Raw genomic sequence first — 56253 nt, 5'->3', positions numbered from 1 at the left:
CGGATGGTTCACCCGCACCGTCAACGCGTGACGATGGCGCTGCTGCGGTGCCAGGTATGCACCGTCCAGTTGAAGCGCACCGACGGCATCCTCTTCCTGGAAACGGCGGGTGAAGAGGGCTACGACGGTCCAGTGAAGACCGCGCAGCCGCCGGTCTGTCTGGAGCACGCCCGGATGGCGGCAGGCCGGTGCCCACGGCTCAGGGCAAGGGGCCACGTAGCGCTTCTCGCCACCCGTTTCCCGCTGTACGGCGTGATCGGCCACGCGTACCAGTGGAGCGCGAGCGGCCTACAGGCACTCTCGGACATGGACTCCCCCATCCCTTACCGCCATCCCCAGATCGGCATGTTCCTGGCCTCCCAGCTCGTACGGGAACTGCGGGAGTACAAGGTCGTCAACCTGGACGATCTTGTGCCCGCCGCCTAGACGGCCGCCCGGCTGTCCTGAGTGGTACAGACAGGACCGCCGGGCGGCTCACCACCGGCGCCGGACCTTCGCGCGCCGTCCAGCACGAACCCGCCAACTTTCGGCGGTCCGACGAGAACGGAGAGCTTTCGCCGATAGCCTCCCGGCCCCCGGCACGCGTGCCGGCCCACCCGCCCCCGAACACGAACGACCGAAGGAAGTCCATGACGAACACGACCGTCGAGCCCGACGAGGCGACCCGCCTGCGGAACAAGGTGGTGGACGAGCTCTGCGCGGACGGCAACATCTCCTCCCCGGAGATCGAAGAGGTGATGCGCAAGGTGCCCCGGCACGAGTTCACCCCCGCCGACACGCCGCTGGACAAGGCGTACGACACGTACGCCGCCGTGATCACCAAGACGGACGAGCACGGCGTGCAGCTCAGTTCCGTCTCCGCCCCGCAGATCCAGGCCATGATGCTGGAGCAGGCCCAGGTGAAGCCCGGGATGCGGGTCCTGGAGATCGGCTCGGGCGGGCTGAACGCGGCCTACCTCGCCGAACTCGTCGGCGAGGACGGTGAAGTCGTCACCGTGGACATCGACCCCGTCGTCACCGATCTCGCGCGCCAGCTCCTGAACGAGCACGGCTACGGCCGAGTGCACGTCGTCACCGCCGACGCCGCCGAGCCCATCCCGGACCTCGGTGAGGTCGACGTCGTGATGGTGACCGCCGGGGCCTGGGACGTCTCCCCGGCGTGGACCGCGCAGCTCAAGCAGGGCGGCCGGCTCGTCGTCCCGCTGCGGATGCGCGGCCTGACCCGGTCGGTCGCCTTCATCCAGGTCACGGGCGAGCACGGTCCCTACCTGGAAAGCGAGTCGGCGCGGATCTGCGGCTTCGTCCCGATGCAGGGCTCGACCGCCCACCGGGAAGAACTCCTCCTGGTCAACGGCACCCCGGAGATCGGGCTCAAGTTCGATGACGGCCTGCCGGCCGACCCGCACCGGCTCGACAACGCCGTCACGTTTCCGCGCCACGAACTGTGGACCGGCGTCACTGTTCGCATCCAGGAACTCATCGACACCCTTCAGATGGCGATGGCGATCTCCCTGCCGGGCTTCTGCACGATGGCCGTCGATGAGAACTCGGACTCGGGGCTGGTCGCCCCCGTGAACAAGCGGTTCGCCCTCGCGGCCGTCGAGGACGACACCTTCGCCTACCTCGTCACCCGCCGCACCGAGGACAACAAGCACCTGGAGTACGGCGTGCACGCCCTCGGCCCGCACGCGGAGCAGTTCGCCGACAAGATCGCCGACGTGCTCCGCGACTGGGAGGCCAACCGGCGCGGCGGCCCCAGCCCGGTCATCCGGGTCTATCCGGCTGGCACCCCCGATGACCAGATCCCGGCCGACCGGGTCATCGACAAGGTGCACAGCCGGGTCTCGCTCTCCTGGCCCTCGGCGTAACACCGGGAGCCAGGTAATCCCGCACCACCCCAACAAGAAGAAGGGCACATCATGACGAGCGCCACTCTCGCCCCGCCCCCGGTCGCGCCCGCGCCGTCGGCGGACCTGGACGACGACTTCGCGCCCCTGGACGTGAAGGTCGTCATCGCCGAGCACTCGTACGGCCACCTCATGTGCTCCACGGGCGACGGCTGCGGCACCACCTGCGCGACCGGTGCCTCCGCCTGCGGTTCCTTCACGGAGGACCCGGCCTGATCCAGGTCGACCCCTGACCTGTGGGCCGGGCGAAGCGCTTCGCCCGGCCCACAGGCCCCTCTCCCCCTCCCCGCGCCGCCTCATGGAAGGGCCTCATGGCTTCCCGAGCAGCCGCCGGATACCAGTGGCAAGGCGTTGCGATGCTGCGCGCCACCACCAGCCCCGGGCCGGCAGACATCCCCCGTACCCTCGACCTGGACAACGTGGCCGTCACCCGCGGATGGCTGAACCGCATCTGGCAGCGCGAGGACTTCCGCAGCGCGCTGGAGCTGGCCACCCCCGTCCTGTCCGACGCCATCGAGGCCGTCGTCCGGGGTCGGCAGACCGAGCCCCGTCACGTCCGCCGCACCGCGCTGTCGACGGTCTCCTACCTCCTGCGGTGGCAGCACCGGCCGACCCCGCTCGGGCTGTTCGCCGGCACCGCCCCGGTGTCGGTCGGGCCCCGGGCGAGCGCGCGGTGGCGGGACAAGCACCGCGCGATGATCCGGCCGGACGCCGAATGGGTCACCGACATGGTTCTCCGGCTCCAGCGCACCCCCGCGTTGCTGAAGCGGTTACCGCTCGTCGCCAACAACGCCGCCCGCGCACGCGGTGACCGGCTCGTGGCACCGGGTCCGCCCTCCGACGGCCACGCCGTCCTGCTGGCCCCGGTCGAGATATCCGTCCGCAACGCCCGGCCGGTGGCCGCCGCCATGGACGCGGCCCGCACCCCCATCCTCTACGGCGAGCTCCACAGCCACCTGCGCGACCGCTTCCCGCAGGCCACACCGGAGAAGATCGACGCCCTTCTCACCAGCCTGGTCGAGCAGCAGTTCCTCATCACCAGCCTCTGGGCGCCCATGACCACCGTGGACGCCTTCCAGCACCTGTGCCGGGAGCTGGAGGCGCACCAGGCGGAGAACGTCCCCGAGGTGCGGGACCTGGTCCACGCGCTGTACGCGCTGCGCGACGACGTGTCCGCTCACCAGCCGACGCTTTCCGACACCAGCGTGAGCGCCGTCGCCGCGCGGATGCGCGACCTCACCACCGTCACCCCGACACCGCTGCTCATTGACACCGCCCTCGACTGCGAGACCCAGCTCCCGCAGACCGTGATCGCGGAAGTGCAGGCAGCCGTGTCGGCCCTCTACCGGACCACCCCGCAGCCCTACGGCTACCAGCACTGGCGCGACTACCACCGCCGCTTCCGGGCCCGGTACGGCGTCGGGGCCCTGGTGCCGGTGATGGACCTGGTCGCCGACAGCGGTCTGGGCCTGCCCGCCGGATACGTCGGCTCCGAACGCGGCGCCGCCCTGAAGGTGCGCACCGACCGCGACGAACTGCTGCTCGCGCTGATGCAGCAAGTCCTCCTGGACGGCCGCGATGAACTGCGACTGACGGACGACATGGTCGACGCCTTGGAGAAGGCCGCCGGAACGGACGAGCGGCTGTTCGTACCCCGGGTGGAGGCCGCCTTCGAAGTCCACTCACCCAGCACCCGGGCACTGTCCAGCGGCACCTTCGATGTCCTCCTCACCGCGGTCCCCCGCCCCGGCAGCAGCATGGCCGGCCGGTTCGCCCACGTCCTGCCGCCCGAGCATCAGGACGCGCTCGCCGCCACGTACCACGGGGCGCCGGACGCCCTCACGGCGCAGCTCGTGTTCCCGCCGCGCCGCCATCGCAACGAGAACGTCACCCGTACGCCGCGGCTGCTGCCGCACGTCATCGAGCTGTCCGGCCACCAGGAGACGGACGAGGCGACGATCCCGCTCGCCGACATCGCCGTCACCGCGGACCCGCGCAGCTTCCACCTCGTGCAGCTCTCCACCGGCCGGCGCATCGACGTGCGGGTCCTGCACGCCCTGGAAGGCGGGACACAGACCCCACCACTGGCCCGGTTCCTCGCCGAAGTGGCCAACGGGCGGTACGCCGCCTACAAGCCGTTCGACTTCGGCGCCGGCGCCCGGCTCCCGTTCCTCCCCCGGGTGCGCTACCGCCGCACCATCCTCACGCAGGCCCGATGGCTGCTGATGGCCGACGACCTGCCCGGCCGCAAAGCCTCGACCGAGGAGTGGGAGGACGCCTTCACCGCCTGGCGGGACCGGCTACGGGTCCCCATGCAGGTCGCGATCATCGAGTACGACCAGCGCCTTCCCCTCGACCTGTCCCACCCGGTCCACCGCCGGGCCCTGCGCGCCCACCTCGACAACGCCCGGCGTCTGGAGCTGCGCGAGGTCCCGGACGCAGACGCCCACGGCTGGATCGGCCGGGCACACGAGATCTGGCTCTCCCTGGGCCGGTTGCAGCCGGAGACCGCCGATGTGCCCCGGCCGCGCCCCGCCACGTCACCGGTCCCCGGGCGGCACCTTCCGGGCGCCGGTGACGTCCTGCTCGCGCAGCTCCACGCCCACCCGCGCCGCTACGACGAGATCCTGAGCCGCCACCTGCCCAGCCTCCTCGCCGCGTTCGGCGACACCCCGCCCCTCTGGTGGTTCACCCGGCACCGGGAGATGGCCCGCCCGGACGCCGACCAGCACCTCGACCTCACGCTGCACCTGCCGCCGGACGCCTACGGGGCCGCCGCACAACACGTCCGTACCTGGGCGGACAGCCTGCACGGGACCGGTCTGGCGGCCGGGCTCGTCCTGGCTCCCTACCAGCCACAGACCGGGCGCTTCGGCAGCGAGGCAGCCATGGACGCAGCTCACCAGGTGTTCGCCGCAGACTCCACCGCCGCCCTCGCACAGATCCAGCTCACCGAGCGCACCGACGCCTTCGCCCCGCAGGCCCTCGCCGCGGCCAGCGCCCTGCACCTCGTCACGCCCCTGGCGCCGAACAACGCGGCGGCCGAGGAGTGGTTGGTGCGCAACCTCCCCCAGAGCACGGGGCGACTGAACCGGACCCTGCGTACCCAGGTGCTCGAACTCGCCGCGCCGAACGGCGCCTCCGCGCTCGCGGCCCTCCCCGGCGGCCCTGCGGTCGCCGAAGCATGGCGGGCCCGCGCCGTCGCCGTGGACACCTACCGGAACGCCTTGACCGGTCAGCGTGATCCCCTCGGCGTCGCCCGGTCGCTCCTGCACCAGCACCACGTCCGGGCCCTGGGCGTCGGCCCGCGCGCCGAGGAGACCACGATCCGGCTCGTACGAACTGCGGCCCTCCAGCACAGGATGGCCGCCCGATGACCGCGCCGGCCGCCACCACCGCGACGATTCTGGAGCAGTACGCCGCCCGCCTCGCGCAACCCGCTCCGCCGCCCCCGGACGAGCCTTGGGCGGTGCAGTCCCTCGCCGACGGCGCCGCCGGAATCAGCCTGCTGCACATCGAGATGGCCAGCCGTCACGGCGGCTCCTGGCGCCCCGCCCACCAATGGATCACCGCCGCAGCGGCCGGGCACATCAGCGCGGCCGACACCGCCGGACTGTTCCTCGGCGCCCCGGCCCTCGGCTTCGTCCTCACCACCATCCCGCCGTCCTTCCAGCACCTGTACGAACCAGCGCGCCGGACCCTGCACCAGCACATCACCGACCTGACCCACCGCCGCGTGGACGCCGCGCTCACCCGCATCCGCAAGGGCGACCTGCCCACGTTCGCCGAGTACGACCTGTTCTACGGCCTCACCGGCATCGGCGCGTACCTCCTGCGGACCGACCCTGAAGGGCTCCCCCTGGAACGGGTCCTGAAGTACCTCGTTGCCCTGACCCGCCCCCTCGTCCCCGACGGCCGCGGCCTGCCCGGCTGGTGGGTCCGCCACGACCCGGCCCGTGGCGAGTCCCCCCACTTCCCGGGCGGCCACGGCAACTTCGGTGCAGCCCACGGCATCACCGGCCCGCTCCTCCTGCTGGCCCAGACCATGCGCCGCGGCATCACCGTCAGCGGCCACCGCGAAGCCATCTGGAGCATCTGCGAACACCTTGACGCCTGGTGCCAGCTCAGTCCCTCCGGTCCCTGGTGGCCCGAGCACATCTCCCGCCGCGATCTCGACCTCGGGCGCCCGCACCACGACGCTCCCACCCGGCCGAGCTGGTGCTACGGAACCACGGGCATCGCACGAGCCGGGCAACTCGCCGGGCTCGCCCTGCGCGCCCCCGACGTCCAGGCGTTCTACGAGGACGCCCTGTACCGCGCCCTGACCGACCCCGAACAGCTCTCCCACGTCACCGACTCGGGTCTGTGCCACGGCTGGGCAGGCATCTACCAGACCGCAACCCGCGCCGCTGCCGATGCCCTCGACCCCCGCCTTCAGACCCTCCCGAAGCGCCTCGGCGACACCCTCGCAGCGAACGCCCAGCCCGGCCTTCCCAAGCCCGGCCTGATCAACGGGGACGCCGGTACCGCGCTCGCCCTCACCACCTACGCCTCACAGCAGGCCCCGATCTCCGGATGGGATGCATGTCTCTTGATCAACTGATCTTGACGGAGCCGAGCCCGATTCAGCGCGCGGTCTCCGCTGCCCTCACCGGCCTGCCGATCCCCGAGGTCGCAGCTCAGTACGGGATGGAACCGACGATCCTGTCCGACGCCGTGGCGGTCTACAACCAAGCCGGCCGGGAAGCACTGACCCGCCACGCCGCCACTACCGACTGGTGGCAGGTGTATCTCCACTTCACCGACTGGACGGACGCCGACACCACCTTCACCACGCACGTGCTCCCCGTGCTGGGGGAGGCAGAGGCCGCGGGGACCATGAGCGGCTGGTGGTACACCCGCAAGCACCCGTGTTGGCGCCTGCGCCTGCGCGTGCGACCTGTAATCGGGGCCAAACTGGCCCTCGGCGACGGCTTCGACCGTCTCGTCTCCGATGGGCATTTGCAACGCTGCTGGCCCGGGGTCTACGAGCCGGAAACCGCAGCATTCGGGGGCCCGGCCAGCATGACGGCCGCACACGATCTGTTCGTCACCGACAGCCGAGAAGCGCAACAACTAAGGCAGCGCGGAGACCTGGCCGTGGGACCGCGCGAGCTGTCCGTTCTCCTCTGCACGATCATGATGCGCGCCGCGGGTCTGGAGTGGTACGAGCAGGGGGACGTGTGGCACCGCGTCATCACGGAAGAGCACCGATCGGCCGTGAGCGACGTCCCGGCAGACCGGCTCGACGCCCGCGCGCAGGAGATCCGGCCGCTGCTCTTCGCCGACAGTGACGTACTGCTGCGCCCCGGCGGGCTGTTGGAGCCCGTCGCCGAATGGGCCGCCGCCTTCCGCAGCACGGGGCAGGAACTCCGCCGTGCCGTACAGGACGGGACGCTCGACCGGGGGCTGAGGCAGGTGCTCAGCTATCACGTGATCTTTCACTGGAACCGGCTTGGGCTGTCTATGCGGGGACAGAGCGTCTTGGCCTGGGCAGCGAGGGCGGCGATCCTGCACCGGGAAAGCGGGACATAGGTCGGCCGCGAGCCGTGTCAACCGCCAAGGGCCACCAGCTGTAGGCCTCGGAGAAGCGACCCATAGTCGTGCGAGATTGGACTTGCCATGACCGTTCCATCGCGGCAGAAGCAATGGGTGAGCCTCGGCGTGCTGTTCGGGGGACACCCACAGAGCTTCGAGCTCCCGCCGCCCGTCTCCGGACCCCCGCCCACCACCCAGGTGACCGCCGACGAGCGGGAGGCCAGGGAGGTGATGCGTGCGGCCGGCTACGAGCCGAAGGGGCCTTACCCCGGTGCCCGCTCGATGCCTTGGCCGAGCGAGTGCACCGACTGCGGGGCGTCCCGTAGACCCTCGCTCCAGGACATCGAGCGCGGTGTCCGGTGCAAGCATGTCCGGCGCAGGCCCGCCGCCTCCGGCGCATGAGGCGAGCCCGTACACCCGAGGTGTACCGGTTGTTCCAGTGCAAGTTGTGCCCTAACAAGGGGACAGACCAGGAGATCCGAGGTGTCGGCGCGCGGATGGCTGCATACCGGGTGTGCAGCTCTTGTGACTTCTGGCTGATGTGCCTGGGGTACGCGATGCTCGGCGACCAAGACCCGGACGGCCGTCGTGCCCTTCGGATCGACGGCGTCCATTATCTGTCCTGGACCGAGGAGCAAGGGTTCCCGCCGGAGATCGGCTACGTAGGGGGCGGGGAAAACCGCTATGTCCTGCTGGACGATCCCACAGGCACCGTGCACGTGACGCGCCGGCTCTGGCTCATGGGCACCATCCCCGATGCGTTCCGCGACCGGATGCCGGACAACGCGGTCTTCGCTCCGCCGACCTAGGAAGGTACGGGGTCCTCCTTACACGGGCGGTGCGTCGTGAGCGCTGTCCGGCGGTGCGGGCTGTGTGTGGTCCACCGCGGTTCGGTTGGCGTACGAGGAGTCGGGTTTCGGAGCTGAGGGCACGGCGGACTCATCGGCATCGACGTGCTGACGTCCGTGCTGGGCTCGCAGACTCGTCTCCTTCTGGAGGCCGGACACGCGGTGGTCTGCGCCGTGAGCAGTGCTGCGAGCCTTGATGGCCTCGGCCCGGAGCTGCTTGGCTGCCTCGTTGTCCTTGGCCTTGGCCCGCCGAAGCAGCGCGGCCTTTTCCTGCTGCGGCATGTCCGCTTCCGTCAGCACAGCTTCGTGCTCGTTGACGGGTCCGGCCTGCCGGGTAACTTCCTGGAGCCGCGTGTCCATCTGCTCCAGCTCTTGGACGGTCTCCTCACGGGTACGAAGGAGTGCTTCCCGGTCCGCCTCGACCGCAGCACGCTCGTCACCGCGGATTGCCGCCCGCCCGAAACGGCCCGTCGCGGACAGCTGCTGTTCAAGACCCTCGATACGGGCCTCGGTGCCGGTCAGTCGAGCGGTGCGTTCCGCGATCGTGCCGTCCAGCAGCCGGACTTCGCGGATGGCCACGGCCCGTTCGGCAACGTCCTGATGACGGCGTTGGAGCGCGAGCGAATTGGGGCCTGCACCGGCAGCAGCCTCCTGTTCTGCACGATCGGCGGCGGCTTCCGCCTTGTCGGCCGCCGTCGTTGTGGCGCGGGCAGCGATGGCGGCCTTCCGCACGGCGTCACGCAGCGCCGAGTTCCCGAGGTGAGCGTATGGACGGTCAGCCGTCGGCGCGGGTCCCGAGGGTGTGGCCGGCTCCGTGGTCGGCTCGGCGTTCGCCGGTGCGGGGCGGTCCTCGTGCTCCGGAGCCTGTTCGGGAGTGTCTGCGTCGTGGTGCTCGTCGGCGCCGGGGGCGCGCGGGATCGGGAGGTCTGCTACGACCTGGCGGACGTGGGCGGGGACCGCGTTCTTCGGGAGTTCGGTGAGGATCATGCGTTCCTCGGTGCCGGTCTCGATCTCGCGGATGAGGCCCGCGACGGCGCGGTCAAGCTGTTCCTGGTCGGTGAGTGCGTCGCCGTGGCGGGCGCGGTCGGCGTCGGTCTCGTAGACGGAGAGCGGCAGGAAGAGGTGGGACTCCTTCTTGTCGCGGCTCATCATCGTGTAGAGGGCGTTCGCCTGAGCGCCGGGTCCGTAGACCAGAGCCTCTTGGACGGTGAGGCCCTGCGACTTGTGGCCGGTGATCGCGTATCCGAGGCTGAGCCCGCCCTGTGCGATGTAGTCGGCGTCCACCCATTCGGCAACGTCGCGGTGGCCGTCCTCGGTCTTCTCGCGCCACTCGACCAGCACCCGGCGTTCGTCGTCCACGGCGCGCACGATTCCGCGGTAGCCGTTCAGGACGTCTTCGTTCTGCCCTCGGCTCTTCTTGCCCCGGTAGTCGTTGACTCGAAGGAGGACCTGGTCACCGACGGACAGGGTCAGCTCGCCGCCACCGGGCAGCGCGTAGGCGTGCTCGGGACCGGTGAGGTCGCCGTTCTCCTTCCGCAGTGCGCGGGCGCCGGTGTTCAGCTCTTCCACGATCTCGTTGGTGGCGGCGAGCATGAGGAGCTGCTGCACGGCGGTGTGGTCGTCGTTGTGCGCGGCCCGCTTGTCGGCCCAGACGGTGAGCATCGCGGCGAGGGTGGTGTCCTTGTCCGCGAGAGCGTGCACGCGGCCGGTCCCGGCGAAGGTACGGAGCGATTCCACGCGGTTGTCGTCGCGCCACAGCTCCAGGGCCCGGCGCTCGACCATGTCCTTCTGGCGGAAATTCTGGCTGAGGGTGAGCCCGCCCACGAGATGGTGCACGGCGGCGAAGCTGCCGCCGATGCCGGGCGAGTGGAGCTGCTTGGGGTCACCGATGCCGACGACCTTCGTGCCGGTTTCCGCGGCGTGGGTGAGGAGTTCGGCGATGTCACGGTCATCGCACATCGCGGCTTCATCCACGACCAACACGTCCACGCCGGTGAGGCCGGAGCCTCCGTTGCGGATGCCGGTCAACCAGGACGCGAGGGTGCGGGACTCGATGCCCGCCTCGGCCTTCAGGTTCGCGGCGGCGACGGCGGCTGTACTCGCGCCGGCGATGACGAGACCGTGCGCCTCCCATGCCTGGCGCGCGGTGTCCATGATCGTGGTCTTGCCCGATCCGGCGATGCCCACGACGGCGTCGATTCCGTGCCCGGCCGTGAGCAGTCGTTCGAGGATGGCACGCTGTTCGTCGGAGAACGTGAAGCTGCCGCCGTGCTGGGCCTCGACGGTGGACAGCGTCATGTCGACCGTGTCGCTGCTGACGGCGGCGGCCTGAGTCCCGAGCCGGTTCGTGGCCTCGGAGACGATCAGCGCTTCGGCCGCCACGACATCCGCCGTGGTGTACCGGTCGGCGTGCGCGAAGTGCTGGGCGCCCTTCGGGTTGAGCTGGACCGCGTATCCGGCGTGCCGGAGTACGGAGTTGGTGAGCTGTTCGGCCTCGGCGGCGTCCGCGACGCCGTACGGGAGGGCGTCCAGCACGGCGGCGATGGCGGCGGCGTGGGTGAACTCCTTGGAGTGGCTGGTCAGGCCGGTCTTGGGGTCGAAGACCTGGGCGCACAGCTCGTCCAGGGTGGGGTTCTGGTCTGCTCGGTCCTGTTCCATCGCGCTGGCTGCGATGGCGTCGGGGTCGTCTCCGGCCGCACGGCCTTCGGTCTGCCAGTAGGCGCGGAGGACATCGTCCCCGACCCCGGCGGCCTCGCCGTTCTTCGCGGCCTTGGACGCGGTGGAGGCGGCGGTGCGCTCGCGGGTCGAGGCGCTGTCGTAGTCGATGCCGAGTTTCGTCAGCAGGTCCCGGACCTGGCTGTCGCGCTTACTGAACAGCCGGATCGTGGCCTCGGGAATCGCTGCGATCTCCCACGCTCCGGTCCGCTCCTCGCGGCGGAAGCTGATGCCGAACTCGTTGGTCAGCTCGCGGCGGATGCGGGCGTTCATGAGGGACTGGGTAGCGCGGGTGTGCCGGTGGAGGTCTCGGCCCCCGCTGGCCATCGTGGACCACTTGCCGTCGGTGCCCTTGACCAGGTTGGCGAGGGTGAAGTGCAGGTGGAAGTGGGGGTCTCCGTACGGGGCACCGTCGACGGGGCGGGCGGCGCGGTGGACCATCATCCAGCCGGAGAACCCGCTCGTCTTCACGGTCTCCGCTGCGTCGCCGTCGCCGTGATGGCCGCGCATGGCGTACGCGGTCCACCGTTCCAGGGCACCGATGGACTCGCGGCCGGCGGCCGTGTAGATGCCCTCGACCTGGGCGGCAACCTCTTCGGGCGCGTAGGCGAGGAACGCGGACTTCGACTTCGCCAAGTCCAAGGTGACGTCGGCACCGAAGTTGCCGACCTGCACGCGGCCTTCGAGAAGAGCGGCCTTGATCTCCTCGGCGTCCCACACTTCCTCGGGCGCGAGCCCTGCCGCCTTGGCCATCGCGACGGCTTCGCGCACGTCCATCGGCAGATCCCGAAGACGACGTGCACCTTGGCCCTCGGTCTGGGCGTACCGGCGCTTCATGGACGCGGCGTCGAACAGGTCGGCGGGCTGCTGTCCGGTCTCGGTGGCACGCGCCTCGACCGCACGCAGGAGCGCGCGGGCGTCCAGACGGCCGCCCGCCTCGGCGGCGACCGCCTTCTCCACCACGCCCTCGCCGTAGAGGTCGACGGCGTCGATGCCGACGGCGTCGGCGAGCTTCAGCACCGTCGAGACGGGAACACGGTGCGACTCCCCGAACCTCTTGAGCTGGCTCTCCATCCGGCGAAAGGCGTCCTGCTTGCGCTTGGAGTCCAGCAGGGAGGCGGGGTTCACACTGCGTTCGGCGGCGGCGCGGCGGATGGCGCGGGCCAGTGGGGCGGCGGGGAGCTTGGCGGCCGGCGCGATGGCCAGCTTGGGTTCCACGAGGGTCTGCCCGGTCCGCGGGTCTTCGCCGTGCATGAGGCGCCGGGCGGCCGGGAACTGCTCGGGGGCGAGGGTGCTGCCGGGCGTGATGTCGAACTCGGCGAGCCCAGCGCCGATCCAGACCAGGGGCCGTTCGCTGGCGTCCAGGTGGTAGTCCACCTGTCCATCCGCGGGCCGAGCGGGGAGGGCCTGTTCCCCGTAGAGGTCGCGGGCGTCGAGCCCGGCTGCGGCGGCGACTTCGACGGCGTCGAACCCGGTGAACCGCGCCGTGCCCTTGCTGCGGATGAGTCCGCGGGCACGGAAGAAGGCGCGCTTGGCCTCGCGGTTGGCGAGCAGGGAGGCGACAGGGGCACCGGCGGCTTCGGCCTTGGCCTCGATGGCGGCGACGAGGGGGGCGGCGTCGACCGCCACGGACTTCCCGCAGCCGTGGCCGCCGGTAAGGCGGTACTCAACCTGCTCGTCGGAGGGGCCGATCATGGTCACCCATCCCATCGGCCCGCTCACCCCCCGCTCTTATTCGGTCAGTTTCGGTCGTCTTGGCTGATTGTATCGTCACGAAGTGACGATACCTTGGTCCTCTCAAATCAAGATCATGATCAACGAGGGGGAACCTCGGGCACTCGGAGTGGCCTGGTCGCTCGGGCGGATCGGGCTCGTGGAGCCTGATGTCCTGTTGGACTGTTACCTCTGCGCGAGGTGCGCGGGCTGGGGCGCCGTACGAGCTGAGGCGGTATGACGATCCGATGCCGGTGCGGTACCTGCGGGGGCTGTGTCGTTGGTCCGCGTATGGAGCACACCCCGCATCCGGCGGCTTCCCACCGGTTCGCCGAGTTGTCGGGCTCGTACTGGATGGCCTCCGACTCCCCGGCGTACGGGGGTGACGCCGAGGGCCGGTTAGGACCGGGACGTCAGACTCCGCCCCCGCACTCGGGCAATCGGTTGGAGGGCGGAGAGGGCTCCTGGCCAGCGGAGGGCTCGTAGGCACTGACGTGTCGCCCTGCTGTCGGGGCGCGCGGTCTTGGTTGGGCCCTGCCCGATCCGCGCACGCCTGGTGACATGACGAAGGTCCCCGCTCCGGATCGGAGCGGGGACCTTCGTCATGCTGGCCGTGTGGCTCGGCCGACGCCTACGTGTTCAGAGGCCACTCGCCGAACGGCACCGGCGCCTGACCTTGGGCTTCGCGCACGGCTTCCTCCGTACCGCACGTGGTGCAGATGAAAACCTCGCGGTCGGTGGTCAGACGCGAACGTGCGGGCCGTTCACCGAGCGGGCCGCCGCAGCGCGGACAGCGGGTGTCGGGCACGGGTCACTCCTCGGGGTGCTCGCGGGCGGACTTGATGATGTTGTTCCAGGTCGGGCGGGAGTAGGTCTTTTCCGTCTGCTCCTGGAGCGCGGGGATCAGCTCGGCGTTCGTCGCGCCGGGGTTCGCCGCGATGGCCTGCCGCGCGAGGGTCAGCCGCTCGTCTCCTTGGTAGGGGTAGGCCAGTCCGCGGCGGCCGGTGGGCCGCCCGCCGGCGTGCCCGCGGCCCTTGCGGTCCGCGAGGTACTTCCAGAGCCTCCAGCGCTTCCACTTCGGGCGACGCCGGGTCGGCAGCTCGTCCCAGTCGTCCGGTGCCGGCCACCCTTCGGGCGGGCTCTTGACGTAGTGGGAGACGGTGGTGGAGTCGGCGAACCCGCAGACCTTCGCCGCTTCGGCCGGGCCGACCATCTCTTCGGGGTCGCCGTCGAGCTTCGGCGGGTTGGTGGTGCTGGCGGCGGCGCGCTGCCGCTGCAACTCGTGGTGCCACGTCGCCCATACGTCGCCGTCCCAGTGCATGACGCCGTCGATGGTGTCCGCGACGGGCGGGTGCCCGTTGTTCTCCCGGTCGGTCCAGAGGTTCTGAAGCGTCGGCTCGCTGATGCCGTGGACCTTGCGCAGGTCCGCGCGTGAGTAGAGCGTGCGGCCGGTCTTGCGGGACACGGTCGCCTCCTGTTCTTGGTCGGGGTCGTGACCGCTAGGCGCGGTCACTGGATGTCGTCCGGGTCCGGGGCCGGCACCCACGTACGGCTGCCCGCCGGTTCGAGCCGGGTGAGGCTGGCTATGTCGGCCAGGGGGACGGCGGCGGCCCAGTCTGCGCGGCCGGGGTGGTCGACGGGGAGGTTGAGCACGAGGTGCGGGCCGGTCGGGGGGAAGTCCTCGACGATGACGAAGCTGTCGCCGGGATCGGCGCCGATGCTGTTACCCCTGGTGAGCTGGGCGATGTCGCCGGGCTGGGGACAGTCGGGGTGTCGGTCACATAGCATGGTGTGGTCTTTCTGGTGAGAGAGACACCGACGGCCAGCGCCTTGTTGCCCTTGTGCGCTGGCCGTCATCTGTTGTCTGGGCTGTATGGCGCCCGTGGGACGCGCGTCCGGTCGGAGGTTGCCCGCTCCGCTGATGGCGGGGTAATTAAACCACCTTTGGGTTGAGCGGGTGGGGCCCTGATCTGGAGGACGGCGGTCATCAGAAGAGGGCCCCCTGATCTGTGGGGCGTCGGCCCCGGTCGTTGGGTGGCCGGGTGACGTGAAGTTCGTAGCGGGGGCGTCCCGCGTGCGGCGGAGCGTGAGCTTCGCGGCGGTACCGGCGCCAGGCCACGACGGGGGCGCCCTGGTCGATCCAGCCCGCCGGGTACCGGGCGATGAGCTGAGCCCAGCGGCTCCGGTTCCGCGGGACGGCCCACCGGTCCTCGACCGTGGTGATCGGTGGCAGCGTCCGCCAGCCGGGGAAGCAGTGGTCGTGCGCGTCCTCCACCGCCTCGTTGCCACCCTTCCCGAACTCGTCGCCGGAGTGCACGGGGCCTTCCCACTCGCACGCGAGACACCCACCGCGGAACTGCCGCTCGTCCCCCCGGCGGCCAGTCGGCCGGCTGCGGGAGAGCAGGGTCGGCGCGTGGTGTGAGGGCGGGTCCAGCTCGTGGCCGAGGTCGCAGTACGCCCCGCCGGGATGTCCGGGCTGGATGTGCCACGCCTGCCCGGCGCTCGGGGGTGAGTGGCGCGTCCGCGCGTTGCGCACTCGCCAGTAGTACGTCTGCCGTGCCCGTGCTCCGGCGCGCACAGCGATGGTGCCGGTCACGACTTCCTGCTTCCGGCGGCGAGCACTTCGCGGAGCGGGTCCGCGAGCACGGCCTGTTCGTCGGGGGCGTCGAGGAACCGCGGCCCGTACGCGCGGCGCACGGCGCGGCGGGCGTCCTGGTGACGGTCGAGCTCCGGGTAGTACGGCGATCGGTCGAGCACGTCATATCCGTGCTGGGTGAGCACGTCGGCGATGAGCGACCGGACCTGTACGGGGTCGAGGGCGGAGAGGTCGGTTTCCCCGGGGGCCGCGAGGAGTACGCGGATCAGCTCGGTCGCGCTGAGCCGGGGGTGGAGGGGGACGCTGAGCCGGTGCACGCCGTCCCGGCTGGGGGTGGCGGCTCCTCGGCGGCTCGGCATCCTGGTGGTGCTGCGGTCTTGTGTCGTCTCGTCCATCGTGTGGGCCTTCGATGACTCGGAGTGCTGGCGGGCGGTGGGGGTCAGAACAGGGCGTGTTCGGCGCGGGCGGCGGCGGTGCGGAAGGCGCGGGCGGCGTCGGCGGCGGTACGTCCGGGCTCGGCGCTCCACCGGTCGATGACCTCTCGGTGCAGGGCCTTGGCGGCGGCGGGGTCGTCGGCGTCGACTGGGTGACCGTCGAGGGTTTCCGCGAGGATGCCGAATGCCTGGTCGCGTGCGCGGTCGATGCGGTCCCAGTCGTACGTCCGGCCAGCGGCTCCCCGCCCGTGGCCGGCGGCGACTTGCAGGGCGCCGCGCGGCCAGCACGGCAACGTGGCGGTGCGGCCGGGACCGTCGAACAGGTGCGGGCCCTGATGGATGCCGACGTGTTCGATGTGGCGGGCGGCCCATTCCAGGATCGCGGCGGGGGTGTCCGCGATGACGATGCTCTCGGGGGTGTGGCGGGTCGGCACGGTGCTGTCCTTCGGGAAGGGCGGGGGCGGCGGCGCGCTGCCGCCGCCCCCCGGTCGGGCTGCTAGTGGTAGGCGGGGATCAGTCGGCGGACCTTGTCCTCTCCGATGCACCCGCCCTTGTGGCGGCGCGCGCTCGGCGGCTCTCCGTTGCGCCCGCGCAGGTGCGACCAGAACTTCGGGCCTTCCCAGTCACACAATTCACAGTTGAGGTACCAGTGGTTATCGCTGCCGGGGAACCCGGTGAGGACTGCCCGCCAGTGGTGGGCCGCGAGTCCCGCGAACGCGATCTGCGCGCCCTCGGTGTTGCGATCGTTGACCGGCATCCGCGGGTGCAGGAGGGGCACCGGCCCGCACAACGGCGTGGGAGCCTCGGCAAGCACCTGGTCCAAGGGGACGGTGCCGATCCGACCGGCGGCGTACTCCTCCGCGAGATGGGCGGCGGCCATGTCGGTGCCGGGTGTCCCCTTGGGCGGGCGGCGAAGGTTGCGTTCACCCTCGGTGGTGAGGACGAGCCAGTCACGGTGCCACCGGTAGGCGCGGCCGATGACCTGGTCTTCGCCAACGATCACGGGGTATCGGCACTGGATGTCCGGAGTGCCGACGCGGTACGTCGGGACGGTGCTGCTGCCACCGGTCGCGGGGACGATGAACCTGCCCGCTTCGGTGTCGGGGACGGTGATGGTGGCGGGTCGTTCGAGGAGTTGCGTGGTCATGGTGGTGCCCTGTTCTGGTGAGAGAGGGGCCCGCCCCCGGCGCGCTCGGCCGCCGGGGGCGGGCGGGGGCGCGGTTACGCGGCCGGGGCCTGCGGGGCGGCGGTCCACTCACGGCGCGGGGTGATGCCCAGCTCGTTGAGGACCGGCGCGTGGCTGCCGTTGTCCGGGACCCATTCCCAGTCGGCGCCCTCGGTGCCGGGCCGGTCGGTCCAGGTGAGCATGTAGGAGCGGCCGGAGGTGCGGGGGTCGCCGCATACGGCTTGTGCTTCGCGGCGGGTCATCGCCCACAGGGCGCGCCGCTTGCGGGAGCGGCTGGAGCCCTTCGAGGCGATCAGCACCAGCGCCATTCCGTCCAGCCAGTTCGCACCTGCGGCGGGGGCCGCTGCGGCGGTCGGCTTCACGACCGGCACCGGTTCCTCGACCGCCGGGGACTGCTCGGCCGGTTCCTGCGCTTCGCTGGCCGGGGCCTGGGGCGGCTGCTGCATCTCGTCAGCGCTCTTACGCCCGGACACGTCGTCGTAGGGGGCGGTCCATGTCCAGTCGTCGTGCTGGTTGCCGGTGGCGCGGACGATACGCTTGCCGGTGCCGTTGTGGATGTGCGGAATCGTCACGGACTTCGGGTTGACCCGCAGGACCTCGTACCAGGTACCCCGGTAGAGAACGAAGTCCCCGCGGGTGAAGTCGGCCCGCGACCAAACCTTGAAGCCTTCGGCTTCGGCGTCCTTGATGACCTTCTCCCAGTGGGCGATCTCCTCGGTCAGCTCCTGGCGCTCGATCTCCAGCTCCGGGTCTGCCGGGTTCCGGGAGAACCCCTTGGCGGACTCCCCGCGCTGCCACTTCTCGACCGCGCGGAGGTCGGCCCGCAGCTTGTCGAGACGGCGGAGCGTGCGGCCGGGGTCCTTCCTGAACTGCTGGTAGTTCGCGGCGGCCTGCGCCCGGCCGGTCCAGTGGGCGGCGCGGTCGCTCTCGCCGATGCTCTTGCGCATCGCGTCGTCCATCCGCGCGTGATCGCGGCGGGCACGGCCCTCTGAGTGGTGACCGATGAGGATCGGCTGACCGAAGGCGAACCGCTCGGATATGTCGTGGCTCTTCTTCCACGCGGCCTCGGAGGACTGGGCAGCGCTGGCGGCGTATCCCCCGAACCGATCCGCGCGGCCTTCGGCCTTCTCCTCCCGCTCTTCCTCGGCCTCGCTGAAGCTCCGGCGGTCGGCGTTGTCGACGGTCAACGTGACCTCGAAGCCCGCGTCTCGGAGTCGCTGCGCGAGGAGTTCGAGCGAGGGGGTGTAGGTGGCGTGGTCGCGGCTGTGCGGGAGGTACCAGCAGTCAAGGTTCCTGCTCCAGCGGAAGGGCTGGCGTTGGGTGCGACCGTACTCGCGGAGTCGCAGGATCTCGGCCGATCCGTCGCCTCGGCTGGTCCCCTCGATCAGGGTTCCTTCTCGGCGGGTGTGGGTGATCTCGATAGTCACTGAACTGGTCTTTTCTGGTGAGAGTTTGTGGTCCGGCCGCAGGGCGGACCGTGCGTTGGCAGCGGCGCTGCACCACCGGCGCGGGCCGTGAGGGACGATCGGCTCGCGGGTCGTCGCGCCTGCGCGGCGACAGAGTCTGTCGCGCCCCCGCGGGGCGCGTCCGCTGCGGTCCGGTGCCCGTCGTCGGTCGGCGGAGTCGGCCGGCGGCGGAGTCGGCCGGCGGCGGTGAACGCACCGGACCTGTCCTGCCGCCCTGAAGGGGTGTCCGCTGGGGGTGTTGGGGGCCTGCCGGTCCGGAGGTGTTGCCCTCCCCCGGACCGGCGGGGCCTTGGTCAGCTGCGGTGGAGCGTGTGGCGGGCGGCCGGGTCTGCGTCGGTCAGTCCGGTCCGCTCGCGCCATGCCTGGCGGACGGCGGCGCGGAGCGCGTCCCCGTCGTCGTAGGCGAACCGGCCCCGGCGCAGGCTGCGGACGATGTCGCGGAACGTGTCGCCGTGCATCGTGGTCAGCGTGTCGTCCAGCGGGGTCAGCTCGTGCGGGAACATCGCCTGGACGCTGTCGCCCGGCTGCGGAGCACCGAGGGTGAAGAACCAGACCACGGACATGGTGGCCTCGTCCGCGAACTCCGGCCCGCCGAACGGGCCGACGACGACGGCGGGGCGGGTGTCGAGCTGGTGGCCCCGGAACCAGGGTCCGCCGATCACGAGCGTCGCGGTGGGGAAGTCCTGGACGGTGGGCTTCTTGTCGGTGGTGAGCATGTTGTGTCCTGTCTGGTGAGAGATTCCGCCGGGGCCGGTCGGCCCCGGCGGGGTGTCGGTCGGGGGGTTGCCCTCCCCCTTCCGACACCGTTAATTAAACCATGTTCTTGGGTCTGGGTCAACCGATCACGGCAAGTTCGCGGCGGCGCTCGGCGGCCGTCGTGACGGCGCGGGCGATGGCACGGCCGGTCTCGATGACCCGGACGGCGGACTCGTGAATCGGGGGCTTCTTGTCCTGGGTGATGATGCCCGCGAGCGGCGGCATGACGGCGGGGCCCGGAGTGATGTTCAGGATGAGCGCGGCGACGTGGGCGGCTGAGGCGACCTCGGCGGCGTGCTGGCCGGGAAGGGGAGCGTCCGCCTCGGTGATGCGTCGCCACGCGTGGCCGTACAGCAGGATGCGGACGGCGTTGTCGGGGGCTTCCTGGGTGAAGTCGAACCCTCCGGCCTGCTCCGGGTCCTCGTGGTACTGGTCGCGGTACTGGTTCACCAGGGCATCCCGGATGACCTCGGCGGCGAGCGGAGCGGCGGCGGGCGGCTCGTAGGCGTCGCCGTCGGTCTGGCTGATGTCGAAAACCGGCCCGGCCTTGAAGCCGGACACCTTGCGCACCTCGCCCCCGTCGGTCTCCCCGGTGGCCTCGCGCTGTCCGCCATCGGCGGCGGCCGTGGCCTCCCGCCCCTCCTCGGGCCGCCGCTTGATCGGCGTCCAGATGCGGAGGGAGGTGGAGCCCTTGACCGGGAAGCGTCCGGCCTTTCGCCAGTCTCCGGAGCTGAGTACGTGGGTGGCGTTGGGGTGCTGGGCGGCGATGGCGATGCAGTTGGTGGGGCTGCGGTCGTCGCGGTCCGGGTGGGTCAGGTTCGCGGCCGTGCGCATGACGGTGGCCCAGAAGTCTTCGCTGGCGACCATCGCGCCGTACGCGCGATCCATGACGGCTTCGAGCTCACCGCGCATCTTGGCGGAGTAGGCCCGGCGCTCTTCGTCGGTCATCTTCGGCTTACGGGGCATGTCGCGGTCCTCCTGGTGAGAGATCGTCCGGGGCCGGCTGGCCCCACGGTGCCGGTCGGGGGGTTGCCCTCCCCCTTCCGACACCACTAATTAAACCATGTTTCTGGGTGATCGGCAACCCTTAAATCCAGTACAAACCCGCCTCGTTGCTCACGGCCCGGTATGCGGCTATGACCTCGTCCTCTATCTGTGTCCAGTGTTCGAGGACATCGGGGGCGGTCTTCTTATCACTGGCCGCGCGTTTGGTCCTGCGCCACTCAATGGCGATTTTGAGTGTGCGGATTTGAGAGCGGGTCAGCTCCCAACGTCCGGAGTCCGGGAGTTGATCGCCGTAAGCCATCGCTACGGCGTTGTTGATGTGCTCGGTACTGGACCACACATTTTGTGTGGCCTGGAGCGCAAGGGCGCGTTTGAGGGTGCACCGGAGGTGCGGGGCCTGCACGATCCATTGCGGCTCGATGACGAATATATCGGCGCTCATCACAGGGCCTTTCTGCCCGGGGCGGCGCGCTGCGGAAGCGCGCCGCCCTAAAACGTGGGGGATTAGAGGGCGTATCCGTCGACGTATTCGCCGTACTCGTCTTCGGGCGTCTGGACGCTGGGGAGAAAGCGGCTCACCGCGAATACAACGGCGTCGGCGATAATCCGGGGCACGTCGTTAAGTACGAGGCTCACCGCGTCGCCATCGAGTCCGATACGGACCTCTCCCGGTTCAAGGTTCATGTAAACGAAAGCAGATGTGCCATCAACCCGGGTCCGGACTCCGGGGAGGCGGGCGGAGAGATCACGTGCGGCCTCCTCGACACCCCGCCGCGTCTCGGCCTGCGCGCGGTTGTGCTCGGTCACCCGCTCGTGAACGTCACGGTGAGCGGGGATGAGGTCGGCGGCGATACGGGCCGCGATGCCTGCCGGGTCCTCGGTCATGGCGACTCGGACGGTGTCGCGCTCGCCCCTGCGGAACGGGTAGTCGGTGGCGGGGAATGCGCCTCGGATGTGCAGGTGGCCGGGGTCATCGAACCGCTCGGAGAGGTGAAGCTGTCGGCCGTCCAGGTGGGTGAAGGTGGCGGCGTGGTCCAGCTCCTGGACGCCGTGGCGCGCGGGCTGCGGTCGCCAGTTGCCGCCGAGTTCGAGAGCGATCGGGTGGGCCAGCTCTGCGACGGTGAGAGGCGTGTTCATCGTGCGTTCTCCTGGTGAGAGAGGTTGTCGGCGGCCGGTCGGCCTGCCGTGTGCCGGTCGGGGGTTGCCCTCCCCTTCCGACATCACTAATTAAACCATGTTCTAGGGGTCAGGTCAACCCGGATAAGGGCCCTGACCTGGCCTTTTCTCACACCCCACCGCCCGCACCCGCCCTGCCGGGCCCGGCCACAACGGGCCTGGGCGGGGTTCCCTCCTCGGTCGGACAGCTCCGCCGTACCAGGGTTCCGGGCGCGGTGTCCTGGCTCGCGTAGCGACCGCGTAGCGGCTCGGCCTGGACGCCGTGTCCGGGTTCCTGGTACGCCCCTTGGGGTGTCCGGCCGAGGAGGGAACCCCGCCTTCACCACCTGCACCACGACGGCGCGGCACCCGACCAACCAGCCCCCACCCCCTCCGAGGAGGACCCGCCGGAGGCTGCCTTTCGCTCTGGCCGGCACCCAACGAAGGCGTGGTTCGAGATGTCCGCGGACCTGTGCCTACGGTGCGCACGACGAGCACTGATTTCGAACAGAACTGGGGGCACGGGTGAGCACGAATTCGGCAGGACCGGTGAGCGCGTCGGAGCTGCGGCGGCGGGTTCGCGCTGCTGAAGCGGTGAAGGCGAAGACGCGGGAGATGGCCGCCGAGCACGCGCTGACTGCACGCGAGGCTGCGGTGAAGGCGGCCAAGGCGAAGGAGGAGGCCGACGTCACGGCGCGGGAGGCTGCTGCTGTAGTCCTGCGGCTGTTCGACAACGACGCCGAGTTGGTCTCGGAACTGCTGGGCGTCCCGGCGGAGGAGCTGGAACGCGAGGCGAAACCTGTTACCGCCGCTCGGGCGAAGGACATCATCGAATCGCTGCGAGCCCGCGCCGAGCGGCCCCGCACGACCCGAAACCGTAAACCTCGGGCAGATGCAGCAAACGCGGCTTCCTCGACCTCGGGCGCCCCGGCCCCGGTCGTCACGGCGGACGACAGCCGGGCTGATGCCGCCTGAGAACGAGATCGGGCCCGGACTCTTCCCGCTCGCGGCGGTGAACGGGTCCGGGCCCGTTCACGTTGACGAGCAACTTTCCCTCATCGGTGAGCCAACGCCTGTTCGTATACCGGCTGTTGAGTGGATGTCCTGGCTGGCCAACGAGTCCGTTCAGGCCCGGTACTGGGCAAAGGTCTACCGAACCTCGTCAACCGAGGATTGCTGGTTCTTCTTCGGCGGGATCTCCAGCACCGGCCACGCCAGCTTCAGGGCGGCGTCACGGCCGGGCAGGACGCGACGCGGCACGGTGCCGGGCCACCTCTACGGGTACCAGCTCGCGCACGGTGTCATCCCTCGGCTCGGTTGGGGTACGGACAGCCCGACCGTCTGCCACACCTGCGACAACCACTCCTGCCAGCAGCCGACACACCTTCGGCTGGGCACGGCGGCGGAGAACCGGGCCGAATGGCTGGCCCGCCGCAGGGACCCGGGCAGTCCCCTTGCGGACCTCCGCGGCCCGGCCGGGCGCTCCCGCGCGATCGGCGCTGCCATCCGCGCTGGCCGGGAGAACCACGAGTCCGAGGGGGAAATCGAAGCCCGCATTCAAGCCGCCATTGCGGAAGGCAGACCGCTCAGCCTCTGGTGATCGCCATCCGACTGCCCACTATCCACAGCCCGGTCGGACTATCAGCGCCCCAACGGGAGGGCAAGGACGAGCGGGTCAAACTTGCTGAGGTCGGCGCTTGGGCAACGTGCGAGAGAGTGCGTCGCCGGCCTGCCGCTGGGTCAGGGCGGCGAGGTGGGTAGAGACGGTGGCGTTCTCCCGCAGCCGGGCGTGGGTGGCGTAGACGGCCTCTGCAACGGTCTGCTGGTCCAAGTGGGGGTAGCGGGCGGCGAGGGTGTCGATCACGCGGTCAAGGGAGTGCTCGCTGTCCATGACGGGCTCGCTCTCAGATATCGGTATCCGATGTCGTCTGACGATATCTGTCAGAGTGCTAGCGCGGCAGGTCCTTGCGGCGGGGTGGGGCTGCGGGTTTGGCATCTGCCGCGGCCCGAGCGGGGCGGGGGCCGGTGATGCTGTGCCAGGTTGCGATGGCCGCCGTGGCCAGGGCGGCGCCTAGCAGGGCACCGGCGAGGGTGTCGGTGAGCCAGTGCACGCCCAGGAATATCCGGGTGAAGCAGGCCCCGGCCACCGCCAGCACGGCACCGGCCAGGGCGGTATGCCACAGGGCGGAACGGAGCTGGGCTCGCCGGGCCAGCCACAGCAGCAGCACACAGGAGGCAGCCGCGGTCATCGCGTGCCCGGACGGCAGGGCGGCGAAGTCGGCGGAATCAACGGGGCGTTCCCAGCGGGGCCGCTCGCGGCCGATAGCCCACCGAAGCACCTGACGCACTCCCGCCTCGACGGCGGACGTACCGGCCGTGAACAGCGCGAGCAGCCGCTCCCGGCGCCGCCACAGCCAGACCGCCACGGCGGCGAGCAGCAGACGCATGGTCCACGGGTCGAGGGCCCAGTCGGTGAGGATGCGGTTGGCGTGCGTGAGGTTGGGATGCTCCAGTGCCAGGGCGTGCAGATCCACGGCCACGTGCCGGTCCATGCGCAGGACCGGCCGCCAGCCGGCGGCGACCACGGTGACGATTCCGGCCGTGGCTGCGGCCAGGAACAAGGCGGCTTTCCCTGTCGGTTCGGCGAGCCAGGAGGCCGCCGCAAGCCTCGGTCGCCTTTGTGCGCCGCTGCCGCCTGCGCCTGGGTCCGTCCTGGTCATCGGGGTGTGCTCCTCACTACAACGGGGCCGGGGCCTGCTGCCGGGCCGGAATGGCCCGCAGGCGTCGTAGACTCGAAGGCCGATATCGGTTTCGTCACTGCTCATCGGGCGTGGAGGTGGATGGGGTGCGCGAGTTCCAGCGGGGTGCGGTGCGGCTGCACATCCTGCATCACGCGGCCGAGGAGGAGATCCACGGCGCGTGGATGACCGAGGAACTGGCCCGCCACGGCTACCAGATCAGTCCCGGCACGCTGTATCCGACGCTGCACCGGCTGGAGGCCGACGGGCTGCTGGTCTCCGAGCAGCGGGTCGTCGACGGCCGCACGAGGCGGGTCTACCGGGCCACGGAGGCCGGGAAGAAGTCGCTGGCAGAGGACCGCAGGGCACTCAAGGAGCTGGCCCGTGAAGTCCTCGACGGCGACCCACTGGACTGACCGGCCGCATCGTTCAGCGGCGGACCCCCTCCGCCTCGGTCGGCGAGCCGGCGGCGCTCTGGTGCAGGCGGGCGTCCAGGGAGTAGGCACCTGCGCCGACGATGAGCAGGAAGAGGCTGCCGCATAGCTGGGCGAGGTCGGTGCGGGACTCGTGGGCGAAGTCCCACCAGCCGGACTTGCCGGGAAACAGCGGGGCGTCGCCCCACAGGATCGGCAGCTTGGTGATCAGCAGGGCGCCGAGCATGTTGACCACCATCGGGACGGTGGCGAGCCGGGTGAGCAGCCCGGCCAGGAGCAGCAACCCGCAGACGATCTCGAAGACCCCGTCCAGCGGAGCGAAGAAGCCGGGGGCGGGGATGCCGGCCTTGTCAAACCGGCCGGTGCCCTGCGCGTCGGGGCGGACGAACTTCAAGATCCCCTCGGAGAGGAAGACCGCGCCCACGTAGAGGCGGATGAGCATCACCGCCGCGGGCGCAGTGGTGCCGGTCAGCTTCGCCTGCCAGGTGCTGAGCTGAGTCATACGAGGATGCCCCTCTGCTCCGGGAGTATCGAATGCCGATATCGTCCCGCGAGGCAGAAGGGCACCGGCGGTTTTGCGCCTCCTGGCGGGCGCGTCGCACGGAAGACTATGACTCCCGGCGGGCGGCGACGGCGCGACGGAGGCCGTAGGCGGCGGCTCCGAAGGCCAGCACCGCGGCCCCGGAGACGACCGAGGCCAGGGGCAGGGCGAAGGCCAGGACCAGACAGCCCACCAGCCCGATGACAGGGATGAAGCGGTGTGGGCGGCCCTCGTCCGGGGTGAGCGTCCACGCGGAGGCGTTGGCGATGGCGTAGTAGGCCAGCACCCCGAAGGAGGAGAACCCGATCGCCCCGCGCACGTCTGCCGTCGCAGCGAGCACCGCCACCACGACACCGACGACCAGCTCGGCCCGGTGCGGCACCTTGAAGCGGGGATGGACAGCGGCCAGGGCGTGCGGCAGGTGCCGGTCCCTCGCCATCGCCAGCGTTGTACGGGACACGCCGAGGATCAGCGCCAGCAGTGAGCCGAGCGCCGCGACGGTGGCACCGACGCGCACGACCGGCGCCATCCAGTCGACGCCCGCGGCCCGCACGGCGTCCGACAGCGGCGCGGTGGCGTCCGCCAGCTGCTGCGGGCCCAACGCCATGAGGACGGAGACTGCAACAAGGGCGTAGACGACCAGGGTGATGCCGAGCGCGAGGGGGATGGCGCGGGGGATAGTGCGCGCAGGGTCGCGAACCTCCTCGCCCAGAGTGGCGATGCGGGCGTATCCCGCGAACGCGAAGAACAGCAGCCCCGCCGCTTGGAGGACGCCGCCGAAGGTGGCATCCGAACCGACATCCAACCGCGCGGCATCCGCCCCGCCGGAGGCTAGGGCGGCGACCACCACGGCGGCGAGCACGGCCAGGACCACGGCGACGATCGCCCGCGTCAGCCAAGCCGACTTCTGCACCCCGGCATAGTTGACCGCCGTCAGCGCCACCACGGCGGCCACCGCCACCGCGTGGGCCTGACCGGGCCAGACGTACGAGCCGACGGTGAGGGCCATGGCCGCGCAGGAGGCGGTCTTGCCGACGATGAACCCCCAACCGGCGAGGTAGCCCCAGAAGTCGCCGAGCCGCTCGCGTCCGTAGACGTAGGTGCCGCCGGAAGCCGGATATCGGGCGGCCAGCCGGGCGGAGGAGGTGGCGTTGCAGTACGCCACCACTGCGGCGACCGCGAGGCCGAGCAGCAGTCCGGAGCCGGCCGCGTGCGCGGCAGGGGCCAGGGCGGCGAAGATTCCCGCGCCGATCATCGACCCCAGGCCGATCACCACGGCATCGGGCACGCCGAGCCGCCGCTGCAACTCGTCCGGGACACCGCTGGCGGTCGATGGCTTACTCATGGGCACACTCCTCGGCGGCACGACCGCTCATCTAACGGACTCCGATATCGGCAGACGATATCTCGCCTCGAAGAGTGCCCTACAGCTCCTCCCCTCGGCTGCTCGCCGCACCTACCACCACGCTCGGTACTCACGCCCGCCGATGCCAACCTGCCAAGTCGGTGGACCACCGATCCTTCGCCGATGAACACCAGTTAGCGAAACCGGCCTCCGCCAGGGCCATTGATGTTTCACCGTCACCGACCTGCCCGCGGCGAGCCACCGATAGCGCAACAGCCCCGAGACCGCCGAGGTCTTGGGCTGAGACCGACCGCGATTTTCTCGTGCGAAGCCCACGCGAGATCGGCCCGCTCCTCGAAGGTAGCGGGCCGATCTTCTTGTGATGCAAAACACATCACTTCGGGTGATGTAGGGAGGTCTCTACCGCATCACGCCTGTGTGCTGGTGAGGCCGGCATCGGGATGTTTGGCACACACCTCCAGCGCCCTCACGCGGGCTTCCTCAAAGGCCCGGGACACGGCCGACCTATTGATTCCACGTGCATGTGCCTCCGTGCTGCCGCCGGGGCGGAACTCGGTCCGGAACTCGGCGCCCCGCGTGGTGAAGCCGTCGTGCTCGAATTCCCACGTCCACCGGCTACTCATCGGAAGCGGCTCATACGTCAAGGTGCCGTCGGCTTCGTACGACGCCAGAGCGGAGTACACGAACTGCCTCTCCGGCATCCGTGTCCAGACGGAGCCGCCACCGGTCCATCGCTCGCGCTTCTCTGGGCCGAGGGCTCCTCGGCGGGCGATCTTCTCCTCTGGCCAGCCGTCCGCCCGCATGGTCGCGATCTCGTCCTCGTGGTCGTCGCTCCACTGGTCCGCAACGCCCTGCGCGTGCTGGCAGTCCGCGAACGGCACCTCCCGACCGCCCAGCGTGACGACGAAGACCGGGTCGTCCCCTTCTTCCGTGCCGCCCTGTGGCATGTCGCTGGCGTCCTTCCAGGTCTCCTGGGCCAGCCCCGAGAGCTGACGGGGCACGTGGGGGAGTCCGTCCGTCACGGCTGCCAGGCCGGAGCGCTCCAAGAAGCCGGGCAGCGGGGCGGTCGGGTCCATGGCCCATTCGATGGCGGCCATGACTTCGTCGTCCAGGGCGTCCAGGAGGTGCCCGTAACGGTCCACGGTGGTGGTGATGGACTCGTGTCCAAGCCGTCCTTGGATCGCCGGCAGGGGGACCTTCGCGGCGATCAGCCAGGATGCGTGAGAGTGGCGGAGGTCGTGGATACGCGGTCGCTTGATGAGGCCGTACTTCGCTGCGGCCAGTTCGATCGCGGGCACCCAGCGCAGGCGGCGGAAAGTTCCGGGGTCCCACTTGCCCCCTTCGGGGCCGGTGAAGATCAGGGCATTGGGAGCCAGGCCCTTGGCGCGGCGCCGCAGCATCCGGTCCAGCTTGTGGGTGATGACGACGGTACGACGCGACTTCCGCGTCTTCGGGGGGCCGAGGATGGACTTGCCGTCCTCATCCTTCTTCCATGCCCGCTGGACTCGGATGGCCGGGCGGCCGTTGCGTCGCCGGAGGTCACGGGGCTGAAGCGCGGTCGCTTCACCCCACCGGAATCCGGTCTCTGCGATGGTCTCGCCAAGATCCTTGGCGTCGTCCCGGAGGCATTCGTAGATCCAGGCCCATTCCTCCCGTTCGAGGAAGACCATCTCTTCTTCGTCCTCGGCTCCATCGAGCCGGGGCAGACGGGTCTTCGCGCACGGGTTGGAGGCCCGCAGTGACGGTTCTGCGTCCACGGCGGACTGCATGATGGCGCTGAGGAGACCGTGCTTGTTCTGGACGGTCTTCGGCGCGTACTTCGTCCGGGGCTTCCGGTCGCGGGGGTCGAGCGGAGCGAGCCGTCCGGCCTCCAGGTCGTTGACCCAGTCCTGAACCATGGTCCGGACGATGCTGCCCTCGCCGTCCTCCACAGAGTACGGACCGAACCAGGGAGCCATGTTCTCCCGTATTTCCTTTTTGTACTTGCTGCGCGTATCGCCCTGAATCCCGGTGAGGCGGTCGACGTAGGCGAGCGCGAAGGGCTCGAACATCGTGTCCGCACGCCGCCGATCCGCAACAAAACCGTGACCTCGGGTCCACCCCGGGGGCCACTGCTGGCCGTGCCCGTTCACCAAGTCACGGAAGCGCTCGGCGGCCGTCTCGTCCTCGAAAACTTCGGACTCCTGCTTGCCGCCACGGGCCCCGCTGGCCCTCCACATGACGGTGTAGCTGGCCGTTCCGTCGCGCTTGTCCCGTTTCTTGATGTACGCCATGTGGGGCACCGTAAATCAGATCGGTGCTGACACGGTGCTGACGTTATAAACACAGAGAGGTCCCCTGACCTGCGTTTCCGCAGGTCAGGGGACCTCTACTGATGTGGAGCCTAGGGGAGTCGAACCCCTGACATCTGCCATGCAAAGACAGCGCTCTACCAACTGAGCTAAGGCCCCGGGACGGGAAACGCGGTGGAAGTGTCACTCCCGTGCGTGCGTCGGGGACAAGAGTACCGGGTCACCCCCCGGATCCCGCAAAAGGATTGGGGCTCCCCCTATGCGACCACGCTCCGTAAGATGCTCCGCGAGGTTCGCACGAGCGAAGGGGAGGACGCATCGTGGATGCGGAACAGCAGGAAGCCACGGCGAGAGCCAGAGAGCTTCAGCGCAGTTGGTACGGGGAGCCGTTGGGGGCGCTCTTCCGTCGGCTGATAGAGGACCTGGGCCTGAACCAGGCCCGGCTCGCGGCGGTACTCGGCCTGTCGGCGCCGATGCTGTCGCAGTTGATGAGCGGCCAGCGCGCCAAGATCGGCAATCCGGCCGTGGTGCAGCGCGTACAGCTGCTCCAGGATCTGTCCGGTCAGGTCGCGGACGGCAGCGTGAGCGCCTCCGAGGCGGCCGAGCGCATGGAGGAGATCAAGAAGAACCAGGGGGGCGCGGTGCTGACCTCGACGACCCAGGCGCGTGCGGCCGGCGTGGGGGCGCCGACCGTCAAGCGCGTGGTGCGCGAGATCCAGTCGCTGCTGCGCTCGGTCGCGTCGGCCGGCGAGATCATCGAAGCGGCGGAACAGCTCGCTCCGACCCACCCGGAACTGGCAGAGTTCCTGCGGGTCTACGGCGCCGGCCGCACCGCCGACGCGGTGACCCACTACGAGTCGCACCAGGGCTAGTCACCCGCACGCCCGGTTCAGGTACCGGGAGCGACAGCAGTTCGATCGACGGTTCAGGTCCACACGGGGAGAGATCTGAACCGGCAGCAGCCGAGCAGCCCGCAGGGGCTGGACGGGAGTGCAGCACGATCATGGGTGAGGTCTTCGCCGGCCGGTACGAACTGGTCGACCCGATCGGACGCGGTGGCGTCGGCGCGGTATGGCGCGCCTGGGACCACCGCAGGCGCCGCTATGTCGCCGCCAAGGTCCTGCTGCAGAGCGATGCGCACGCCCTGCTCCGTTTCGTACGCGAGCAGGCGCTGCGTATCGATCACCCGCACGTGCTGGCCCCCGCGAGCTGGGCCGCCGACGACGACAAGGTCCTGTTCACGATGGACCTGGTCGGCGGCGGCTCACTCGCCCATCTCATCGGGGACTACGGGCCGCTGCCGCCGCGCTATGCGGCGCAGCTGCTCGACCAGCTGCTCTCCGGGCTCTCGGCGGTGCACGCGGAAGGCGTGGTGCACCGCGACATCAAGCCCGCCAACATCCTGCTCGAGGCCACCGGCACGAAGCAGCCGCACCTGCGCCTGTCCGACTTCGGCATCGCCATGCGCAAGGGCGACCCGCGGCTGACCGCGACGGACCTGGTCGTGGGGACGCCGGGGTACATCGCGCCCGAGCAGAGCGCATACGACGAGCCGGACTTCCCGGCCGACCTCTTCGCCACGGGCCTGGTGGCCCTGTATCTCCTGGAGGGCGCGAAGCCGGACGCCCAGGCGCTCGTCGAGCTCTTCCGCGTCCACGGCACCCCGCCCGCCCCGCGCACCATTCCCGCGCCGCTGTGGCAGGTGCTCGCGGGACTGCTCCAGCCGGAGCCGCACGCCCGCTTCCGCAGCGCCACCGGCGCCCGCAAGGCGCTCGCGGAGGCCGTCATGCTCCTCCCGGAGCCCGGCCCGGACGACGAGCTCATCGAGGTCTTCGACCAACTGGGCCCACTGCCCGAGGGATTCGACGAGCACGGCCCGCTGACCTCCCGCGCCGCCTCACCCTCGCCGCCCCCGCCGGCCTCACCCGCACCGCCCCCGCCCGCCTCACCCGCGCCACCCGGCCCCGGCCTCGCCTCCGCCCCCACGGCCACGGGCGCGGGCGCGGGCCGCCCAGGGCTGTCACCCGCCCCGATGCCGTACGTGCCCCTCGCCACGCCGCACCCCGGAACTCCGGCACCACCGCCCCCGGACCCCACCCCCACCCGCCCGTACACCGTCGACTCCCCGCACGTCCCCCCGCAGACGCCACCGCCAACTCCCATACAGAACCAGCCGGTTCAGGCGGTTCAGGCGATTCAGGCGATTCAGGCGGTTCAGCCGCTACCGCCGGCCCAGCCGACCCACCCCACACAGGCACGTCGCCCACGCTCGGGCCCGCCCGCCAAGGTCGCGGTCCCCGTCCTCCTCCTCGCCGCCCTCTGCTTCGCCGTCGGCTTCTGGGCCCTCAGCCAGACCTGAGCCCACGAGGCAGCGCCCCCACCTCATCCTTCAGCCCGCCGCCGCCCCACCACGGCCCACACCGCCAGCCACAGCACCAGCGCGGTCCCGAGCCCGATGCCCACGGCGGCCACGACCTGCATCCCGCCGTCACGCCCCGTGCCCTGCCCGGCGCCCCCGCCCTGCCCCAGCTCCGCATCCACCTGGAAGATCCCCGGATCGCCGTCGTACGCAGGACCGTCCTCGGCCGCACCCTCCACACCCACGCGCAGAACCACCTCGCGCGGACCGCCCCCTGACGCCCCGGCCAGCTCGGGGTTGAGCGTGATCTGCAGGTAGTACGCGCCGGGGAAGCGCATCCCGCGTACCTCGGGCGCCGAGGCCAGCCGGTTCTCGTACGCCACCGCCGGCAGCCCGTCGAGCTCGGCGGCCGCCGCCCGCGTACCGCCCGACGACCGCTGCCCGGCCGCCACTTCGGTCCGCGCCGGATTGTGCACCCCGAGCCGCAGCGCACCCGAGACCGGCGCACTGCCACCGGCCCCGGCCAGCTCCGCGCCGGCCACGAGCCGCTGTCCCCAGTCGAGGGGCACCTTGTAGAAGAGGGTCCGCCCCGGCTCCAGGCGCCCCTGCCAGACACCCGGTCCGATGGCCACCGCCTCGTGGAAGCTCGTACCGCCCTGACGCTCCTCGGCGGTCCCCTCCGGCAGCGGGCCCGCGGCCGGCGCATCCGGCTCGGGCTCCGTACTCGGCGCGGGCCCTTTCAGCGCGGGCTCGTTGACGAAGTCCAGCTCCAGGTCCCAGGGCGCGCGCGAGCCGGCCTTGCCGCCGTCAGCCCGTTCGACGACCACCGTGTACGTGCCGGCCGCGCGGCACGAAGCGGGCGCCTCGCCCGCGACCCGCTCCACGGAGGCCACCAGCGGCCGCGGGTAGTCGGCGGTACCGAAGGAGGTGCTGTCCGTCCCGCACCGGCCGCCCTGCGCGTTCTGCAGCCGCACCTTCAGGCCGTCGCCGTACGCCACTTGCTCGTCGAGCCCCGGCAGCACCACCGCCGAGACGTACGCGGACGAGCTGCCGTCCAGCGCGACGCGGTAGTGCAGCCGCTGCCCGGGACCGATCCTGCTGCGGTACGTCTCCTCCGCGGCGAGCAGCGGGGCCCCGCCGGGACCGCTCGCACCCTCCACGGTGCGGGTCCCGTCCGGGAAGTCGTACGGGTAGGGCTCGGCGGCCGCCGGCTGCGCTTGCAGCACCGAGGCGAGCGCGAGTGCGCTGCTCACGGCCACCGCCGCCACCGCCGTACGCCCTCTGCCGTGCCGCATCGTCACAGTGCTCCCTCGCCTTCGCCCGGGCCGGTCTCATCCTGCCGCGACGGCCGAGGCACTGTCAGCGCATCGGCACCTGACCCGAGGACTTCCCATACGCAACCGCGCGATTCACGGAAGCGAACAAAAGGGACACACAGTGACGGCGACAGGACGGCTCGTAGTCACACTGAGCACACAGGCACCCGCCACGCAACACAAAGCCCCGGTCGCCAGCTGCGACCGGGGCAAGTGCAAAGAGACGTATCGGTCTCACGAACCCGTGGGCACGGAGTCAGTGGCCTCCGTCCACAGATCCTGCTCGGCGCGATCCGCCTGGATCTGGCGGTACACGAGGAGCCCGCCGATGGCGGCCAGTGCGACCAGGAGGAGCTTCTTCACCGCGCTACCTCGTCTTTCCTTGACGTAGGGGACCTCTGGCGCCCGACTATACACACCGGGCATGGCGGTCCGGCGTCCTCGTGGCGCACCCAACTCCCGCCCTCCGCACCGCAGTCGACCTGCGCGGGAAGGCCCCGGAGAGCCCCACACACGCCCCGCGCGCCTCTGTGATGTTCGACGCTTTCACCCCGCCTGCGGATAAAACCGCGCTGTCAGGGACCAAAAGGGCCGGGCGCGGGGCCGAACGGGTGGTGTTCATCTGAAGATCGGCGAATCACGGTGGTGGGTCCCTCACTTCAGGTCCTGCGTACACATCATGAGGAAAGTACGCAAATCGTCCGACCCGAATGGGGACGGACGAGCCCTGCACGACCCGTCCGAAAGGAAGAGATCATGGCTGCCACCAAGACCACGCGTCTGTGGTCCGCGCTCGTCAGCGCGATTCTCGCGTTCTTCGCCTCGCTGGGGCTCATCACCACCCAGGCCGCCGCGGCCGTACCGCAGACCGCAGGCGCCGGCAACCCGGCGACCGCCGCCCCGGCCGCACACCCCGTGCCGGCCTCGCTCGTCGCACGGCCCTTCGACCAGTCGAGACCGCCGACGATGAAGCAGCGCATCCGCGCCGAGGCCCACAACAGCTCGCCGTCCTCCCGCAATCTCAAGATCCCGCGCGCCGAAGCACGCCACCGAGCGGACACCCGCGCCCACCTCTGGCTGACCGAGGACACCGCGCTCACCTCGCACGACACGAGCAGCCGCCCGGCCGCACACCACCAGCACCACAGCAGCGACTGACCCCCGTCAACTCCGTTGACCACCGGGCTCCATGACCCATCCAGGCCCGGGACCGCAGTACCTGACAGCGCACACGGGGAACCCGCTTCCCCGCCAGCAGTACGAAGACCAGGCACGACCGGCTGTGAGAACCGCCGTGAGAACCGCCGTGAGAACCGCAGTGAGAACCCCACCCCACGTGGGCGCAGACCGTACGCAGGAGAAGCAGGGAAGAAGAGGAAGACGGGCACCAGAACGCCCTGGACGAAACAGGCTTCTGGCAGAAGCAGGCTCTTGGACGAAGAGCACCCTGGACGACTGACACGCCAGGCCGGACGCCGCTCGGCAGAGCGCCGCACCAGGCCGGGCTCACCGTGGAACCCGACGCACACCTCCGTTTCCGCCGGCACCAGCCCGGCGACGCACGGAGGCAGACCTCGGGTGCACCGGTGCCGCTCAGCGTCGAGGCGCTCTCAGCGCGACGCGTAGTCCACGCCGGCGAACGGCCAGTGCTCACCCAGCCAGTCCGTGACCGCCTCGTACAGGGGTACGTCCAGCTCCGCCCGATCGGCGCGGACCCACGAGGACACCTCGGCGTCGCTGCCGTGGTCGGACGGGTAGATGTACACGCAGCCGACGACCTCCCCGGTCGTGGGCTCGAGCACCGTGTAGGTGAAGCCGCGGCGCTCGGCGAAGTCCCGCTCGTGGCGCTGCAGGTCCGCGAGATTCGCCTCCTCGCTCATGCCGCCCGGAGGCGGCCAGTTCCCGTCCGGGTAACCGGGCGTCGCGCGGATGTGCGCGATGCTGCCGGTCCAGGCCGCGTGGTCGCCCGCATTGTGCCGAGGCCCCAGCGGCTCCAGCCGGAACCGCTCAGCGGCCAGGGACGTCGGCACATCGAAGTCGTCAGGAACGAAAGCTCGACCGGTCACGCGCCGAGGCTATGAGCCGGGCCCCGTGGGCGGCATCTGCTTTTCGCCCTGCGGGCATCGAAACCGCCGACCACAGCCACAGCCACAGCCACAGCCACAGCCACAGCCACAGCCGTGAACGCCGAAGGCCCCCAGTCGCTACCGACTGGGGGCCTTCTCGCAATGTGGGGCTAACAGGATTTGAACCTGTGGCCTCATCCTTATCAGGTCGATCAGGCCAGTCGGCGTACCTCAGCCAATCCCCTCGGGATCAACGTTGCGGCCTTCTCAAGGTCCGCTCCAGGACTCTGCCGTTCGCCCCTGTTGGTGTCAGCCGCTGATGTCAGAAGTCAACGTCCACCTTGACGACTTGCCTCGGTGGGGGTAGTCAACTGAGCTCGCATGAGGGCGCGTACGAGCAGAAGCACGATGATCACCGTGACGAGTTGAGTCGCCGCATCGAGGGCCTCTGCGACGGGTTGTGCTCCGCTCACCACGCAGGCGGCTAGCACTCCGAGAGCAAGCCACTGGGCGTTGTCAGTGGTCTCTGGAACAGTGGTAGTAGCGCCAAGGCTCTCGCCCGGGAGCATGGCGCCATCGGTTGGGTGGGACATTATTGATCCTCCTGGCTCTCGGGGCGCACCCGTCTCTCGCCAAAGTGGTCGGGTGCGCCCTAGGTCTTGCGTCGTCCTGACATTCCTACGGCACGACACTGACAAATAGGGAGCCTGATTCCGCTTGTACTGCGGGGAGTTGCGTTGGCCGGCCGCTGGCGCTGGGCGGGCCTACCACGCACTGATCTGCGGTCGCCGTTCATCCTGAGGTCGGTGGAGCGGCTTTGGACTGGAGCTGCCTTGGCGCGAGTGATCATGGCCCCTTACGCTGACCCGCGAATCGGGCAGGCTTGTGGACCTGCCCGTTAGTGCCCGATGTGGGGCCATGATCTTCGAGGCTCGCGCCAAGGTGGCTGTCTAAAGCCGTGGAGCCGACCGCCGCCAGGTGCGGCCGCGTGATCTCTGACCTGATCTGTTGCGTCGTCGCCCTGGTCCCGGGCCTGGTCTCTTCGCCCCCTTGTGGGCGCGGGCGGGCGGCGCCGCGCGGCCCCGGTGGCGTAGACATTGAGGGAGCCGTGCGGCGCCGCCCGGCCGGCGCCGCCGCGCTGTGCGCGGCACTCTGAACCCTGGTTCATGCTCTTGCAGTTCGGGAGGCCCTGGGAACCCGGGCGAGCGCAGCGAGCCTCTTGATCGAGGTAGAGAAACCTGTAACGGGCTCAGGTGGCGCGCGTCAGCGTGTTCAAGTGATCGAGGTAATCCCGGCCTGCCGCCTCGTCGGCGTAGTCGCGATGGACGATGGCCGCAAGCTCGCGGCTGACCATGAGGAGCGAAGGAAGCGACTGCCGCTCGGCTTTGAGGGCCCACTCGCCGTAGTTGATCGCCTGGTCCAAGTCGCCCTGGCGAGCTGCTACTACGCCCAGGGTGATCCGCGCTTCGGCCATGCGCATGGGCGCACGTTCGGTGCCGTCGAAATCCGTTCCGGCCCTGATGACCTCATGTGCCAGGTTCTCGGCAAAGCGATCTTCGCCAAGCAGCCGGTAGCAGTCCATCGCGTAGAAGTCGAACTTCGCCGGGTCCACCACGAAGTGGTTGTCCAGGTTCTCCGGGTAGGCCATGCCTTCGAGGAGCTTCCGACCACGATCAAGTGCTACTTCGGTCTGACGCCGGTCTCCGAGGCGGGCCCACGCCTTGGCCTCCTGGCCTGCCAGTTGAACGGCAACGCCGTGGCCCGGGGCTATGTCCGTGCCGGTCTGAGCAGCCGCGATGATGCCTCGGTAGTCCCCCGTCGTCAGGGCGAACCAAGCGCGCATCTCGTGCGCCCACCCGGCGATCTCGTTGTTCTCCGCCTCGTTCGCGAGGGATAGGGCCGCTCGCCTCGTACTCTCCGCCGCCGCGCGTTCGCCCATGTCGTACTCGACGCATCCGACCAGGAGGGCAAGCCAACCGGACAGGGTGAGAACCTCCCGGTGCTGCGCGAGGGTCAACCGCTGTCCTTGAAGTCCAGCAACACGCTTGAGCCACTGGCGTCCCTCGACGGCAAGCTGTCCGCTCGGGAGGTACGGGTACTCGGAGCACAGGCGATCTGCGGTGATCCTGAGCGCGTCCAACGTGGCGTTGTCGACATCGGACGCCTGCAACCGGCTGATGATGTCGAGCGTTTCCATGCCGCTCGCGGCCACGATTTCGGCGTTGCCGTCGCGGCGGCCGGCCACGGGAAAAAGCGCGTGCGTGACGGTGCCGAACGTCGCCGCAATGATCGGCTGGTAGAAGTCGCTCGGCTTGGTCTCTCCGGACTCCCACCGCTTCCACTGCCGGATCATGCTGGCGCCTTCAGGGATCGGCTTCGGCGCATGGGCTCGCAGTGCGGCTACGGCTTCGGCTTGCGACCATCGCCGGGCTTCTCGTTCGGCGGCAATGCGTCGCGCCCACGTCGGTCGATCGTCACTCATGCTGCCTCCCGTCCGGGTGCTTGCTTTGAGTCTTCCACCTAGTGGGCTGGTGACATGGGGGGTGACAGGGGGTTGGCACCTGCTCTGTCCCCCGGTGACACCACCTGTGTCACTAGTGACGCGCTCACTCTCCGCGCACTCTGGATCACACGTTAGGCGCTGCCCGTGTGATCGGCTCGCTCCTCCAACTTGGCCACTCGGGCGGCTAGTTCCCGAAGCTCAGATTGGAGAGCAGTGATCACCGCCCCGACATTCCCGCTGGCGCCTGCGGCCTCTGCGCCTGCTGGCTGGACGAAGTACCCGCGATTGGGCACCGAGAAGATCAAGCCCTCGTCCATGAGGATCTGCAGGCCCTGGCCGACCGTGACCGTGGTGACCTTGAACCGGTCTGCGAGGTCGCGCAGAGAGTCCAACTTCTGCCCCTCTGTGGGCTTTCCGGCCTTGATCTCATCGCGGAGCGCGTCCGCGATCTGCACCTTCTTCGGCCTCGGGTCACTGTCGGCGACGGTCATGAATCGAGGGTATCGACTAGCACGAACTAATACACCATGCTGCACCCCAAGACCTTGTGCACTATGACGATATAGAGCACCATAGTCGTAACGAACCCGGGGGCGGCGCTCTACCGCCAAGCAGCACGCCGCCCCCTTCGTCCCCGAAGGGAAGCTCCATGATGCCTGCGACGCAGACCACACCGCGAACCATGGCCTTAGCTCCGGCCGCGCTGGCCAAGCTGCCCGACGTGGCGCTCATCCTGGCGCTGTACGCCTCCGACTACGTAATGGACCGTCGGCGTACCGAGTCCGAGAAGATCGCCGCGTTCATGGTGGACGGCGCGAGCCGCCTCGGCCTGGTCGAACTGATCGACCAGATCACCCTGTTGACGGCGCACTGGAACGTCTGCCGTCACGGTCACAACGACGAGGACCGGTGGGCGGCATACGCCGACTACAAGGCCCAGTTCGATCACCCCCGGATCGTGCACTGCTGCTACGTCCTGGGCCGCGCGCCCAAGGGCATCCGCAGGGCCCTGGCCACCATGACCGCTGAGGCGGTGACGGCATGACCACCACCGTGGCGAACGAGCGGCTGCGCGGCGCCATGGTCGCGGCGAACGTGACGATCGAGGGACTGGCCGCGCACCTGGGGATGGACCCCAAGTCGGTGGAACGGTGGATGACTTCCGACCGGACCCCACATGCCCGCAACGCCCACGCGGCGGCCAAGCTCCTGCACACGGATCCGTACCACCTGTGGCCCGACCTGGACGCCCGACACCGCTCGACTCCGACCCCGCGCGATGAGCTGGTGACCTGCTACCCGATGCGCGGCGCGGTCCCGCACAACCTGTGGCGCTCGCTGATCGAGGCGGCGACCAGCACCATCGATCTCGCCGTGTCCAACGCCATGTTCCTCGCCGATGCAGTGTGGGACCTGCCCCGACTGCTCACCCAGAAGGCATCGGCCGGCGTCCGCGTCCGGATCGCCGCTGCCCCCACGGACCGCCGCCACCTGGCCACCCTCCCCGAGGTCTTCCCCTCCCTGGTCGGCCTCGACGGTATCCGCCTGGTGGCTCACGACGGGCTCTCGGCGGACGTACTGCGCGCCGATGACGACCTGTTGGTCTCCGCTCCTTTGGACGGTACGAGTCCGGCCCTGGCGCCGGTCCTGCACCTGCGGCGCCTCGGGCCTGCCCCGCTCGTCGGCGGCTACCTGACCACGCTGGATCACGTCTTCGCCGCGTCCGCGCCCTGGTCTACCCCTGCGCGTCTGGCGGTGGTCGCGTGACCTACCTGCCTGTTGCCCCGGCCGCCGTTGCTGACATGGCGGCGGTCATGGGCACCGACCCGATCACCCTCGCGGACATGCTCCGCGTCGCTGGTGACCCCGACTTCGAGCGCTGGCAGGAGCAGATCCGCCGTACCGGTGGCTGCTCCAGTCCGATCCACCTCGAAGGCTGGACGCTCACCAAGGACCGCGCCACGGGCCAGACGCTCTACTCGTACTCCACGCAGAACGAGCCCGGCGGACGGCTCCGGGTGGCCTGCGGCAACCGCCGCGCCTCGCGCTGCCCGTCCTGCGCCTGGACATACGCGGGGGACACCTACCACCTGATCCGCGCCGGGATCACGGGCGACGAGCGCAAGGGCGTTGATCCGTCGGTCCGTTCACACCCTCGGGTATTCGCCACCCTGACGGCTCCGAGCTTCGGGCCCGTGCACAACCGCCCGGTCTCGGGCCGCTGCCGCTGCGGTGCCGCGCATGCCGACGATGACCCTGCCCTCGGGACCGCGCTCGATCCGGAGTCGTACGACTACGCGGGCGCCGTGCTGTGGAACAACCACGCCGGGCAGCTCTGGCAGCGCTTCACCATCTACCTCCGCCGCGAGATCGCCAAGCGCGCGGGCCTATCCCAACGCGCCATGGGGGAGCAGTGCCGGGTGTCCTTCGGGAAGGTCGCAGAGTTTCAAAAGCGCGGCGCCGTGCACTTCCACGCGGTCGTACGGCTCGACGGTCCCGACGGGCCCGACACCGCCCCACCCCCGTGGGCCTCGCTCACGCTGCTCGATGACGCCATCCGCTCGGCCGCTGCTCGGGTAGCGCTCTCACTGCCCGCGGCCGGCCGATTCCCCGCCCGCACCCTGAAGTGGGGAACGCAAGTCGACGTCCAGCCCATCGGCGGCTTCACCGAGGGCGACGTGACCGAGGAGACCGTGGCCGCGTACGTCGCCAAGTACGCCACCAAGGCCGCTGAGACCACGGGCACAGTGGACCGGCGCATCGGGGAGCTGCGCGAGCTCGACCGCATCCCGGATCTGCCCGATCACACCCGCCGCCTGATCGAAGCATGCTGGGAGCTGGACGCCGCTTACCCGGATCGGCTGCTCGCGCACTGGTCGCACATGCTCGGCTTCCGGGGCCACTTCTCCACGAAGTCCCGCCGCTACTCCACCACCCTCGGAGCACTCCGCCAGGTCCGCGCCGACTACCGCGCCCGCCAAGAACGCCAGGCACGCGGCTTCGCGGAAGACCTCGACGACGCTGCGGAGGGCTCCACGCTCGTCCTCGCGCACTGGGTCTACGCCGGGCATGGCCACACCCCCGGTGAATCCCTCCTCGCCGAATCGATCGCCCGGGACATCCGCCTCAACCGCGAGATCGTTCGCGAAGTGCGCGCCGACATGGCCGACCAAGAGGCCTGGGAGGTGTGCGCATGACTGACGAGCTGCTCACCGTCCCGGAGGTCATGGCGTGGCTCAAGGTCGGCCGGACGACGGTCTACGACCTGATCCGCACTCACCGGCTGCCGTCGCTCACGATCGGGCGTAGTCGCCGGATTCCTGCGGCTGGTGTGCGGGAGTACCTCGCTTCTCGGCTCGAATACGAGAGGGCTGCCTGATGGCCAAGCGTCGCCCCAACGGTGGGGGAACGATCACCAAGCGCAAGGACGGCCGCTACCAGGGCGCCGCGTACGTCACGAACACCGAGGGCCACCGCGTCCGGAAGTTCGTCTACGGCGCAACGTACGACGAAGCAGCCGAGAAGCTCGGCAAGCTCCAGGATCAAGAGCGGAACGGCGTCCCGGTCCCGGCGAAGACCTGGTCACTCGGTGAGTGGCTGGCCTACTGGCTTGAGCACATCGTGAAGCCCGAGCGCGAGCACAACACGTACGTGAAGTACGAGTCCAAGATCCGGCTGTACCTCGTGCCTCACCTCGGCAAGAAGCCGTTGACCAAGCTCACCCCCGCACAGATCCGGACGTTCATGGCCACGCTCACCCGCGAGAAGGTCGGAGCCTCGACCCGCTTCGAGGTGCTGCGCGTCCTCCGGAACGCTCTGAACCGCGCCATGCGGGAGGAGCTGCTGACGCGGAACGTCGCCCTGCTCGTGGACATGCCCACGGTCACCAAGGGCAAGGCCAAGCCGTGGAACGCGCGCGAGGCGATCACCTTCCTTCGTACCACCCGTGCCCATCGGCTCTATGCGGCCTGCGTCCTAGTGCTCGTCCTCGGGCTGCGACGGAGTGAGGTCCTGGGCCTGCGCTGGCAGGACATCGACTTCGAGGCTCGCCAGTTCGAGCCAGTCATGCAGGTTCAGCGCGAGAAGGGCAAGGGCCTGGTGCTCAAGAAGCTCAAGACCGACTCGTCGCAAGCGACGCTGCCGCTTCCCGAGTTCTGTGCCCGTGCCCTCGAAGAGCGCCGGGAGCTTCAGGAGCTGGAACGGAAGATCGCCGGTGAGCACTGGGAGCAGCAGCCGGACCAAGACCTGATCTTCTCGTCCGAGCATGGCGGCATGCTCGATCCCGTGGGCTTCTCCCGGAGCTTCGGCCGACTGGTGAAGCGTGCTGGCGTCCGCCGGATCACGGTCCGCCTTGCCCGGCACACCTGCGGGACCCTGCTGGCCTTCCTGAAGGTGCATCCCAAGGTCGCTCAGGCGATCCTGCGGCACAGCCAGATCAGCATGACCATGGACGTGTACACCCACGTCGTGGGAGACGGCGAGCGGGAAGCCGTCTCGATGCTGGCGGAGCTTCTGGAAGATCCATTGATCGGCTGATGTCAGCCGTAGATGTCAAAGACCCCCAGTCATGATCGACTGGGGGTCTTTTCGCATGTGGGGCTAACAGGATTTGAACCTGTGGCCTCATCCTTATCAGGGATGCGCTCTAACCAACTGAGCTATAGCCCCGCCGCGCTCTGCGGTGTGTCCCGCGCGCTGACCTCTGAAGATTAGCGCACGACGCGCCCAGTCCCAAAATCGATAGAACCGGCCGCCCCGGGAGCGCTTACTCGTCCTCCGCGAGCGTGAGCTCGATGCCGCCCACGAAACCGGCGGAGAGGTTGTAGATGAACGCGCCGAGCGTCGCGAGCGCCGTGGCGAGGACCACGTCGATGACCGCGATGATCGAGGTGAACATCAGCACCCGCGGCAGCGAGAGGAAGGCCTGGAGGTCGAAGCCGTTGGACTCGTTGGAGCCCGTGGCCTCCGAGATCGTCCCGCCGACCGTGGAGAAGACGCCCATCGCGTCCATGACCATCCACAGCACCGCGGCCGCGACGATCGTGCAGATGCCGAGCGCGATGGAGAGCAGGAAGCTCACCTTCATGACCGACCAGGGGTCGGCCTTGGCGACCCGAAGCCGTGCCTTGCGCGTACGCGGCGTCGTACGGGCTCCCGTACGGGCGCGGCGGACCGCACCCTCCGGAGGCGCCGGGTAGGCCTGCGGCGGGTGGTACGGACCGGCCTGCTGGCCCGAGTGCTGCCGCTCACCGGGCAGCGGCCCGGCGGCGTACTCGGCCTGAGCGGTGTGCGGCCCTCGCGTATCCGTCACAGTTCCCCCCTGCGCTGCGTGTACAGACTCGGCGGGGCCACGGCCGCCTTCCGGTCCGGGTCCGTTCTTTCCGGCGCCCGTGGCTCCACTCACGTCCTGCACTCCTCGCGCTACTCGGTCTCGGGCGCCGTGCCCTCGGCCGTGCCGGCGGCCGTCTCACCCTCGGCCGATTCGACCGACTCGGCCGACTCCTCGTCGGCCCCGTCGACTTCCTCCGCCTCGCGTCCGGCCTCGGCGTTACGAGCGATACCGACCACGGCATCGCGCTTGCCCAGGTTGATCAGTTGGACGCCCATGGTGTCACGGCCCGTCTCCCTGACCTCGTTGACTCGCGTACGAATCACACCGCCACCAAGGGTGATGGCGAGGATCTCGTCGGAGTCCTCGACCACCAGCGCGCCGACGAGCGAGCCGCGGTCCTCGACGATCTTGGCGGCCTTGATACCGAGGCCGCCGCGACCCTGGACGCGGTACTCGTCGACGGCGGTCCGCTTCGCGTACCCACCATCGGTTGCGGTGAACACGAACGTACCGGGCCGGACGACATTCATCGAGAGGAGCTCGTCGCCTTCGCGGAAGCTCATGCCCTTGACGCCCGAGGTCGCGCGGCCCATCGGGCGCAGCGCCTCGTCCGTTGCGGTGAACCTGATCGACTGGGCCTTCTTGCTGATGAGCAGCAGATCGTCCTCGGCGGAGATCAGCTCGGCGCCGATCAGCTCGTCGTCCGAACCGTCGTCCGTCTCACGCAAGTTGATGGCGATGACACCGCCCGAGCGGGGCGAGTCGTAGTCCTTCAGGGCGGTCTTCTTGACCAGGCCCGACTTGGTCGCGAGGACCAGGTAGGGGGCCACCTCGTAGTCGCGGATCGCGAGGATCTCGGCGATCTGCTCGTCCGGCTGGAAGGCCAGCAGATTCGCCACGTGCTGACCGCGGGCGTCGCGTCCGGCATCGGGCAGTTCGTAGGCCTTCGCCCGGTACACCCGGCCCTTGTTGGTGAAGAACAGCAGCCAGTGGTGCGTGGTGGAGACGAAGAAGTGGTCGACGATGTCGTCTTCCTTGAGCTTCGTCCCGCGTACGCCCTTGCCGCCGCGCTTCTGCGAGCGGTAGTCCTCGGTCTTGGTGCGCTTGACGTAGCCGCCGCGCGTGACCGTGACGACGATGTCCTCTTCGGCGATGAGGTCTTCCATGGACATGTCGCCGTCGAAGGGGACCAGCTTGGAGCGGCGGTCCTCGCCGAACTTCTCGACGATCGCGGCCAGTTCCTCGCTGATGATCTGGCGCTGGCGCTCGGGCGAGGCGAGGATCGCGTTGTACTCGTTGATCTTCGCCTGGAGCTCGTCGTGCTCCTGCATGATCTTCTGGCGCTCGAGGGCGGCGAGCCGGCGCAGCTGCATCTCGAGGATGGCGTTGGCCTGGATCTCGTCGATGTCGAGCAGGCTCATCAGGCCCTCGCGCGCGACGTCGACCGTGTCGCTGCGCCGGATGAGCGCGATGACCTCGTCGATCGCGTCCAGGGCCTTGAGCAGACCGCGCAGGATGTGCGCGCGCTCCTCGGCCTTGCGCAGCCGGAACTTGGTGCGCCGGACGATGACCTCGACCTGGTGGTTCACCCAGTGGCGGATGAACGCGTCGAGGGAGAGGGTGCGCGGGACGCCGTCGACCAGGGCCAGCATGTTGGCGCCGAAGTTGGTCTGCAGGTCCGTGTGCTTGTACAGGTTGTTCAGGACGACCTTGGCGACCGCGTCGCGCTTGAGCACGATCACGAGGCGCTGGCCCGTACGCGAAGAGGTCTCGTCGCGGACGTCCGCGATGCCGCCGATCCTGCCGTCCTTCACGAGGTCGGCGATCTTCTGCGCGAGGTTGTCCGGGTTGACCTGGTACGGGAGTTCCGTGACCACCAGGCACTGGCGGTTGTGGATCTCCTCGACCTCGACCACCGCGCGCATCGTGATGGAGCCGCGGCCGGTGCGGTACGCCTCCTCGATGCCCTTGCGGCCCACGACGAGGGCGCCGGTCGGGAAGTCGGGGCCCTTCACGCGCTCGATCAGGGCGTCCAGGAGCTCCTCGTGGGAGGCCTCCGGGTTCTCCAGGTACCACTGGGCGCCGGCCGCGACCTCGCGCAGGTTGTGCGGCGGGATGTTGGTGGCCATGCCGACCGCGATACCGGCGGAGCCGTTGATCAGCAGGTTCGGGAAGCGGGCCGGCAGGACGGTCGGCTCCTGGGAGCGGCCGTCGTAGTTGTCCGTGAAGTCGACGGTCTCCTCGTCGATGTCGCGGACCATCTCCATCGACAGCGGCGCCATCTTGCACTCGGTGTAGCGCATGGCGGCCGCCGGGTCGTTGCCCGGGGAGCCGAAGTTGCCGTTGGAGTCCACCAGGGGCATGCGCATCGACCACGGCTGCGCGAGGCGGACCAGCGCGTCGTAGATCGAGGTGTCGCCGTGCGGGTGGTAGTTGCCCATGACGTCGCCGACGACGCGGGCGCACTTGTAGAAGCCCTTCTCGGGCCGGTAGCCGCCGTCGTACATCGCGTACAGGACGCGGCGGTGCACGGGCTTCAGACCGTCCCGTACGTCCGGCAGCGCGCGCGACACGATGACGGACATCGCGTAGTCGAGGTACGAGCGCTGCATCTCGGTCTCGAGCCCGACGGGCTCGATGCGCAGGGTCTGGCCTTCTTCTTCAGAAGTCACAGGGCCAGAAGAATTGGAAACCGTCTCGTCGGCCATGGCCGTTCAAGATCCTTTCGAAGCGGTACGTGACCGACTCAGATGTCGAGGAAGCGGACGTCCTTGGCATTGCGCTGGATGAACGAGCGGCGTGCCTCCACGTCCTCGCCCATCAGCACCGAGAACAGGTCGTCGGCCTGCGCGGCGTCGTCCAGCGTGACCAGGCCGAGCACGCGGTGCTCCTGGTCCATGGTCGTGATGCGCAGCTCCTCAGCGTTCATCTCGCCGAGACCCTTGAAGCGCTGGACCGAGTCGTCCTTGATGCGCTTGCCGGCCTGGCGGCCCAGCTCGATGAGGGCGTCGCGCTCGCGGTCCGAGTACGCGTACTGGAAGTCGTCCCGGGACCACTTGATCTTGTACAGCGGCGGGCGCGACAGGTACACGTGACCGGCCTCGACCAGCGGCCGCATGAAGCGGAACAGGAAGGTCAGCAGCAGGGTGTTGATGTGCTGGCCGTCGACGTCGGCGTCCGCCATCAGAATGATCTTGTGGTAGCGGAGCTTCTCGATGTCGAAGTCCTCGTGGACTCCGGTGCCGAAGGCCGAGATCAGCGCCTGGATCTCCTGGTTCTGCAGGATCTTGTCGACGCGGGCCTTCTCGACGTTCAGGATCTTGCCACGGATGGGCAGGATGGCCTGGTACTGCGGGTTGCGGCCCGACTTGGCGGAGCCGCCGGCGGAGTCACCCTCGACGATGAAGATCTCGCACTTCGTCGGGTCGTTCGACTGGCAGTCGGACAGCTTGCCCGGCAGCGAGGCCGACTCGAGCAGCCCCTTGCGGCGGGTGAGGTCGCGCGCCTTGCGGGCCGCCACACGCGCGGTGGCCGCGGCGATGGACTTGCGGACGATGTCCGCGCCCTCGTTGGGGTTGCGGTCCAGCCAGTCGGCCAGGTGCTCGTAGACCGCCTTCTGCACGAAGGTCTTGGCCTCGGTGTTGCCCAGCTTGGTCTTGGTCTGGCCCTCGAACTGCGGCTCGCTCAGCTTGACCGAGATGATCGCGGTCAGACCCTCGCGGATGTCGTCGCCCGTGAGGTTGTCGTCCTTCTCGCGGAGCAGCTTCTTGTCACGCGCGTACTTGTTGATCAGGCTCGTCAGGGCCGCACGGAAGCCTTCCTCGTGCGTACCGCCCTCGTGCGTGTGGATGATGTTCGCGAACGAGTAGACACCCTCGCTGTACTGCGAGTTCCACTGCATCGCGACCTCGAGGGACAGGGACTTCTCCTTGTCCTCGGCCTCCAGGGCGATCACGGTGGGGTGGATGACCTCGCCCTTGCGGGAGTTGAGGTACTTCACGAAGTCGACGATGCCGCCTTCGTAGTGGTACGTGACCGACATGGCCTGGCCGTCGTCCGCGGCGTCGGCGGTGTCGGCGCCGGCCACGGCCTTCGCGGACTCGCGCTCGTCCGTGAGCTTGATCGTCAGGCCCTTGTTGAGGAAGGCCATCTCCTGGAAGCGCCGCGAGAGCGTCTCGAAGGAGTACTCGGTGGTCTCGAAGATGTCCGGGTCGGCCCAGAAGGTGACCGAGGTGCCCGTCTCGGTGGTGGCCTCGTGGCGCTCCAGGGGCGCGGTGGGGGCGCCGCTCTTGTAGTCCTGCGTCCAGCGGTGGCCGTCGGTCTTGATGTCGACCGAGAGCTTGGTGGACAGCGCGTTCACCACGGAGACACCGACGCCGTGCAGACCGCCGGAGACGGCGTAGCCGCCGCCGCCGAACTTGCCGCCCGCGTGCAGCACGGTGAGCACGACCTCGACGGCCGGCTTCTTCTCGACGGGGTGGATGCCCACCGGGATGCCACGACCGTTGTCGATCACGCGTACGCCGCCGTCGGCGAGGATCGTGACGTCGATCGTGTCCGCGTGGCCGGCGAGTGCCTCGTCGACCGCGTTGTCGACGACCTCGTACACGAGGTGGTGCAGGCCGCGCTCACCGGTCGAGCCGATGTACATGCCCGGTCGCTTGCGGACCGCGTCCAGACCCTCGAGGACGGTGATGGCGCTGGCGTCGTACACGTTCTCGCCGGCGTCGGTGGACGGGATGTTCTCGTTGGGGTTGCCGGAATCGGCCACGAAGCGCCCTTTCTGGCACAGCACAAGCCAAGCTCCCGGCGTCTGTCGGGAGCGGCTGCGTCGTTCGTATAAGACGGCGTTCTCCTCGCGCGGGCCGCACGGTGTGCGCGTGACGCGTGAAGACGTGATGCAGCGTTCTGGCCCCGTCCCCCCGATGGGGCGGGATTGTCTCCCAGTCTACCGGTAGCGCCGACAGTAATGGGGGCTTGCCGGGCCTTGAGTCCGCATGTGCCGTCCTGAACCGGTCTCGCACGACTCCCCATATGCGGAACGGGGCTCCAAGAGGCTCACACGGGCGCTCAGCGCTTCGGGCTGTCAACCCACCACTACGGTGAGGGACGGACCGGCCCTACGGCATGAGGACGGCTAGCCGTACGTATCGCCGGGACCCGTGCTGCCGGGGGCGCGCAGGGGTCCGAAGCGCGGCGCGGGGCCGCCGGGACCGAGGACCTTGATGAGGCGGACGGTGCCCTGGCCGAGGTCCTGGTTGAGGCGCGCGACCAGCTGCGGGGCGAGCAGGCGCAGCTGCGTGGCCCAGGCGGTGGAGTCGCACTGGACGGTCAGGACGCGGTCGTCCTCGTCGTACTTCTGCGGCACGCAGTGCTTGGCGAGGTCGTCGCCGACGATCTGCGGCCAGCGGCCCATGACGCCGCCGACGGCGGCCGGGGTCTCCCAGCCGCGCTCGCTGATGAGCCGGTTGATCGCGGCGCCGAGCGGCAGCGGGTCGCGGCCGTCGGCGCGCGCGCCGGAACGCAGGCCGCCGCCGCGCCGGGCCTGCTTCTTCTGCTGCGCCTCGGCGCCGCGCGCGCGGGCCTGTTCCTTGGCGGCGCGCAGGGCGACGCGGGCGAGGTCGACGCCGGAGGGTTCGGCGGGCTTCTTCGGCTCGGAGGGTCCGGCTGGGGTCGCTGCGCCTTCTTCTGAGGTCATACGGGGGCCACCTCGCCCGGCTGTACGGCGGTCATACGCGGGTCACCTCGCCCTGCGACACGGAGTACCGCACGCCGGTCAGGATCTCCGGGACGTCGTCCTCCACGGCCGCCGTCACCAGGACCTGCTCGCCGGGCGCGACCATCTCCGCGAGCCGCTCGCGGCGCCGGGTGTCGAGCTCGGCGAAGACGTCGTCGAGCACGAGCACCGGCTCGTTGCCTTCGGCCCGCAGCAGGTCGTACGAGGCCAGGCGCAGCGCGAGCGCGTACGACCAGGACTCGCCGTGGCTCGCGTACCCCTTCGCGGGCAGGTCGCCGAGCTTGAGCAGCAGGTCGTCGCGGTGCGGCCCGATCAGCGTGACCCCGCGCTCGATCTCCTGCTTGCGCACCTCGGCGAGCGCGGCGAGCAGCTGCTCGTACAGCTCCTCGCGGCTGGTCCCCGGCCCCTCCGCGGAGGGCTTGTACTCCAGGGCCAACGGGCCGCCGCCGGGCGCCAGTTGCTCGTACGCCTTGTCGGCGAGCGGCTGCAGTGCGGCGATCAGGTCAAGACGCTGGGCCAGCAGCTCCGCACCCGCGCGCGCCAGATGCTGGTCCCACACGTCGAGCGTGGACAGGTCCATCGAGCGGCCGCCGTGCCTTCTCGCCATCGCGGCGGACTTCAGCAGGGTGTTGCGCTGCTTGAGGACGCGGTCGTAGTCGGAGCGGACACCGGCCATCCGCGGCGAGCGCGCCGTGACCAGCTCGTCGAGGAACTTCCGGCGCTCGCCCGGGTCGCCCTTCACCAGGGCGAGGTCCTCGGGCGCGAACAGGACCGTCCGCACTATCCCCAGCACGTCACGCGGTCTGACCTGCGAGGACCTGTTGATACGGGCCCGGTTCGCCTTGCCCGGGTTCAGCTCCAGCTCGACCAGCTGCTGCCGCTCGCCCTGCTTGACCGCGGCGCGGATGATCGCGCGGTCCGCCCCCATCCGTACGAGCGGGGCGTCCGAGGAGACCCGGTGGCTGCCGAGCGTGGCCAGATAGCCGACCGCCTCGACCAGGTTCGTCTTGCCCTGCCCGTTCGGGCCCACGAACGCGGTGACGCCCGGGTCGAGGGGCACCTCGACCCGGGCGTAGGACCGGAAGTCGGCCAGCGAAAGGTGCGTGACGTGCATGGTGTTCGCCGACCTCCCCCGGCTGCTGTGCACAGGGGGTGCACAGCCTGTGGATCAGTGTTCGCTCTTGGACTCGACCGCGTGGCCGCCGAACTGGTTGCGCAGCGCCGCGATCATCTTCATCTGCGGGGAGTCGTCCTGCCGCGAGGAGAAGCGGGCGAAGAGCGAGGCGGTGATGGCGGGCAGCGGGACCGCGTTGTCGATCGCGGCCTCCACCGTCCAGCGGCCCTCGCCGGAGTCCTGCGCGAAGCCGCGCAGCTTCTCCAGGTGCTCGTCCTCGTCCAGCGCGTTGACCGCCAGGTCGAGCAGCCAGGAGCGGATGACCGTGCCCTCCTGCCAGGAGCGGAAGACCTCGCGCACATCGGTGACCGAGTCGACCTTCTCCAGGAGCTCCCAGCCCTCGGCGTAGGCCTGCATCATCGCGTACTCGATGCCGTTGTGAACCATCTTCGAGAAGTGGCCGGCGCCGACCTTGCCCGCGTGCACCGAGCCGAAGTCGCCCTCCGGCTTGAGGGCGTCGAAGATCGGCTGGACCTTCGCGATGTTCTCGGCGTCGCCGCCGTACATCAGCGCATAGCCGTTCTGCAGGCCCCAGACGCCGCCCGAGACGCCGCAGTCGACGAAGCCGATGCCCTTGGCGGCAAGCTCCTCGGCGTGCTTCTCGTCGTCGGTCCAGCGCGAGTTCCCGCCGTCGACCACGACATCGCCGGGCTCGAGCAGCTCGCCGAGCTCGTCGATCGTGGACTGCGTCGCGGCCCCGGCCGGGACCATCACCCAGACCACGCGCGGACCCTGCAGCCCGTCCACAAGCTCCCGCAGGCTGTGGACATCGGCGAGGTCAGGGTTGCGGTCGTATCCGATGACGGTGTGGCCTGCGCGGCGGATGCGCTCGCGCATGTTGCCGCCCATCTTGCCGAGACCGACGAGACCGAGCTCCATCAGGTGTTCCTTTTGTGTCGCGTGGTGGGCTTTCGTGCTTTCGCACCGGGCTTTCGTACCTACGTCCGAGCTTAAGCCCGGACGTAGGTACCCACCTGCGGGGGCCTCACGGCCTCTCGCCGGTACATCAGCCGCTGAGGCGGACCGGCATGATCAGGTACTTGTACGCGTCGTCCGCCTCGGCGTCCACGGCCGGCTTGCCGCTGAGCAGCGCGGGCTTGGTGGACGTGGTGAAGGACAGCTGCGCGGCCGGCGAGTCGATGGCGCTGAGGCCGTCGAGCAGGAACGTCGGGTTGAACGCGATGGAGATGTCGTCGCCGTCGAGCTGGGCGTCGACCCTTTCCACAGCCTGTGCGTCGTCGGAGGAACCGGCCTCCAGGATCAGCACGCCCTGCTCGAAGCTGAGGCGCACCGGGGTGTTCCGCTCGGCGACCAGGGCCACACGCTTGACGGCCTCGACGAACGGGGCGGTCTCGATGACCGCGACGCTGTTGAACTCCGTCGGGAACAGCGTGCGGTACTTCGGCAGGTCGCCTTCGAGCAGACGCGTGGTCGTCCGGCGGCCCGCGCCCTCGAAGCCGATCAGGCCCTCGCCCGCGCCCGAGCCGGACAGCGCGATGGTGACGCTGTCGCCGCTGGTCAGCGCCTTGGCGGTGTCGAGCAGGGTCTTCGCGGGCACCAGGGCGACCGCGGAGGCGTCCGGCACCTCGGGCTTCCACAGGAACTCGCGGACCGCGAAGCGGTAGCGGTCGGTGGAGGCCAGCGTGACGGTGTCGCCCTCGATCTCGATGCGCACACCGGTGAGCACCGGGAGCGTGTCGTCACGGCCGGCGGCGATGGCCACCTGGGCGGCGGCCGCGGCGAAGACCTCACCGGGGACCGTGCCGGTCGCGGCGGGCATCTGCGGCAGCGCCGGGTACTCCTCCACCGGGAGGGTGTGCAGCGTGAACCGCGAGGATCCACAGACCACCGTCGCCCGTACACCGTCTGTGGAAATCTCCACCGGACGGTTGGGCAGCGCCCGCGTGATGTCGGCGAGCAGGCGGCCGGAGACGAGCACCGTGCCCTCCTCGTCGACCTCCGCGTCCACCGAGACGCGGGCCGAGACCTCGTAGTCGAAGCCGGAGAGGCTCAGCGCGCCTTCCTCCGCCTTCAGCAGAAGGCCCGCCAGGACCGGCGCCGGCGGACGGGCAGGGAGGCTGCGCGCCGCCCAGGCCACCGCCTCCGCGAGTACGTCGCGCTCTACCCGGATCTTCACCGTAAGCCGCCTCCTGCTGATGCCTGGCTGCTCGCCCTGCTGGTCTGTCTTCGCTGTCTTGGTGGTTGGCCCGTCCCCAAGGTGGGGAGAACGCCGGGGACCAGTCTGACGCACCGCACTGACAGCTGGTGCCTGTCGGGGTCAAGTCGTGACGGGCGGGCAGAGGGCGACGCGGCTCGAGTTGTGCACAGCCCCCACTTCAAAACGATTCCAGCCCTCTCTCTACTTGGTCGTAGTAGTAGGGCCTGTGGAAACCGTGGATAACCGCCTTTACGCAGGTCAGAGCCCGAATTTTGTCCACCGCGCCTGTGGGCGGCACCCGTGGATAACCCCGGTGAACTGTGGACGGCGGAAAGTTCTGCACACCCGATTCACAGGCAGGGGCCACTTCTCCCCAGCTCCGTCCCCAGCTTTACCCACGTTGCCCACAGCCCAACCTGGCACCTTTGTGTGACGCCTTTCACTCGACCCGGTGAGGAGGCGCGTTGCGTTGCCGAACAGTGGACAGCTGTGTGGAGAAGCTGGTGAATCCTGGGGACAAGCGGCCGCAGCCTGTGGGCGAGCGGTGGACAACTTCATCAACAGCCTGTGGGCAACGCGATCATCCACAGTCTGTGGAGATCCGTTGTCCACGAATCCACAGGCGCCTGACCAGGGTTGATGCCCTGTCACCAGCATCCGCTGTGGACACAATCTGGACAACTCGGCAGTCCCCAGGGTGTGGACGCGGGTTTTCGCCCGATTCTGTGGAGAAACAGTCCTGCAGACGGGCTAATCGAACAGCCGTGAGCGGCTGGGGAGTTCGGGCCGGCCGCCGGTTCGCGGTCGAGAACGGCTTTGTGTGTCGTGCGGGAGGGTCCTGAGGGCGCACGAAGAGGTCCCTGAGCCCGTACGGAGAGGGCACTCCGAGCCGCACGAAGAGGTTCCCGCGCCGGTGAGGAGCCGTCTCGGGGCATGCAGAAGGGCGCCCCGGGAACTGCTCCCGGGGCGCCCTTCGAGACGGCTGCGGTGCCGTAACTCCGAAGCGGTCAGCCGTTCTTGATGCGGTTCGTCAGCTCGGTGACCTGGTTGTAGATGGAGCGGCGCTCGGCCATCAGCGCACGGATCTTGCGGTCCGCGTGCATCACCGTCGTGTGGTCGCGGCCGCCGAACTGCGCGCCGATCTTCGGCAGCGACAAGTCCGTCAGCTCGCGGCACAGATACATGGCGATCTGCCGGGCCGTCACCAGGACGCGGCTGCGCGAGGAACCGCACAGGTCGTCCACCGTCAGCCCGAAGTAGTCCGCGGTGGCGGCCATGATGGCCGTCGCCGTGATCTCGGGCGCGGAGTCCTCGCCGCCGGGGATCAGGTCCTTGAGAACGATCTCGGTCAGACCCAGGTCGACCGGCTGCCGGTTCAGCGAGGCGAAGGCCGTCACGCGGATCAGCGCGCCTTCGAGCTCACGGATGTTGCGCGAGATCCGCGAGGCGATGAACTCCAGGACCTCCGGCGGGGCGTTGAGCTGCTCCTGCACCGCCTTCTTGCGCAGGATCGCGATCCGGGTCTCCAGCTCGGGCGGCTGGACGTCCGTGATCAGACCCCACTCGAAGCGGTTGCGGAGGCGGTCCTCCAAGGTGACCAGCTGCTTGGGCGGCCGGTCGGAGCTCAGCACGATCTGCTTGTTCGCGTTGTGCAGCGTGTTGAAGGTGTGGAAGAACTCCTCCTGCGTCGACTCCTTGTCCGCGAGGAACTGGATGTCGTCGACGAGCAGGATGTCCATCTCGCGGTACCGCTTGCGGAAGCTGTCGCCCTTGCCGTCGCGGATCGAGTTGATGAACTCGTTGGTGAACTCCTCCGAGCTCACGTATCGCACACGCGTGCCGGGATACAGACTGCGCGCATAGTGCCCGATCGCGTGCAGCAGGTGCGTCTTGCCGAGGCCCGACTCCCCGTAGATGAACAGGGGGTTGTACGCCTTGGCCGGCGCCTCGGCCACGGCGACCGCGGCCGCGTGCGCGAACCGGTTCGAGGCGCCGATGACGAAGGTGTCGAAGAGGTACTTCGGGTTCAGGCGCGCGGTCGGCTCACCGGGCCCGGTGGCCGGCGCGGGCTGCGCGGCGAGCGGACCGGGCGCACCGCTGGGCGCGCTGATTCCGCGGCCACTCGTGCTGTCGGGCCGCGGCTGCTCGTATCCCTGCCGCTGCTTCTCGTACGGGCTGCGCTCGCTCTCGTACGAGGAACGCTCGGAGCCGTACGGCGGCCGCTCGGAGCGGTAGTCGGGCTGGGGCGAGGCGTACGGGTCGCGCTCCGGCGAGCCGTAGCTCTCGCGCTCGGGCGCCTTGTACTCGGCTTTGTACTCGGGGGACTTGTAGCCGCCGTCCCGGTCGGACGAGCCGTAATTCTCCCGGTCCGGGGAGCTGTAGGCGTCCCGCTCGGGGGTCTTGTAGCTCTCACGCTCCGGCGAGCTGTACGCGTCCCGCTCCGGGAAGCCGCCGAGGCGCGGCTGCTGCCAGCCGTAGTCCTCCTGCTGTCCGGGCCGCGGCCAGGCGCCGGGCTCGCGGCGCTGGTACTCGGGATAGGCCGGGCGGGCTGTGGGCAGCGGGTCGCTCTCGTCGCGGCGCGGGGACTGGCCGGGGGCCTGCCCGGGGCCGCCGTCGTGCCGGCCCTCGTCGCGGCGATTCTCGTCACGTCGGCCGTCGTTGTGACGGCTGTCGTCGTGGCGGTTGGTGTCGTGAAGGTTGGCATCGTGACGATTTGCGTCGCGCCGTCCGTAGCCCTCGTACGACTGGCCGGTCTGCCCGATGCTCTGCCCCATGCCGGGGAGCGCGCCCGGCAGCTCCGGCTCCTCGAAGTGCTGCGGTGCCTGGGGCAGCGGCGACGCGGGAGCGGGCTGGGGCGTGGGCGGAAGCTCGCCCATCGACTCGTCGACCGTGATCGCGATACGGATCGGGCGGCCGCACTCGCGGCTCAGCGTCTCGCTGACGACCGGGGCGAGCCGGCCCTCGAGCCGGTTCTTGGCCATCTCGTTCGGCACCGCGAGCAGCGCCGTGTCCGCGACGAGCGCGAGCGGCTGGCAGCGCCGGATCCACTGCACGTCCTTGGCCTCGACCCCCGAGCCGTGCCCGTCGCGCCCCTCGCCGAGCAGCTGCTCCAGCACTCGCGGCCAGACTGCGGCAAGATCGGCAGGTACGTCAGCCACAGGGCACGCTCTCTCAAGAGGTCACGATGTCCCACGAAGGTGTGGTTCTGCGGGACTGATGTGTACGGGGTCACAACGGGAAGTCGGTGGTCGGTCCTCCCCCGATCCTGGAGGAATCGGCTCGGACGGATGGATCGGAACCAAGCCGGGTGGGTTTGGGTCAATCCGAGTCCAGCCACGGTAGTCAGGGCGACGGCTGCGGTTCAAGTTGTTGTCCACAGCCTGTGCACAGTGTCGGTCACCGCCCGCCCCCGTCCGTGCCCTGCTCCGTCCCCGCCTGGGCATCCGACGCTGGTTTGACCGGATGGCGTAGCCCCGCGTACCGTAACCAGGTCGAGTTGTCGATGGCTGCTGCCGCCTGCCTCCGATGGGCGTAGATCACTAACCGTGGTCGTCAAGCGGTGCACTCGGGCGTAATCGCGAGCTACTCGTGGGCGCACGGTGACAGCCAGTCGGCATCGCCCACCCGATTGATTTCTCTGGAGCCCCCGAGTGAGCAAGCGCACCTTCCAGCCGAACAACCGCCGTCGCGCGAAGACCCACGGCTTCCGTCTGCGGATGCGTACCCGTGCCGGCCGCGCCGTCCTGGCGTCCCGCCGCAGCAAGGGTCGCGCCCGCCTGTCGGCCTGATTCCGCAGGTCATGACGTCGTGCTGCCTACCGAGCATCGGCTGAGGCGGCGCGAGGACTTCGCGACCGCGGTACGACGGGGTCGCCGGGCAGGCCGCCCGCTCCTCGTCGTCCATCTGCGCAGCGGTTCCACGGACCCGCACGTGCCGGGGGAGAGCACTCCCCCGACGCGTGCGGGTTTCGTCGTGAGCAAGGCCGTGGGCGTGGCGGTCGTACGCAACAAGGTCAAGCGTCGCCTGAGGCACCTGGTGCGCGAACGGCTGAGCGAGCTGCCCCCCGGTAGCCTGGTAGTCGTACGAGCGCTGCCCGGAGCGGGCGACGCCGACCATGCACAGCTGGCCCAGGACCTGGACGCCGCGTTCAAGCGGCTTCTGTCAGGGGGCGCGCGATGAAATACCCGCTGCTGGCTTTGATCAAGCTGTACCAGTGGACCATCAGCCCACTCCTCGGGCCGGTGTGCAAGTACTACCCGTCGTGCTCCCACTACGGCTTCACGGCCATCGACCGGCACGGCGCGATCAAGGGAACAGGGCTCACTGCCTGGCGCATCCTGCGCTGCAACCCGTGGTCGCACGGTGGTGTCGATCATGTACCACCGCGCAAGCGGCCGCGATGGCACGAAATGCTGCGCAATGCCTGGCGCAACCGGGGCGGGAAGGCCCCCACCGAGACTCCGTCCCACGCTCAAGGAGCCTGATTAGTGGACACGATTGCCAGTCTTTTCAGCTTTATCACCACACCGGTCTCGTGGATCATCGTCCAGTTCCACTCGGTGTACGGGAAGATCTTCGGCCCCGACACCGGCTGGGCCTGGGGTCTGTCCATCGTGTCCCTGGTGATCCTGATCCGTATCTGCCTGATCCCGCTCTTCGTGAAGCAGATCAAGGCGACTCGTGGCATGCAGACGCTGCAGCCCGAGATGAAGAAGATCCAGGAGCGCTACAAGAACGACAAGCAGCGCCAGTCCGAAGAGATGATGAAGCTGTACAAGGAGACGGGTACCAACCCGCTCTCCTCGTGCCTTCCCATCCTGGCGCAGTCCCCGTTCTTCTTCGCGCTGTACCACGTGCTCAACGGCATCGCGTCGAACAAG

General features: G+C 69.5%; 53 protein-coding genes, 2 tRNA genes and 1 pseudogene (2 of these 56 only partly in view). 23 read left to right on the top strand and 33 right to left on the bottom strand.

The window, feature by feature from the left end; translation table 11 throughout:
* The 8 genes from BLT97_RS26525 to BLT97_RS26490 form a co-directional block, all read left to right on the top strand.
* Window positions 1–426: the 3' portion of a hypothetical protein gene (locus BLT97_RS26525; RefSeq protein ID WP_070200816.1), read on the top strand. The gene continues 222 nt to the left of window position 1, outside the view; only the last 426 of its 648 coding nucleotides appear in the window; its start codon lies off the left edge, out of view; its stop codon occupies window positions 424–426.
* Window positions 427–629: 203 nt separating this feature from the next.
* Window positions 630–1868 (top strand): methyltransferase, FxLD system, encoded by a 1239-nt coding sequence (fxlM, locus tag BLT97_RS26520; RefSeq protein ID WP_093614450.1) that lies wholly within the window; start codon window positions 630–632, stop codon window positions 1866–1868.
* Between the two features lie 51 nt (window positions 1869–1919).
* Window positions 1920–2123 (top strand): FxLD family lanthipeptide, encoded by a 204-nt coding sequence (gene fxlA / locus BLT97_RS26515; RefSeq protein ID WP_030881377.1) that lies wholly within the window; start codon window positions 1920–1922, stop codon window positions 2121–2123.
* A 95-nt stretch (window positions 2124–2218) separates the two neighbouring features.
* Window positions 2219–5284: a lantibiotic dehydratase gene (locus tag BLT97_RS26510; protein ID WP_070200814.1), complete on the top strand. Its 3066-nt coding sequence runs from the start codon at window positions 2219–2221 to the stop codon at window positions 5282–5284.
* Window positions 5281–6510, top strand: a complete 1230-nt coding sequence (locus tag BLT97_RS26505; protein WP_070200813.1) for a lanthionine synthetase C family protein — start codon at window positions 5281–5283, stop codon at window positions 6508–6510. Before BLT97_RS26510 ends, BLT97_RS26505 begins: the two co-directional genes overlap by 4 nt.
* A complete protein-coding gene (locus tag BLT97_RS26500) occupies window positions 6492–7481 on the top strand; it encodes a thiopeptide-type bacteriocin biosynthesis protein (RefSeq protein ID WP_070200812.1) in 990 nt (329 codons plus the stop codon). The genes BLT97_RS26505 and BLT97_RS26500 overlap by 19 nt, the downstream gene beginning before the upstream one ends.
* Window positions 7482–7568: 87 nt before the next feature.
* Window positions 7569–7886, top strand: a complete 318-nt coding sequence (locus BLT97_RS26495; RefSeq protein ID WP_141760735.1) for a hypothetical protein — start codon at window positions 7569–7571, stop codon at window positions 7884–7886.
* Between the two features lie 95 nt (window positions 7887–7981).
* Window positions 7982–8293 carry a hypothetical protein gene (locus tag BLT97_RS26490; protein WP_141760734.1) on the top strand — a complete coding sequence of 104 codons (312 nt, stop codon included), beginning with the start codon at window positions 7982–7984 and terminating at the stop codon, window positions 8291–8293.
* Window positions 8294–8311: 18 nt separating this feature from the next.
* Here BLT97_RS26490 and mobF read toward each other — a convergent pair whose 3' ends face one another.
* The 13 genes from mobF to BLT97_RS26430 form a co-directional block, all read right to left on the bottom strand.
* On the bottom strand, window positions 8312–12757 hold the full coding sequence (gene mobF / locus BLT97_RS26485; RefSeq protein ID WP_244210007.1) for a MobF family relaxase: 4446 nt from the start codon (window positions 12755–12757) through the stop codon (window positions 8312–8314).
* A 634-nt stretch (window positions 12758–13391) separates the two neighbouring features.
* The gene (locus BLT97_RS38030) at window positions 13392–13568 is read right to left on the bottom strand and encodes a hypothetical protein (RefSeq protein ID WP_167372517.1); all 177 of its coding nucleotides are present in this window, start codon (window positions 13566–13568) and stop codon (window positions 13392–13394) included.
* A gap of 3 nt (window positions 13569–13571) precedes the next feature.
* Window positions 13572–14225 (bottom strand): hypothetical protein, encoded by a 654-nt coding sequence (locus tag BLT97_RS26480; protein WP_244210006.1) that lies wholly within the window; start codon window positions 14223–14225, stop codon window positions 13572–13574.
* A gap of 44 nt (window positions 14226–14269) precedes the next feature.
* Entirely contained in the window at window positions 14270–14548 is a 279-nt protein-coding gene (locus tag BLT97_RS26475; protein ID WP_070200800.1) for a DUF6211 family protein, read from the bottom strand.
* 199 nt (window positions 14549–14747) lie between these two features.
* Window positions 14748–15356 (bottom strand): DUF6349 family protein, encoded by a 609-nt coding sequence (locus BLT97_RS26470; RefSeq protein ID WP_070200799.1) that lies wholly within the window; start codon window positions 15354–15356, stop codon window positions 14748–14750.
* Window positions 15353–15751, bottom strand: a complete 399-nt coding sequence (locus tag BLT97_RS26465) for a DUF6181 family protein (protein WP_141760733.1) — start codon at window positions 15749–15751, stop codon at window positions 15353–15355. Before BLT97_RS26465 ends, BLT97_RS26470 begins: the two co-directional genes overlap by 4 nt.
* 44 nt (window positions 15752–15795) lie before the next feature.
* Window positions 15796–16224 carry a DUF6197 family protein gene (locus BLT97_RS26460; protein ID WP_070200797.1) on the bottom strand — a complete coding sequence of 143 codons (429 nt, stop codon included), beginning with the start codon at window positions 16222–16224 and terminating at the stop codon, window positions 15796–15798.
* 62 nt (window positions 16225–16286) lie between these two features.
* Window positions 16287–16937, bottom strand: coding sequence for a hypothetical protein (locus BLT97_RS26455; RefSeq protein WP_070200796.1), 651 nt, complete (start codon window positions 16935–16937; stop codon window positions 16287–16289).
* Between the two features lie 74 nt (window positions 16938–17011).
* Window positions 17012–18403 carry a DUF3560 domain-containing protein gene (locus BLT97_RS26450; protein WP_070200795.1) on the bottom strand — a complete coding sequence of 464 codons (1392 nt, stop codon included), beginning with the start codon at window positions 18401–18403 and terminating at the stop codon, window positions 17012–17014.
* A 332-nt stretch (window positions 18404–18735) separates the two neighbouring features.
* Entirely contained in the window at window positions 18736–19158 is a 423-nt protein-coding gene (locus tag BLT97_RS26445; RefSeq protein ID WP_070200794.1) for a DUF6409 family protein, read from the bottom strand.
* Between the two features lie 118 nt (window positions 19159–19276).
* A complete protein-coding gene (locus tag BLT97_RS26440; protein ID WP_093614448.1) occupies window positions 19277–20164 on the bottom strand; it encodes a hypothetical protein in 888 nt (295 codons plus the stop codon).
* Window positions 20165–20285: 121 nt separating this feature from the next.
* On the bottom strand, window positions 20286–20645 hold the full coding sequence (locus BLT97_RS26435) for a hypothetical protein (protein ID WP_141760732.1): 360 nt from the start codon (window positions 20643–20645) through the stop codon (window positions 20286–20288).
* 62 nt (window positions 20646–20707) lie between these two features.
* Window positions 20708–21340, bottom strand: a complete 633-nt coding sequence (locus BLT97_RS26430; protein ID WP_070200791.1) for a hypothetical protein — start codon at window positions 21338–21340, stop codon at window positions 20708–20710.
* Between the two features lie 567 nt (window positions 21341–21907).
* On the opposite strand from BLT97_RS26430, the gene BLT97_RS26425 reads away from it, so the two are divergent.
* Together BLT97_RS26425 and BLT97_RS26420 are read left to right on the top strand one after the other, a co-directional pair.
* Entirely contained in the window at window positions 21908–22333 is a 426-nt protein-coding gene (locus BLT97_RS26425; RefSeq protein WP_070200783.1) for a hypothetical protein, read from the top strand.
* Complete coding sequence (locus tag BLT97_RS26420; protein ID WP_070200782.1) at window positions 22323–22958, top strand: HNH endonuclease; 636 nt, start codon at window positions 22323–22325, stop codon at window positions 22956–22958. Before BLT97_RS26425 ends, BLT97_RS26420 begins: the two co-directional genes overlap by 11 nt.
* Window positions 22959–23033: 75 nt before the next feature.
* Here the strand turns inward: BLT97_RS26420 and BLT97_RS26415 are convergent, their stop codons facing one another.
* Both BLT97_RS26415 and BLT97_RS26410 read right to left on the bottom strand, forming a co-directional pair.
* Window positions 23034–23249, bottom strand: a complete 216-nt coding sequence (locus tag BLT97_RS26415) for a three-helix bundle dimerization domain-containing protein (protein WP_070200781.1) — start codon at window positions 23247–23249, stop codon at window positions 23034–23036.
* A 58-nt stretch (window positions 23250–23307) separates the two neighbouring features.
* The gene (locus BLT97_RS26410) at window positions 23308–23979 is read right to left on the bottom strand and encodes a phosphatase PAP2 family protein (RefSeq protein WP_070200780.1); all 672 of its coding nucleotides are present in this window, start codon (window positions 23977–23979) and stop codon (window positions 23308–23310) included.
* A gap of 224 nt (window positions 23980–24203) precedes the next feature.
* Here BLT97_RS26410 and BLT97_RS26405 point away from each other — a divergent pair, with 224 nt between their 5' ends.
* Window positions 24204–24512, top strand: coding sequence for an Rv3488 family transcriptional regulator (locus tag BLT97_RS26405; RefSeq protein ID WP_070200779.1), 309 nt, complete (start codon window positions 24204–24206; stop codon window positions 24510–24512).
* A gap of 13 nt (window positions 24513–24525) precedes the next feature.
* On the opposite strand, the gene BLT97_RS26400 is transcribed toward BLT97_RS26405, so the two are convergent.
* From BLT97_RS26400 to BLT97_RS26385, 4 genes are all read right to left on the bottom strand, one after another.
* Window positions 24526–25032: a DoxX family protein gene (locus tag BLT97_RS26400; protein WP_070200778.1), complete on the bottom strand. Its 507-nt coding sequence runs from the start codon at window positions 25030–25032 to the stop codon at window positions 24526–24528.
* A 106-nt stretch (window positions 25033–25138) separates the two neighbouring features.
* Complete coding sequence (locus tag BLT97_RS26395; protein WP_070200777.1) at window positions 25139–26416, bottom strand: APC family permease; 1278 nt, start codon at window positions 26414–26416, stop codon at window positions 25139–25141.
* 428 nt (window positions 26417–26844) lie between these two features.
* Entirely contained in the window at window positions 26845–28710 is a 1866-nt protein-coding gene (locus BLT97_RS26390) for a tyrosine-type recombinase/integrase (RefSeq protein ID WP_245769554.1), read from the bottom strand.
* Between the two features lie 104 nt (window positions 28711–28814).
* A tRNA-Ala gene (locus BLT97_RS26385) sits at window positions 28815–28887 on the bottom strand.
* A gap of 161 nt (window positions 28888–29048) precedes the next feature.
* Between BLT97_RS26385 and BLT97_RS26380 the strand changes: the two genes are divergently transcribed.
* Both BLT97_RS26380 and BLT97_RS26375 read left to right on the top strand, forming a co-directional pair.
* Window positions 29049–29600, top strand: a complete 552-nt coding sequence (locus BLT97_RS26380) for a DNA-binding protein (RefSeq protein WP_093614446.1) — start codon at window positions 29049–29051, stop codon at window positions 29598–29600.
* A gap of 131 nt (window positions 29601–29731) precedes the next feature.
* Window positions 29732–31087: a serine/threonine-protein kinase gene (locus tag BLT97_RS26375; protein ID WP_093614444.1), complete on the top strand. Its 1356-nt coding sequence runs from the start codon at window positions 29732–29734 to the stop codon at window positions 31085–31087.
* Between the two features lie 23 nt (window positions 31088–31110).
* Here BLT97_RS26375 and BLT97_RS26370 read toward each other — a convergent pair whose 3' ends face one another.
* Entirely contained in the window at window positions 31111–32382 is a 1272-nt protein-coding gene (locus BLT97_RS26370) for a hypothetical protein (protein ID WP_143041391.1), read from the bottom strand.
* 255 nt (window positions 32383–32637) lie between these two features.
* Window positions 32638–32766, bottom strand: a complete 129-nt coding sequence (locus BLT97_RS26365; protein WP_003999697.1) for a DLW-39 family protein — start codon at window positions 32764–32766, stop codon at window positions 32638–32640.
* A 393-nt stretch (window positions 32767–33159) separates the two neighbouring features.
* Between BLT97_RS26365 and BLT97_RS26360 the strand changes: the two genes are divergently transcribed.
* Window positions 33160–33561, top strand: coding sequence for a DUF6344 domain-containing protein (locus BLT97_RS26360; RefSeq protein ID WP_093614438.1), 402 nt, complete (start codon window positions 33160–33162; stop codon window positions 33559–33561).
* 452 nt (window positions 33562–34013) lie between these two features.
* Here BLT97_RS26360 and BLT97_RS26355 read toward each other — a convergent pair whose 3' ends face one another.
* The 3 genes from BLT97_RS26355 to BLT97_RS26345 all read right to left on the bottom strand — a co-directional run bounded on the left by BLT97_RS26355 (window position 34014) and on the right by BLT97_RS26345 (window position 37463).
* The gene (locus tag BLT97_RS26355) at window positions 34014–34469 is read right to left on the bottom strand and encodes a GNAT family N-acetyltransferase (protein ID WP_093614436.1); all 456 of its coding nucleotides are present in this window, start codon (window positions 34467–34469) and stop codon (window positions 34014–34016) included.
* Window positions 34470–35718: 1249 nt separating this feature from the next.
* A complete protein-coding gene (locus BLT97_RS26350; protein ID WP_093614434.1) occupies window positions 35719–36951 on the bottom strand; it encodes a helix-turn-helix domain-containing protein in 1233 nt (410 codons plus the stop codon).
* A gap of 152 nt (window positions 36952–37103) precedes the next feature.
* Complete coding sequence (locus tag BLT97_RS26345) at window positions 37104–37463, bottom strand: winged helix-turn-helix domain-containing protein (RefSeq protein WP_093614432.1); 360 nt, start codon at window positions 37461–37463, stop codon at window positions 37104–37106.
* 191 nt (window positions 37464–37654) lie between these two features.
* Between BLT97_RS26345 and BLT97_RS26340 the strand changes: the two genes are divergently transcribed.
* Genes BLT97_RS26340 through BLT97_RS26320 form a run of 5 tightly spaced genes read left to right on the top strand, consistent with a single transcriptional unit; the run spans window position 37655 to window position 41508 of the window.
* Window positions 37655–38017 (top strand): hypothetical protein, encoded by a 363-nt coding sequence (locus tag BLT97_RS26340; protein WP_093614430.1) that lies wholly within the window; start codon window positions 37655–37657, stop codon window positions 38015–38017.
* Window positions 38014–38739 (top strand): hypothetical protein, encoded by a 726-nt coding sequence (locus tag BLT97_RS26335; protein ID WP_093614428.1) that lies wholly within the window; start codon window positions 38014–38016, stop codon window positions 38737–38739. Before BLT97_RS26340 ends, BLT97_RS26335 begins: the two co-directional genes overlap by 4 nt.
* A 47-nt stretch (window positions 38740–38786) precedes the next feature.
* On the top strand, window positions 38787–40169 hold the full coding sequence (repSA, locus tag BLT97_RS26330) for a replication initiator protein RepSA (RefSeq protein ID WP_093614486.1): 1383 nt from the start codon (window positions 38787–38789) through the stop codon (window positions 40167–40169).
* Window positions 40166–40351 (top strand): helix-turn-helix domain-containing protein, encoded by a 186-nt coding sequence (locus BLT97_RS26325; RefSeq protein WP_093614426.1) that lies wholly within the window; start codon window positions 40166–40168, stop codon window positions 40349–40351. Before repSA ends, BLT97_RS26325 begins: the two co-directional genes overlap by 4 nt.
* On the top strand, window positions 40351–41508 hold the full coding sequence (locus BLT97_RS26320) for a tyrosine-type recombinase/integrase (protein ID WP_093614424.1): 1158 nt from the start codon (window positions 40351–40353) through the stop codon (window positions 41506–41508). Before BLT97_RS26325 ends, BLT97_RS26320 begins: the two co-directional genes overlap by 1 nt.
* Window positions 41509–41566: 58 nt before the next feature.
* Here the strand turns inward: BLT97_RS26320 and BLT97_RS26315 are convergent.
* From BLT97_RS26315 to dnaA, 9 genes and pseudogenes are all read right to left on the bottom strand, one after another.
* Window positions 41567–41640 (bottom strand) — tRNA-Ile (locus tag BLT97_RS26315).
* A gap of 97 nt (window positions 41641–41737) precedes the next feature.
* Window positions 41738–42376: a DUF3566 domain-containing protein gene (locus tag BLT97_RS26310; RefSeq protein ID WP_093614422.1), complete on the bottom strand. Its 639-nt coding sequence runs from the start codon at window positions 42374–42376 to the stop codon at window positions 41738–41740.
* A 17-nt stretch (window positions 42377–42393) separates the two neighbouring features.
* Window positions 42394–45012: a DNA gyrase subunit A gene (gene gyrA / locus BLT97_RS26305; RefSeq protein WP_093614420.1), complete on the bottom strand. Its 2619-nt coding sequence runs from the start codon at window positions 45010–45012 to the stop codon at window positions 42394–42396.
* Between the two features lie 38 nt (window positions 45013–45050).
* Window positions 45051–47099, bottom strand: coding sequence for a DNA topoisomerase (ATP-hydrolyzing) subunit B (gene gyrB, locus BLT97_RS26300; RefSeq protein ID WP_093614418.1), 2049 nt, complete (start codon window positions 47097–47099; stop codon window positions 45051–45053).
* 342 nt (window positions 47100–47441) lie between these two features.
* Window positions 47442–48002, bottom strand: coding sequence for a DciA family protein (locus BLT97_RS26295; protein ID WP_093614416.1), 561 nt, complete (start codon window positions 48000–48002; stop codon window positions 47442–47444).
* A gap of 31 nt (window positions 48003–48033) precedes the next feature.
* A complete protein-coding gene (gene recF, locus BLT97_RS26290) occupies window positions 48034–49155 on the bottom strand; it encodes a DNA replication/repair protein RecF (RefSeq protein WP_093614414.1) in 1122 nt (373 codons plus the stop codon).
* 54 nt (window positions 49156–49209) lie between these two features.
* Window positions 49210–50112, bottom strand: a pseudogene (gene gnd / locus BLT97_RS26285) (phosphogluconate dehydrogenase (NAD(+)-dependent, decarboxylating)); the annotation flags it as partial.
* Between the two features lie 109 nt (window positions 50113–50221).
* A complete protein-coding gene (gene dnaN, locus BLT97_RS26280; protein WP_093614410.1) occupies window positions 50222–51352 on the bottom strand; it encodes a DNA polymerase III subunit beta in 1131 nt (376 codons plus the stop codon).
* Between the two features lie 1028 nt (window positions 51353–52380).
* Complete coding sequence (gene dnaA, locus BLT97_RS26270) at window positions 52381–54531, bottom strand: chromosomal replication initiator protein DnaA (RefSeq protein WP_093614406.1); 2151 nt, start codon at window positions 54529–54531, stop codon at window positions 52381–52383.
* 492 nt (window positions 54532–55023) lie between these two features.
* Between dnaA and rpmH the strand changes: the two genes are divergently transcribed.
* The 4 genes in view from rpmH to yidC are tightly spaced (at most 19 nt apart) and all read left to right on the top strand, a layout consistent with a single transcriptional unit that may run on beyond the window.
* Window positions 55024–55161, top strand: coding sequence for a 50S ribosomal protein L34 (rpmH, locus tag BLT97_RS26265; protein WP_016644655.1), 138 nt, complete (start codon window positions 55024–55026; stop codon window positions 55159–55161).
* A 19-nt stretch (window positions 55162–55180) separates the two neighbouring features.
* Window positions 55181–55552: a ribonuclease P protein component gene (gene rnpA, locus BLT97_RS26260; protein WP_093614404.1), complete on the top strand. Its 372-nt coding sequence runs from the start codon at window positions 55181–55183 to the stop codon at window positions 55550–55552.
* Entirely contained in the window at window positions 55549–55857 is a 309-nt protein-coding gene (gene yidD / locus BLT97_RS26255; protein ID WP_052578308.1) for a membrane protein insertion efficiency factor YidD, read from the top strand. Before rnpA ends, yidD begins: the two co-directional genes overlap by 4 nt.
* Window positions 55858–55860: 3 nt before the next feature.
* Window positions 55861–56253, top strand: the 5' end (the start) of a protein-coding gene (gene yidC, locus BLT97_RS26250; protein ID WP_093614402.1) for a membrane protein insertase YidC. The gene runs 900 nt beyond the window's last position; 393 of the gene's 1293 nt are visible here — the first part of the coding sequence; the start codon lies at window positions 55861–55863; its stop codon lies off the right edge, out of view.

This window comes from Streptomyces indicus (assembly GCF_900100315.1).
GTDB lineage: Bacteria > Actinomycetota > Actinomycetes > Streptomycetales > Streptomycetaceae > Streptomyces > Streptomyces indicus.
This window is presented reverse-complemented; position numbering and strand designations above follow the sequence as displayed.

Excerpts from the sequence above, each read along its gene's own strand:
- BLT97_RS26465 (WP_141760733.1), bottom strand. The coding sequence starts at position 15,751 with ATGGACGAGACGACACAAGACCGCAGCACCACCAGGATGCCGAGCCGC.
- BLT97_RS26440 (WP_093614448.1), bottom strand. The coding sequence starts at position 20,164 with ATGCCCCGTAAGCCGAAGATGACCGACGAAGAGCGCCGGGCCTACTCC.
- BLT97_RS26430 (WP_070200791.1), bottom strand. The coding sequence starts at position 21,340 with ATGAACACGCCTCTCACCGTCGCAGAGCTGGCCCACCCGATCGCTCTC.
- yidD (WP_052578308.1), top strand. The coding sequence starts at position 55,549 with ATGAAATACCCGCTGCTGGCTTTGATCAAGCTGTACCAGTGGACCATC.
- BLT97_RS26360 (WP_093614438.1), top strand. The coding sequence starts at position 33,160 with ATGGCTGCCACCAAGACCACGCGTCTGTGGTCCGCGCTCGTCAGCGCG.
- BLT97_RS26350 (WP_093614434.1), bottom strand. The coding sequence starts at position 36,951 with ATGAGTGACGATCGACCGACGTGGGCGCGACGCATTGCCGCCGAACGA.
- BLT97_RS26475 (WP_070200800.1), bottom strand. The coding sequence starts at position 14,548 with ATGCTATGTGACCGACACCCCGACTGTCCCCAGCCCGGCGACATCGCC.
- fxlM (WP_093614450.1), top strand. The coding sequence starts at position 630 with ATGACGAACACGACCGTCGAGCCCGACGAGGCGACCCGCCTGCGGAAC.
- mobF (WP_244210007.1), bottom strand. The coding sequence starts at position 12,757 with ATGGGATGGGTGACCATGATCGGCCCCTCCGACGAGCAGGTTGAGTAC.
- BLT97_RS26340 (WP_093614430.1), top strand. The coding sequence starts at position 37,655 with ATGGCCTTAGCTCCGGCCGCGCTGGCCAAGCTGCCCGACGTGGCGCTC.
- fxlA (WP_030881377.1), top strand. The coding sequence starts at position 1,920 with ATGACGAGCGCCACTCTCGCCCCGCCCCCGGTCGCGCCCGCGCCGTCG.
- BLT97_RS26335 (WP_093614428.1), top strand. The coding sequence starts at position 38,014 with ATGACCACCACCGTGGCGAACGAGCGGCTGCGCGGCGCCATGGTCGCG.
- BLT97_RS26495 (WP_141760735.1), top strand. The coding sequence starts at position 7,569 with ATGACCGTTCCATCGCGGCAGAAGCAATGGGTGAGCCTCGGCGTGCTG.
- BLT97_RS26390 (WP_245769554.1), bottom strand. The coding sequence starts at position 28,710 with ATGGCGTACATCAAGAAACGGGACAAGCGCGACGGAACGGCCAGCTAC.
- BLT97_RS26295 (WP_093614416.1), bottom strand. The coding sequence starts at position 48,002 with ATGACCTCAGAAGAAGGCGCAGCGACCCCAGCCGGACCCTCCGAGCCG.
- BLT97_RS26375 (WP_093614444.1), top strand. The coding sequence starts at position 29,732 with ATGGGTGAGGTCTTCGCCGGCCGGTACGAACTGGTCGACCCGATCGGA.
- BLT97_RS26320 (WP_093614424.1), top strand. The coding sequence starts at position 40,351 with ATGGCCAAGCGTCGCCCCAACGGTGGGGGAACGATCACCAAGCGCAAG.
- repSA (WP_093614486.1), top strand. The coding sequence starts at position 38,787 with ATGGGCACCGACCCGATCACCCTCGCGGACATGCTCCGCGTCGCTGGT.
- BLT97_RS26455 (WP_070200796.1), bottom strand. The coding sequence starts at position 16,937 with ATGACCACGCAACTCCTCGAACGACCCGCCACCATCACCGTCCCCGAC.
- BLT97_RS26490 (WP_141760734.1), top strand. The coding sequence starts at position 7,982 with ATGGCTGCATACCGGGTGTGCAGCTCTTGTGACTTCTGGCTGATGTGC.
- BLT97_RS26325 (WP_093614426.1), top strand. The coding sequence starts at position 40,166 with ATGACTGACGAGCTGCTCACCGTCCCGGAGGTCATGGCGTGGCTCAAG.
- recF (WP_093614414.1), bottom strand. The coding sequence starts at position 49,155 with ATGCACGTCACGCACCTTTCGCTGGCCGACTTCCGGTCCTACGCCCGG.
- BLT97_RS26370 (WP_143041391.1), bottom strand. The coding sequence starts at position 32,382 with ATGCGGCACGGCAGAGGGCGTACGGCGGTGGCGGCGGTGGCCGTGAGC.
- BLT97_RS26395 (WP_070200777.1), bottom strand. The coding sequence starts at position 26,416 with ATGAGTAAGCCATCGACCGCCAGCGGTGTCCCGGACGAGTTGCAGCGG.
- BLT97_RS26510 (WP_070200814.1), top strand. The coding sequence starts at position 2,219 with ATGGCTTCCCGAGCAGCCGCCGGATACCAGTGGCAAGGCGTTGCGATG.
- gyrA (WP_093614420.1), bottom strand. The coding sequence starts at position 45,012 with ATGGCCGACGAGACGGTTTCCAATTCTTCTGGCCCTGTGACTTCTGAA.
- BLT97_RS26435 (WP_141760732.1), bottom strand. The coding sequence starts at position 20,645 with ATGAGCGCCGATATATTCGTCATCGAGCCGCAATGGATCGTGCAGGCC.
- BLT97_RS26420 (WP_070200782.1), top strand. The coding sequence starts at position 22,323 with ATGCCGCCTGAGAACGAGATCGGGCCCGGACTCTTCCCGCTCGCGGCG.
- BLT97_RS26345 (WP_093614432.1), bottom strand. The coding sequence starts at position 37,463 with ATGACCGTCGCCGACAGTGACCCGAGGCCGAAGAAGGTGCAGATCGCG.
- BLT97_RS26445 (WP_070200794.1), bottom strand. The coding sequence starts at position 19,158 with ATGCTCACCACCGACAAGAAGCCCACCGTCCAGGACTTCCCCACCGCG.
- BLT97_RS26505 (WP_070200813.1), top strand. The coding sequence starts at position 5,281 with ATGACCGCGCCGGCCGCCACCACCGCGACGATTCTGGAGCAGTACGCC.
- BLT97_RS26415 (WP_070200781.1), bottom strand. The coding sequence starts at position 23,249 with ATGGACAGCGAGCACTCCCTTGACCGCGTGATCGACACCCTCGCCGCC.
- BLT97_RS26500 (WP_070200812.1), top strand. The coding sequence starts at position 6,492 with ATGTCTCTTGATCAACTGATCTTGACGGAGCCGAGCCCGATTCAGCGC.
- BLT97_RS26400 (WP_070200778.1), bottom strand. The coding sequence starts at position 25,032 with ATGACTCAGCTCAGCACCTGGCAGGCGAAGCTGACCGGCACCACTGCG.